This is a genomic window from Sphingomonas sp. GW821-FHT04B01, from assembly GCF_059420425.1.
Map to the genome: position 1 here is coordinate 1 of NZ_JBWKTR010000004.1, position 54,544 is coordinate 54,544.

Sequence of the window (54,544 nt, forward strand, 5' to 3'; positions counted from 1 at the left end):
GCCGCGCCGCGCGCCGCGGTGGCGCCGCCCGCGCAGACGATCCGCGTCGATCTCGACAAGCTCGACCGGCTGGTCAATCTCGTCGGCGAGCTGGTCATCACCCAGGCGATGCTGGCGCAGCGCCTGTCCGAACATGCGATGGCGGGGATTTCCGAACTCACCGACCTCGACCATCTGACGCGCGAATTACAGGAATCGACGATGGCGATCCGCGCGCAGCCAATGAAGACGGTGTTCAGCCGCGTGCCGCGCATCATCCGCGAGCTGGAGGTCGAGACCGGCAAGCGCGTCCGCCTCGATATCGTCGGCGAGATGACCGAGGTCGACAAGACCGTGGTCGAACGGATCGGCGAGCCGCTGACCCATCTCATCCGCAACGCGGTCGACCATGGCCTGGAAACGCCGGCCGAGCGGCTCGCCGCGGGCAAGCCGGAAGAAGGTGTGGTGACGCTGTCGGCGGCGCATCATTCCGGACGGATCGTCATCACCGTCGCCGACGACGGCCGCGGCATCGATCGCAAGCGCGTCCGCGCCAAGGCGGTCGAACGCGGCATCATCGCCGCCGATGCGCTGCTGAGCGACGAGGAGACCGACAATCTGATCTTCGCGGCGGGTTTCTCGACCGCGGCGACCGTCTCCAACATCTCGGGTCGCGGCGTCGGCATGGACGTGGTGCGCAAGAACGTCCAGGCGCTCGGCGGCCGGATCGGCATCACCTCGCATCTCGGCTCGGGCTCCAGCTTCGCGCTGTCGCTGCCGCTGACGCTGGCGGTGCTCGACGGCATGATCGTCACCGTCGGCGACCAGACCTTCGTCATCCCGCTCGGCCATATCGTCGAGAGCCTGCGTCCGGATCAGGATGGCGTGAAGGTGCTCGGGCCGAGCGCCTCGCTGCTCGACGTGCGCGGGTCCTACGTGCCGGTGCATCGCGTCGCCGAACAGCTCGGCATCGACGGCGCGCAGACCGATCCGTCGCAGGCGGTGCTGATCGTCGTCGAATCCGACGTCGGCCAGGCGATCCTGATGGTCGACACGATCCAGGACCAGCGGCAGGTCGTGGTGAAGAGCCTGGAGGCGAATTACACCGCGATCCCCGGTCTCGCCGGTGCGACCATCCTCGGCGACGGGCGCGTCGCGCTGATCCTCGACGTCGATGCGCTGATCTCGCGCTGGCGCCGCGACCGCGTCGCCGCCGCGCCGCTGGGCCTCGCCGCATGAGCGCGGTGATGCTGGCGGCGAACCGCCCGACCGAATTCCGCTTCGAGCCCGCCGATCATGCGGCGATCAGCGCCTTCGTCTACGACGCGGCCGGCATCCTGCTGCCGCCGGGCAAGATGCAATTGGTCTATGGCCGGCTCGCGCCGCGGGTGCGCGCCTGCGGCCTGACCCGCTTCGCCGATTACATCGAGCTGATCGATCAGGACGAGGTCGAACGCACCCGCGCACTCGACGCGCTGACCACCAACCACACCAGCTTCTTCCGTGAATCGCATCACTTCGATCATTTCATGGACCATGCCTGGCCCGCCCTCGACCAGCGGCTCGCGTCGCGTGGCAAGGTACGGATCTGGTCGGCGGCGTGTTCGAGCGGGGAGGAGCCCTATTCGCTTCTGATGGCGATGTTCGGCACCGAACGCGGCAACGGGCAGCGGCTGGCGCGGACCGACCTGCGCATCCTCGGCACCGATCTTTCGACCGAGATCCTCGAGGCGGCGCGCGCCGGCCGCTATTCGCTGGAGACGGCGGCGAGCATTCCGCAGCCGCTGCGCTCGGTCTGGGTGGCGCGCGACGGCGACCAGGCGGAGGTGCATCCGCTGATCCGCGAGCGGGTCGCGTTCCGCAAGCTTAACCTGCTCGAATCATGGCCGATGCGCGGCATGTTCGACGCGATCTTCTGCCGCAACGTGATGATCTATTTCGACGAGGCGACGAAGGAGCGGTTACAGTCGCGGCTCGCCGACCAGCTCGAACCGGGCGGCTTCCTCTACATCGGTCATTCGGAGCGGCTCGCCGCGTCGGTGGCGCCGCGGTTCACCTGCGTCGGGCGGACCACTTTCCAGAAGGTAGCGTCATGATCGCCTCGCATCCCAAGACCGCGCCGACCCGCGTCCTGATCGTCGACGATTCGCCGACGATGCGTGCGATGGTGTCGCACCGCCTGTCGCGGTACGACGATATCGAGGTGATCGGCACCGCCGACGGACCGCATAGCGCGCGCGAGATGATCAAGGCGCTCAACCCCGACGTCATCACGCTCGACATCGAGATGCCCGACATGAACGGCCTCGAATTCCTCGAGAAGATCATGCGGTTGCGGCCGATGCCGGTGGTCATGCTGTCGACGCTGACCGGGCGCGGGGCGGAGGCAACGATCCGCGCGCTCGAACTCGGCGCGTTCGACTGTTACGAAAAGCCCAAGACCGCGTTCGGCGAAGGGCTGGGCGACGATCTCGCCGAGCTGGTCCGCACCGCCGCCAAGAGCCGCCGGCGCCCGCGTTTCGTCACGCCCGCCGCCAAGCCCGCCGCCGATTACGAACCGCGCCCCGATGCGATGATCGCGATCGGATCGTCGACCGGCGGCGTCGAGACGCTGATCGAGCTGTTGTCGGGCTTCCCGGCCAATTGCCCGCCGACGGTGATCGTCCAGCACATGCCCGAAACCTACGTGCCGACCTTCGCCGCGCGGCTCGATCGATTGTCGGCGCCGCAGGTCAGCGTCGCGCGCTCGGGTGCGCCGCTGGAGCCGGGCAATGTCTATGTCGCGCCGGGCGGCTCGCACCATCTGGAGGTTACCGGCGGCACGTTGCGCCGCTGCCGCTTGGTCGCCGACGAGAAAATGAGCGGCCACCGCCCCTCGGTCGACCGCTTGTTCCTGTCGGTGGCGCGCTGGGCCGGCGCCTCGGCGGTCGGCGCGATCCTCACCGGCATGGGCGCCGACGGCGCCGAGGGCCTGAAGAAGATGAAGGATGCCGGCGCGATGACGATCGGCCAGGACCAGGACAGCTGCGTCGTCTACGGCATGCCCGCCGCCGCCAAGCAGATTGGCGCGGTGACGGTGCAATTGCCGCTGTCGCGGATCGCGGCGCGCCTGCTCACCGAGTGCCGCGCATGAAGAGCGCCGCGCGGACGGTCGATGGTCTCCGACGGATCACGATCATGCAGGGCGAGACCAAGGTGTCGGACGATCCCGAGGCGGTGCTGACCACCGTGCTGGGCAGCTGCATTTCCGCCTGCCTTTTCGATCCCGTCGTCAAGGTCGGCGGTCTCAACCATTTCCTGCTCGCCGAGCCGGGCACCAACGACACCGACGTCTCGTCGCTGCAGCGCTACGGCGTCTATGCGATGGAGGTGCTGATCAACGCGATGCTGGCGATGGGCGCGACGCGCACCAACCTGAAGGCGCGGATCTACGGCGGCGCCTCGCTGCGCGACGGCTTCCGCGACATCGGTGCGACCAACGCCTTGTTCGCGCGTCGCTTCCTGCGTGACGAGCGGATCGCCTTGGTCGGCGAGGACGTCGGCGGCTATGGCGCCCGCCGGGTCGAGTTCCGCCCGACGCTGGGCCTCGCGCGCTGCCGCGTCGCCAATGTCCGCCCGGTCGAGCAGCTGCGCGTCGCCCCTGTCCCCGTCCCGGTCGCAGCGGTTGGCGACGTCGAGTTTTTCTGATGCGATCCAATTATCCCAATGAAGGAAGTTCCGTGCCCAGCACCATCATGACCGTAGACGATTCGCCCAGCATGCGGATGCTGCTGAGAGCGGCACTCACCGATCTCGGCTATGAGGTGCTCGAGGCGGAAGACGGCGTGCAGGCGCTGGAACGGCTGGACGGCGTCGAGCCGGACCTGCTAATCACCGACATCAACATGCCGCGGCTCGACGGCTTCGGCCTGATCGAGAAGGTGCGCGAACAGGATCGTCATCGCAACCTGCCGATCCTGGTGCTGACCACCGAAAGCTCCGACGAGAAGAAGCAGCGCGCGCGGTCCGCCGGCGCGACCGGCTGGATCGTCAAGCCGTTCCATCCGGAAAAGCTCGCCGCGGCGATCCGCCGCGTGCTGCACTGATCGCCCTTTCAGGAGTCCGTTTCATGTCCCGCCAGCTCATCACCTTCCAGATCGGCGAGCAGATCCTCGGCGTCGATATCATGGCCATCCGCGAAATCCGCGCCTGGTCGCCCGCCACCCCATTGCCCAACGTACCGCCGCACGTCCGCGGCGTCGTCAACCTGCGCGGCATCGTGCTGCCGGTGCTCGATCTCAGCCACCGGCTCGGCTGGGGGATGACCGATCCGTCGGCGCGCCACGTCATCATCGTGGTGCGCATCGGCGAGCAATTGCAGGGCCTGATCGTCGATGCGGTCAACGACATCGTCACCGTGCCCGATGACGGCATGCAGCCGCTGCCCGACATCGGCGAGACGCCCGCGGCGCAGTTCCTCGAAGGGCTGGCGACGATCGACCAGCGTCTGATCCTGGTGCTGGCGCTCGAACGGCTGATCGACAGCACGATGGCGCTGCCCGACGCGGCATGACCCGACCGTCCGTCGCATTTCGATAAAGCTGGCCGGTCTGCGGACGTTCCTCCCTTTTTATCTCCATTTTCGTGCAAGGAAGCCTGACCATGGCCGCTGCGGTCAAAGTTCTCGTCGTCGATGATTCGCTTACCATGCGCGCCCTGCTGTCCGGTGCGCTGGAGCGGATCCCCGGCGTCGTCGTCGTCGGCTCCGCGGACGGTGCGGAGGAGGCGCGCGCGATGCGCCAGCAGTTCCACCCGGACGTGATGACGCTCGACGTCGAGATGCCGGGGATGAGCGGCATCGACTATCTCGCCGAACTGATGGTCGAGCGTCCGATGCCGGTCATCATGTTCTCCACCCGCACCGAGGCGGGGGCGGAAGCCTCGATCGAGGCGCTGCGGCTCGGCGCGATCGACTGTTTTCCCAAGCCGAAGGTCGCGGTGGCCGCCGAGTTCGACAAGATCCTCGCCAAGCTCGGCAAGCGGATCAAGGCCGCCAAGGGCGCGGTGGTGAAGAGCAGTGCGGCAAGCAAGTCGGTCGCGGCGCCGCCGATCGAGTGGAACGGTCGCCTGCTCGCGATCGGCGGCGAGGCGGCGGCGACGCAGGCGTTGTTCGACCTTTTCGGCAGCTTCTCAGCCAATTGCCCGCCGACGGTGGTCGTCCAGCATCTCGGCGCCGGGCTTGCCGGCACGCTGATCGACAAGATGGCCGCCGAGATCGCCCCGAAGATCGTGCTCGCCGAGGACGGCATGGCGATCGAACAGGGAACGATCTATCTCGCGCCCCCGGGCGATCATCACGTCGTCGTCGATGGGTGGCCGAATGGTCGGCTACGCATGCTGGCGCGCGATGCGGTTGCGGGCGAGCGGCCGTCGATTTCGATCCTTTTCGCCTCGGTCGCCAAGGCGGCGGGCGCGGAAGCGGTCGGGCTGCTGCTCGGCGCGGACGGCGAGGATGGCGAGGCCGGCGTCCGCGCGCTCCAGGCCGGCGGCGGTTATTGCATCGCGCCCGCCGAACAGCGCGCCGACGGCTTCGTCATGACCCGCCGGATGGCATCGCAACCCGTCCCGCCCGATCAATTGTCGCGCAGCGTCATCAGATTGTGCTCGAAATGACCGGTCTCATCCAGAACGCGCCATCGGCGATCGCAGGTGTCGAGCCGGCGCTGGCGCATGCGCTCGCCGACGAGATGGCCGGCCTGACCACCGTGCTCGCCGATCTCGCTTACGATCTCGCTGCCAATTCGGAGACGTTGCGCCAGCATATGCACAGTCTGCAGGCGATCGACCGGATCACCCAGGCGCAGCTCGCGATGGCCGACGTGCTGCGCTCCTCGGCATCGGCGGAGGAGCGGGTGGCGGCGGTGACGCTGGAGGAGCTGGGGGTGAGGCTGCTCGCCTCGCTGCGGCGCTACCGCGAGCGGGGCGTGCCGGGCGAATTCGACATCGCCTGACCGCATCCGCCGCGCCCGGCGGTGGATACGATCGGGATTGCGGGCGAGCGACCGTCCGGCCGCCCGCCCGTCGTCATCACGCCTTCTTGCGCGCGCGCTTCGGAGCGGCGGCGGCGGCGGTGTCTTCTTCCTCGTCGGGCTGGTCTTCACCCGCTTCGGTCAGCGCTTCGCCCAGCGCCTTCAGCTTGTCCTGCGACTTGTCCGCCTTGTCGGCGATCTTGGTCGTTGCCGCGCCGAGGCGATGGAGCAGCGCATGGACGCGATCGGCATCCGGCTGATCCTTTTCTAGCTGCTTGCGGAGCGACCCCAGGTCGCGCAGGATGCCCTTGGCGCCCGAAACCTCCAGGTCGGCCAGCGCGGCTTCCCAATCCTCGACCATGTCGGCGCCCTTGTTGGGCTTGGTCTCGTCGAGCCCGCGATTGATCGCGTTCATCGTTCCGGCAAACTTGATGGCCATGCGGCTTATCCTCTCGGCGGGGTAATCCCACGCCGCCAACGAGGCACCCCAGATATGTGTCCGACAGAAACGTTCTAGCCCAACAATTTACCAGTTGCGCAGCCGCAACGATCGCCGCTCTTACTCGGCCAGTGCGCGGTCGCTGACGAACATGTTGTTGGCGCGTTCGTGCGCGAAGGTGCTGGGATTGCCGTGGCCGGGGATGAAGGCGGTGTCGTCGCCCAGCGGCCACAATTTGGTGACGATCGTCTCGATCAACTGCTTGTGGTTGCCGCCCGGCATGTCGGACCGGCCGACCGAGCCCTGGAACAGCACGTCGCCGACCTGTGCGAACTTCGACGGCGCATGGTGGAAGATGACGTGACCGAGCGTATGGCCGGGCGTCTCGTAGACGTCGAGTTCCAGATTGCCGATCGTCACCGTATCGCCCTCGACCAGCCAGCGATCGGGTTCGAAGACGACGCCGGTCATGCCGTAATTGCGGCCGTCGTCGTCGAGCCGCGCCAGCCAGAAGCGGTCGGCCTCATGCGGCCCCTCGATCGGCACGCCGAGGTCGTCGGCGAGCGGCTTGGCCTCGCCGGCATGGTCGATATGGCCGTGGGTGAGCAGGATCTTCTCGACGGTGACGCCCGCCTGCGCGACCGCCGCCTTGATCCGCGGCAGGTCGCCGCCGGGATCGACGATCGCCGCCTTCATCGTCTCGGTGCACCAGATCAGGGTGCAATTCTGCTGGAACGGCGTCACCTGGACGATGACGGCTTTCAGGGGGGTGGCGCGAGCCGGCGTGCTGGTCATGGCGGGGAGATAAGCCCCTGATGCAGTGGCGGCAATCGCCGCTTGCGCGGAAGGCGTCACGCCGTGCATTTGTGACCGGATGCTGAACGCGCCCTTCGTGCTGCTCGACGATGCCCGTCAGGATGGCGCCGGCGCGCGGCTCTACACCGATCCGGTCGAGATCATCAGTGCCGCAACGCCGGATGACGTCGGGCCGGCGCTCGCGGCGTTGCGCGCGGCGGCGGCGCGGGGGCTGCATGCCGCGGGCTATCTGACCTATGAGGCGGGCGCGGCGCTGATGCCGCGCGCGGTCGCTACGCGTAACGGCGACGGGCCGCTGCTGTGGTTCGGGCTGTTCGCCGACTGCCACCGGCTCGACGCGGACGCGGTGGCGGCGCTGCTGCCCGATCCGGCGGGGGCATGGGCGGCGATGCCGCGGCCGCGTATCGGGCGCGCGACCTATGACGATGCGCTGGCCCGCGTGCTGGAGATGATCCGCGCGGGCGACATCTATCAGGCGAACCTGACGCTGCGCGCCGATGTCGCCGTCGCGGGCGATCCGCTGGCGCTCTACGCGCGGCTGCGACGCGGGGCGGCGGCGGGGCATGGCGCGCTCGTCGCGACCGGGGAGCGGCATCTGCTGTCGCTGTCGCCCGAGTTGTTCTTCGCACTGGACGGCGACCGGCTCACCTGCCGCCCGATGAAGGGGACGGCGATGCGCGGCGACACGGTCGCGGAGGATGCGGCGCGGATCGCGGGCCTGCGCGACGATGCCAAGCAGCGCGCCGAAAATCTGATGATCGTCGATCTGATGCGCAACGACATGGCGCGCGTTGCCGTGCCGGGCAGCGTCGCGGTGCCTGCGCTGTTCACGGTGGAAAGCTATCCGACCGTCCACCAGATGACCTCGACCGTCACCGCGCGGCTCGATGCCGAGCGCGACGCGGTGGACGTACTGGCGGCGCTGTTCCCCTGCGGCTCGATCACCGGCGCGCCCAAGCAACGCAGCATGGAGGTGATCGCCACGATTGAGGAGGCCCCGCGCGGCATCTATACGGGTGCGATCGGCCGGATCGACGCGGGCGGCGATGCGGCGTTCAACGTCGCGATCCGCACGCTGACGATCCCCGCCGGTGCGGACGTCGTGGAACTGGGGCTGGGATCGGGGATCGTCGCCGACAGCCGCGCCGACGACGAATGGGCGGAGGTGCAGGCCAAGGGCGCGTTCGTCACCGCCGGGCAGCGACCGCTCGACCTGATCGAAACGATGGCCTTCGATCCCGAGGAGGGCGTGGTGCTGCTCGAACGCCATCTACGGCGACTGACCGCGAGCGCGGCGGCGCTCGGCTTCCGCTTCGACCGGCACGGCGCGCGCAACGAATTGCAGGCGGCGACCTTCCGCCTGCGCGCGGCGGCGCGCATCCGGCTGCTGCTCGCGCAAAGCGGCGCGATCGCGATCGAGATCGCCCCGGCGCCACTGGCCTATGATCGGCCGCTGCATGTCTCGGTGGTGCCGCTGCCTGTCGCGGCGAGCGACTTCCGCCTGCGCCATAAGACCAGCGATCGCGACTTCTACGATGCGGCGCGGCAGGCGGCGGGGACCGACGAGGTCGTCTTCGTCCGGCCCGACGGGCTGCTGACCGAGGGCAGCTTCACCTCGCTGTTCGTGCCGGGCGTGGACGGGCGGCTGGTGACGCCGGCGTTGGCGCTGGGGCTGCTGCCCGGCGCGTTGCGCGCAGAAATGATCGAAACCGGCCGTGCAACAGAGGGTTATCTGTCGCCGGACGATCTCGCCGCGCCATTTTTTGTCGGAAATGCGTTGCGCGGCCTGATGCCGTCGGTTGTTGCGATTGCGAAAGAGCCGCTGCTGTCGCTATAGGCGCGGCGTCCTATCCGCCATCGAGGCCCGATTCATGAAGCCCTCCGCCGCCCTCGGCCGCATCAGCCCGTCCCCGACGCTCGCCATCACCAGCCGCGTGCTCGAGCTGAAGCGCGGGGGCGTCGACGTGATCGGCCTCGGCGCAGGCGAGCCCGACTTCGATACGCCCGACTTCGTCAAGGAAGCGGCGATCCAGGCGATCCGCGACGGCAAGACCAAATATACCAACGTCGACGGCACGATCGAGCTGAAGCAGGCGATCGTCGCCAAGTTCGCGCGCGACAACAATCTGACCTACACCTCCGACCAAGTGACGGTGAACGTCGGCGGCAAGCATACTTTGTTCAACGCGATCGTCGCGACGGTGGATGCCGGCGACGAGGTGGTGATCCCGGCGCCCTATTGGGTGAGCTATCCCGACGTCGTCCAGTTCGCTGGCGGCACGCCGGTGTTCGCGGTCGCCGGACCGGAGCAGGATTACAAGCTGTCGCCCGAGGCGCTCGAAGCGGCGATCACCGACCGGACCAAATGGGTGATCCTCAACTCGCCGTCCAACCCGACGGGCGCGGCCTATTCGGTCGACGAGCTGAAGGCGCTGGGCGCGGTGCTGGCGCGGCATCCGCACGTCTGGATCTTCGCCGACGATATGTACGAGCATATCGTCTATGACGATTTCCGCTTCGCGACGATCGCCGAGGTCTGCCCGGAGCTGTACGAGCGTACGCTGACGGTCAACGGCTGTTCCAAGGCCTATGCAATGACCGGCTGGCGGATCGGCTTCGCCGCCGGCGCACCGTGGCTCATCAAGGCGATCGCCAAGCTCCAGTCGCAATCGACCAGCAACCCCTGCTCGATCGCGCAGGCGGCGGCGGTGGCGGCGCTGTCCGGCCCGCAGGACTTCCTCAAGGAGCGCAGCCGCGCCTTCCAGACGCGGCGCGATCTGGTGGTCGGGATGCTCAATGCGATCCCGGGCATGACCTGCCCGACGCCGGAGGGGGCCTTCTACGTCTATCCGTCCTTCGCCGAGCTGATCGGCAAGACCACGCCGAACGGCCGCAAGATCGAGAGCGACGAGGATTTCGTCGGCTATCTGCTCGACGATGCCAAGGTCGCGGCGGTGCAGGGCGCGGCGTTCGGCCTCTCGCCGGCGATGCGGATCAGCTATGCGACCTCGGACGCGTTGCTGCGCAAGGCGTGCGAGCGCATCCAGCAGGCGTGCGCCGACCTGCGCTGAGCCGGCGGCGGCTACCCTGCTGATCGATGAACGCTGCGGCCACGCGGCGTTAATGCAGCGTTTCTATAAATGATATTGCGAACCGGGCGCAGAGAGACGATCTCGGCGTCTGCAATAGGGCAGGGTGAATGACCTGCTCGCCCGACAACAAAGGCATGCGTCATGCGCAAGGTGATCAAGAGCGGCTTCTTCTGGCAATTCGTCGGCGGCTTCGCCATCGGCGCAGTCGGCGTCGTCACCTTGCATCCGGCGAGCGCGCAGTCGGTCCAGCCCATCCCCGCCGCCTCGCCGATCGTCCAGGCGCAGTGATCCTGCCGCCCCGCGGCTCTTGGCGAGCGGTGCGGGGCTTCCCATCTGTGTAACATGCTGAAAATCCTGTTGCCGATCGCCGGCGCTGCCGCCGCCGTGCTTGCCTCCACCGGCTTCGCCGAAGCCGAACGTGCGGTGCCGATCCCCGCGGCCAAGGCCGATGTGCCGGCTGGTGCCGGCATGCAGACCGCGGTGTTCGCGGGCGGCTGCTTCTGGGGCATGGAGGCGGTGTTCGAGCATGTGAAGGGCGTCCGTTCGGTCACCGCGGGCTATGCCGGCGGCGCCGCGGGTACCGCGACCTACGATCAGGTCTCGACCGAGCGTACCGGCCATGCCGAGGCGGTGAAACTGGTCTACGACCCGCGCGTGGTCAGCTATGCGACGCTGCTGCGCGTCTATTTCTCGATCGCGCACGATCCGACGCAGCGCGACCGGCAGGGGCCGGACAGCGGACCGAGCTATCGCTCGGCGGTCTTCCCGCAGGATGCGCGGCAGGCGGCGGTGGCGCGGGCCTATATCGCGCAGCTCGGGGCGGCGAAGAGCTTCCCCGCGCCGATCGTGACGAAGCTGGAGCAGGGCGGCTTCTACCCCGCCGAGGCGTATCACCAGAATTTCTACGACCGTAACCCGACGCATCCGTACATCGTCCATTGGGACAAGCCCAAGGTTGCGGCATTCAAGGCCGGCTTCCCGACGCTGTATCGGTGACCCCAAGTCCTCCCCCGCAAGGGGGAGGTGGCGCCGCGAAGCGGTGACGGACGGGGAGGAAAGGGCGGGAGCCTCGTTGCAACACTCCCGCCCTTTCCTCCCCCTCCACCATTCGGCTGACGCCGAACGGTCCCCCTCCCCCTGGCGGGGGAGGAATTAGTCAGGCGGCGATCGGGAAGCGCAGCAGCCTTTGCTCCACCGGCACCAGCGCTTCCGCGCCGCGGCCCACCGCCTTGGTGAGCGCGGGGTGGTCGACGTCGAGCCCACCGGTCAGTGCGCCGAAGGCGGGCAGCACGATCTTGCGCGCGGTCGCGACGAAGCAGCGCCGTGCCACCTTCTTGCCCCGCACATGGATGCGCAGCTTGGGGTGGAAATGGCCCGACAGCTCGGGCCGCGTCTCGTCGGGATCGGCCTCGTGGCGCAGGATCAGGCCGTCGACTTCCGCCTCGTCCGCGGTTTCGCCGCCGCAGCGGTCCTTGATGTCGGGATCGTGGTTGCCGGTGATCCACGTCCAGCGCAGCCCCTCGGTCAGTGCGCGCAGCCGGATCTGCGCCTCCTGCGGCAGCCGCTCGCAGCCGTCGCTGTCGTGGAAGCTGTCGCCGAGGCACCATAATTCCTCCGCGCCGGTCGCCTGCACCAGCCTCGCGAGGTCGGCGAGCGTCGCCAGCGAGTCATAGGGCGGCAGCATCTGGCCGCGCGCGGCATACCAGCTCGCCTTCTCGAAATGCAGGTCGGCGACGAGCAGCGCGCGCCGCGCCGGCCACAGCAATGCCCCCTCGGGCAGGGCATAGAGCGCGTGACCACCGAACGAAAAGGGAACCATGGCCCCGCCTTGCCCGCAAAGGGACGGGCGATCAAGCGCTTGTGCCGCGACGCGCAAATCCGCTTGCGCGGCCGGCCAATCGGCGTAAAGCGCGCCGTCCTTCCGCCGGAAGGCTTTTGTCAGGGGTAGTCGCGCGCATGTCGCTCGCCGTCGAAGCACCCGCTTCCCATCAATCGTCCCACCCCGCATTGATCGGCCTGACCATCGGCGCGATCGGCGTGGTGTTCGGCGATATCGGCACCAGCCCGCTCTACGCATTCCGCGAGGCGTTGCAGCAGTCCGCCGCCGACGGGATCGACCCCAGCGAGATCCTCGGCGTGCTCAGCCTCGCATTATGGACGCTGACGCTGATCGTCACGGTCAAATACGTGCTGTTCCTGATGCGCGCCGACAATCACGGCGAGGGCGGTGTGCTCGCGCTGGCGGCGCTGGCGCGGCGCTCGCTCGGGATGCGCAGCCGCGTCGCCCTGGTGCTCGGCGCGGCGGGGGCGGCGCTATTCTATGGCGATGCGATCATCACGCCGTCGCTGTCGGTGCTGTCGGCGATGGAGGGGCTGCGGACGATCCCCAGCGCCGCCAAATTCTTCGACGAAGGCACGATCCGCGCGCTGACGATCGCGATCCTCGTCGCGCTGTTCTTCATCCAGCGGCGCGGCACGGCGATCGTCGCCAAGCTCTTCGGCCCGGTCTGCATCCTCTGGTTCCTGACGATCGGCGGCCTCGGCATCTGGCATATCGCCGACGAGCCCTCGATCTTCCGCGTGCTGCTGCCGCATTACGGCATCCGCTTCCTCGCGACGCACGGCACGGTCGGGCTGTTCGTGCTCGGCGCGGTGTTCCTCACCGTCACCGGTGCCGAGGCGCTGACCGCCGATATGGGCCATTTCGGCAAGAAGCCGATCCGCATCGCTTGGCTGATCCTCGTCTTCCCCGCGCTGATGCTCAACTATCTGGGGCAGGGGGCGTTCGCGCTGTCGCATCTCGAGGCGGCGCAGGCGGCGGGAACCGCGTTCAAGAACCAGGACTGGTTCTTCCTGATGGCGCCCGAATCGGTGCGCGGGCCGCTGATCGTGCTCGCCGGCTTCGCCACCGTCATCGCCAGCCAGGCGGTGATCACCGGCGCCTTCTCGCTGACCCAGCAGGCGGTGCAGCTCGGGCTGCTGCCGCGGATGAAGCTGCGCCAGACCTCGGCCGATTTCGCCGGGCAGATCTATCTGCCGGCGATCAACTGGCTGCTGCTGGTCGGCGTGCTGATCCTCATCATCCAGTTCAAGACCTCGTCGGCGATGGCCGCCGCTTATGGCATCGCGGTGACCGGGACGATGGTGGTGACGACCTTGCTCGGCTATCTCGTCGCGCGGCACGTCTGGCACTGGAAGCGGGCGTGGGCGCTGGCGGCGATCCTGCCGTTCCTGTGCCTCGACCTCGTCTTCTTCGGCGCCAACATCCTGCGCGTCGTCGAGGGCGGCTGGGTGCCGCTGGTGATCGCCGCGAGCATCGGCCTGCTGATCTACACTTGGGTGCGCGGCAAGGGCATCGTCCGCGCGTTCGAGGCGCGGCAGAGCATCCCGCTTGCCGACCTCGCCGCCGCGCTCGCCAAGCGGCCGCCCGAGCGCGTGCCGGGGACCGCAGTGTTCCTCACCGCCAACCCGCGCTCGGCGCCGGGCGCGCTGCTGCACAATCTCAAGCACAACAAGGTGCTGCACGAGCGCAATCTGGTGGTCAGCATCCGCACCACCGACCGGCCGGTGGTCGACGCCGAGCATCGCCGCACCAGCGAGCGGCTCGACGACAATTTCGAGATCGTCGTGCTCAATTACGGCTTCATGGAATCGCCCGACGTGCCCGCCGATCTCGGGGTGGGCGGCAAGACCGAGATGCGCAGCCTCGACGCGATGAAGACCAGCTTCTTCATCGGCCGCAACACGCTCAAGCCCGAGGCGGATGTCGGCATGCCCTTGTGGCAGGACCGCATCTTCATGTTCATGCAGCGCAATGCCGCCGACCCGACGGAATTCTTGAAGATCCCGCCGGGCAAGGTGCTGGAGCTGGGTGAGCAGGTGACGGTGTAGGGAAGCTGCCTGCCCCCTGTCTCCCGTTCGCCCTGAGCCTGTCGAAGGGCAGTGGGTCTCAGGCCCTTCGACAGGCTCAGGGCGAGCGGGACCGTCAATCGATCCGCATCGCCTCCGCCGCCAGCGCCTCCGCCTCGATCAGCAGATGGTCGTCGGCCGAGCCGGTCGACACCTTCTCTCGGCCGATCAGCGTCAATACCGGCACCGCCAGCGGCGTGACGCGATCGAGATCGACGTGGAGCATCGTCTTCGCCGCCCGATCGAGCAGGCCGGCGAGACGCCCGACGTCGGTCATGCGGGCGCGGGCATCGTCCCACGCCGCCTGGAGCAGCAGATGCGTCGGCTCGTATTTGCGCAGCACGTCGTAGATCAGGTCGGTCGAAAAGGTCACCTGCCGCCCGGTCTTGCGCTTGCCGGGATGCTGCCGCTCGACGAGCCCGCCGATCACCGCGACCTCGCGGAACGCGCGCTTGAGCAGATGCGATTGCTGCACCCAGTCGACGAATTCGTGTTCGAGGATGTCGGGACTGAACAAGGCGGCGGGGTCGGTGATCTTCTCGATACCATAGACCGCAAGGGCATAATCGTTGGCGACGAAACCCAAAGGCTTCAGCCCCTCCGCCTCCATGCGTCGGGTGATCAGCATGCCGAGCGACTGATGCGCGTTCCAGCCCTCGAAACTGTAGGCGACCATATAGTTGCGCCCCTCGCGGGGGAATGTTTCGACGAGGAGCTGGCCGGGGCGGGGCAAAGCGGAGCGTTTCGCCTGAAATTCCAGCCATTCGCGCACGTCGTCGGGGAAGCGCGCCCATTGCGTCGGATCGGCGAGGAAGCCGCGGACGCGATCGGCGAGGTTGGTCGACAATGGCATGCGGCTGCCGCCATAGGTCGGGATGCGCGCCGGCTTGGACGAGGCGCGGACGATCAGATCCTCTGTGTCGATCTTCTGCACCTCGCAACTGAGGCCGGCGAAGAAGAAGGTGTCGCCGGGGCTGAGCTGCGCGGCGAAGCCCTCCTCGACCTTGCCGAGATTGCGGCCGTTCTTGAAGCGGACGTTGAGCATCGTCGCCTCGACGATGATGCCGGCGTTGAGCCGGTGCTGCGTCACGAACTTCGGATGGCTGACACGCCACAGGCCGTCCGCCTCCTGCGTCAGCCGCTTGAAGCGGTCATAGGCCTTGAGGCTGTAGCCGCCGTCGCGGATGAAGCCGAGAACGCGATCGAACGTCTCGTCGGTCAGCGCCGAATAAGGCAAAGCGGAGCGCACCTCGTCGAGCAGCGCCGCCTGATCGAACGGCGCCGCGCACGCCATCGCCATGACGTGCTGCGCGAGCACGTCGAGCGCGCCGGGGCGGAACAGGTCGGGGTCGAGCTCGCCCGCCTCGACCGCGTCGAGCGCGGCGCGCGCCTCGAGATATTCGAAGCGGTTACCGGGGACGAGGATCGCCTCCGACGCCTCGTCCAGCCGGTGGTTGGCGCGGCCGATGCGCTGGAGCAGCCGCGACGAGCCCTTGGGCGCGCCCATCTGGATGACGCAGTCGACGTCGCCCCAGTCGACGCCGAGGTCGAGGCTGGCGGTGGCGACCAGCGCGCGCAACCGGCCCGACGCCATCGCGCCCTCCACCTTGCGTCGCGCCTCCAGCGCGAGGCTGCCGTGGTGGACGCCGATCGGCAGGCTCAGCGTGTTGACCTTCCACAGATCCTGAAAGATCAGCTCGGCGAGGCTGCGCGTGTTGCAGAAGATAATCGAGGTCTTGTGCAGCTCGATCTCGGCCATGACCTGTTCGGCGGCATAGCGGCCCGAATGGCCCGACCACGGCACCCGGTCCTCGGGCAGCAGGATGGCGATATTGGGATCGGCGCCCGCCTCGCCCTGCACCATCGCGACCTGATCGATATCGCCGTCGGGCGCGAGCCAGGCGCGATAGCCGTCGCCGTCCGCCACCGTCGCCGACAGCGCGACGCGGCGCAGACCGGGGCTGATCCGCTGCAGCCGTGCCATGCACAGCGACAGAAGATCGCCGCGCTTGCCGGTGGCGAAGGCGTGGACCTCGTCGATGACGATCGTCCGCAGCCCTTCGAACATCGTGAAGCTGTCGGGGTAACTGAGCAGCAGCGACAGCGATTCGGGGGTGGTGAGCAGGATCTGCGGCGGGCGGATACGCTGGCGTGCCTTGCGGTCGCTCGGCGTGTCGCCGGTGCGCGTCTCGACGCGCAGCGACAGGCCCATCTCGTCGATCGGCGTGACGAGATTGCGCTGGATGTCGACCGCCAGCGCCTTGAGCGGCGAGACGTAGAGCGTGTGGAGCCCCTCGGTCGGCGCTTCGATCAGCTCGGCCAGCGTCGGCAGAAAGCCGGCGAGCGTCTTGCCCGCGCCGGTGGTGGCGACGAGCAGCGCGTGGCGGCCGGCACGGCCTTCGCGCAGCATGTCGAGCTGGTGGCGGCGCGGCCGCCAGCCGCGGGTGGCGAACCATCGGGCGAGCGGCTCGGGAAGGTCGCTCAAGACAATTCACCCACACCCTTTTGGCACCGGGCGCTTCCCGCCCTTTCCCGACGGGAGAGGGAAGGGCCGGTGGCGCCGGCGAAGGGTGAGGGGGAACCGGATGTCATCCCAACCATATAGGTAGCATGGCACGATTGGGCGACTGGCTGGAACCGCATCCGCATGGCATCTACGTCAAGCCCGCGGACGCGTGGATCGACCCCTCCGAGCCCGAGGCGCGGGCGCTGGTGACGCACGGCCATGCCGATCACGCGCGCGGCGGTCACGGCGCGGTCTGGGCGACGCCCGAGACGCTGGCGATCATGGACGCACGCTATGGCGAACAGGCGGGCCATCCCGTCGCTTACGGCGAGAGCATCCGCATGGGCGAGGTGGACGTCGGTTTCGTCCCCGCCGGACACGTGCTCGGCTCGGCACAGATCGTGCTCGACTATCGCGGCGAGCGCGTCGTCGTATCCGGCGACTACAAGCGCCGCGCCGACCCGACCTGTACGCCGTTCGAGCCGGTCAAATGCGACGTCTTCGTCACCGAGGCGACCTTCGCGCTACCGGTGTTCCGCCATCCCGACACCGGCGACGAGATCGACAAATTGATCGCGCGGCTGCACGCCAATCCCGATCGCTGCGTGCTGGTCGGCGCCTATGCGCTCGGCAAGGCGCAGCGGGTGATCGCCGAGCTGCGCGCGCGGGGTCACGACGCACCGATCTACATCCATGGCGCGCTCCAGCGGCTGTGCGACCTGTATCAGGAGCATGGCGTGCGCCTCGGCGAGCTGCTGCCGGTCGCCGACGCGAAGAAGGCCGATATGGCGGGGCATGTCGTGATGTGTCCGCCGGGGGCGCTCAACGACCGCTGGTCGCGGCGGCTGCCCGATCCGATCACCGCGATGGCGAGCGGCTGGATGCGCGTGCGTCAGCGCGCGGTGCAGAAGAACATCGAGCTGCCGCTGATCCTGTCCGATCATGCCGATTGGGACGAACTCACCGACACCTTGTCGGAGATCGCGCCGAAGGAGGTGTGGGTGACGCACGGTCGCGAGGAGGCGCTGGTCCATTGGTGCATGACCCGCCAGATCAAGGCGCGCGCGCTGGCGTTGGTGGGGTTCGAGGACGAGGACGATTGAGCCCCGCGCCCGTCATGCCGGGCTTGATCCGGCATCCCGCTTTTGCGTGTTGTCGGGCGCGATCAGAAGCGGGACCCCGGCTCGAGGCCGGGGTGACGGGGATTTGTAATAGCCGGCGAGAGTTTTAGCGATCGCGGATTGACCGTGAAGCTTGCCGTTTTCACGTTGGGCCATGGCTTATGGTCGTGGCGGCTGGGTCTATATCATGAGAGATCGCTATCGCGGCGCCATATACGTCGGCGTTACTGCGCATCTGGCAGCACGTATTCACCAGCATCGAACCGGGGACGGATCCGACCTTTGCCGGCGTTATGGCCTGCACCGGCTCGTCTGGGCGGAACACGGCGACACCATCGAAGCATGTATCGCCCATGAGAAGCGGCTGAAGCGCTGGCGCCGGGAGTGGAAGTTCGCGCTGATCGAACGCGGCAACCCCGACTGGCGTGACCTGTTTGATCCGATGGCATAGCGCCGCAACGACCTTTCTATCGTCACCCCGGCCCTGAGCCGGGGTCCCGCTACTTCCGGACGACAAGCAGAAGCGGGACCCCGGGTCTAGCCCGGGGTGACGGGGAGTATCGAGGTGCAACACTTTGATCCCGCCCCAAGGCAGGCTCAGCGTGGCGGCAGGGGCGCCTGTTACGTCCCTTCCAGCGTCCGCGCGCGGCGGCGCTGGACCGAGCTGCCGATGCCCATCGCCTCGCGGTATTTGGCGACGGTGCGGCGGGCGATGTCGAAGCCCTTGGCCTGCAGCAGTTCGACCAACGTGTCGTCGGACAGGATCTTGGCGCCCTCGTTGGCGATCAGGCCGCGGATCGCGCTCTTCACCGCCTCCGCCGACACCGCGTCGCCGCCGTCCGCCGCCTGGATTGCCGAAGTGAAGAAATACTTCAGCTCGAACACGCCGCGGGCGCAGCTGAGATATTTGTTGCTCGTCACGCGGCTGACCGTCGATTCGTGCATCTCGATCGCCTCGGCGACCTTGGCGAGCGTCATCGGCTTGAGATGCGCGACGCCCTTGAGGAAGAAGGCTTCCTGTTGCTTGACGATCTCGGTGGCGACCTTGATGATCGTCCGCTGGCGCTGGTCGAGCGCCTTGATCAGCCAATTGGCCGAGGCGAGCGCATCGGACAGCCAGGCCTTGACGGTCTTGTCCTGCGGGCCGTGGCTGAGTTCGTGGTAATAGCGGCGGTTGACGAGGACGCGCGGCAGCGTCGCGGCGTTGAGTTCGATGCCCCAGCCCGCCTTGGTCCGGGCGACGAACAGATCGGGGGTGACCGCCAGCGCCGGTTCGCCGCCGTAGCGGCAACCGGGCTTGGGATCGTAGCCGCGCAGTTCGCGGATCATGTCCGCCATGTCTTCGTCGTCGACGCCGCACATCCGCTTGAGCCGGGCGAGCTCGCCGCGCGCGAGCAGGTCGAGATTGTCGATCAGCCGCGCCATGCAGGGATCGTAGCGGTCCGCCTCTCGCGCCTGGAGCGCGATACACTCCGCAAGGTCGCGGGCGCCGACGCCGGTCGGGTCGAGCGTCTGGATCTGGTGCAGCACGTGCTCGACGCGGGCGAGCGCGGTGCCGAGGCGATTGGCGATGTCGAGCAGCGGGACGGTGAGATAGCCCGCCTCGTCGATCTGGTCGATCAGATGCTGGGCGATGAACCAGTCGGCGCCGTCGATCACCGTGCCGGCCTGCGCGAGCAGATGATCGGCGAGCGTGCCGTCCCCTTGCGCGAAGGAGTCGAAGTCGAGCCCGTCCTCGCCGCCCAGGCCGCCGCCGGTGCTGCCGCCGGTCATCGACAATGCGCCGTCGAAGCCGCCGCCGCCGTCGGCGACGCTGTCCTGCTGGTGGCTTTCGGTGGCGTAATCGACGTCGAGCGGATCGGCGGCGGCGGCGCCGCTGACCAGTTCATCTGCGCCGGCGGGCTCGTCGCGCTCGACGCGTTCGGGGCGGACGATCTCGTCGGTCTGCGCGGCCTCGAGCAGCGGGTTCTTCTCGACCTCCTCGGCGATGAAGCCCTCGATCTCGAGGTTGGACAGCGCCAGCAGCTTGATCGCCTGCTGGAGCTGCGGCGTCATCACCAGCGATTGCGACTGGCGCAGGTCCAGACGGGGCGCGAGGCTCATGACACCGCTCCTTCCCGCGCCGTGACGGAACAAGGCGGGATCCCGGCCATAGGCTAGAGCGAGAAGCCCTCGCCGAGGTACAGGCGGCGGACGTTGGCGTCGGCGACGAGTTCCTCGGGGCTGCCGGCGAACAGCACGCGCCCGTCGTAGATGATATAGGCGCGGTCGACGATGTCGAGCGTCTCGCGCACGTTATGGTCGGTGATCAGCACGCCGATGTCGCGGCGCTTGAGGTCCTTCACCAGATCGCGGATGTCGGCGATCGAGATCGGATCGATGCCGGCGAAGGGTTCGTCGAGCAGCATGATCGACGGGTCGGCGGCAAGCGCGCGGGCGATCTCGGCGCGGCGGCGTTCACCGCCGGACAAGGCCATCGCCGGACTGGCGCGCAACCGGGTGAGGCCGAATTCGTCGAGCAATTTGTCGAGCTTGGCGGGGCGCGCCGCGGGATCGGGCTCGGACAGTTCGAGCACCGCGCCGATGTTCTTCTCGATCGACAGGCCGCGGAAGATGCTCGTCTCCTGCGGCAGATAGCCGAGGCCGAGGATCGCGCGGCGGTACATCGGCAGCTTGGTGATATCCTCGCCGTCGAGCATGATCCGGCCCGAATCGGGCTTCACCAAGCCCATTACCGAATAGAAACAGGTCGTCTTGCCGGCGCCGTTGGGGCCGAGCAGGCCGACCACTTCGCCGCGGTCGACCGAGACCGACACGTCGGTGAGGACGACGCGCTTGTCGTAGGATTTTGCGATCGAGATCGCCTGCAACCCGCGATTGGCGGGCGGCTCGTGGATCGGCTCGGCGGTCTGGAGGTCGGAAACGGCGGCGTCCATGGGCTCGATGCCTCGCATCAAAAGAGTGGCAAAGCCTTGGCAGGCTTCGTGCATGCCGTTGCGTCATGGCGCGGAGACGGGCGCGAGGGAAGACCCTTTAGCCGGCCCGGGGCACCGTGCCGACGTGCCGCAGGGCGCGGACCGGCTCCGCCCGCCTCAGTCCCGCTTGGGGACCGAGAAGGTGCCGGTGACGCGGCCGCTCGGCGCGGTGGTGGTGGTGCTGCCGGGGGCGGCGCCGCTCGATCCGCGGACCGAATTGCCGTCGACCACGGCACGGCCGGTGTCGAGGTTGATCGTCAGGCGGCCGCCGTTGACCGTATTGCCGCCCTGCGTCAGCGTCACCGCGCCCAGCATCGTGATGACCCGGCGATTGAGGTCGTAAATCGCATATTGGCTCTTGGCGGTCTGGTCGGGGCGGCGGACGGTGACGCCGCCGCTCGCATCGATCCGCGACACCTGCGGGCTGCCGCCGACCACCTGACCGGTATAGCTGACCGTCATCCGCGCCGAGTTGAGCGTCATCTCGGCCTGGCGGACCGAGACGTTGCCCGACAGCACGCCGCGATTCGCCTTGTCCTGCAATTCGATATGGTCGGCGCCGAAATCGATCGGGGCGTTGGAATTATGCGCCGTCTGCGCCGCCAGCGGGGCGGCGAGCAGGGCGACGGCGAGGAGGGGGGTGCGCATGGCGGGCTATTTCGCCCGTCGCGGCACGATCCGCAAGCGGGCATTGCCGCTGAGGCGCACGGTGCGGCCAGCCAGGTCGGCGGTCAGCGCATTGGCGCTGAAATTGCCCTGCGGCACCGTGCCCGTCACCTTGCCGCCGCTGCGCATCGTCTTGGTTTTCAAGTCGATCGTCGCGTCGCTCGTGTCGAGTCGGTAGCCGTTGGCGGCGCGGAAGGCGATCGGGCCGTCGACCTTCATCTGCTCGGTGTTGAGGTCGTAGCGGCCCTTGTCGGCGCGCAGCGTCGCCGGCCCGTCGTCGAGCGCGAGATCGGCGGTCATGCGGTTGATCTGGACGATCGGCACGCTGCTGCTCTGCTGCACCGCGGTGCCGGCGTTGAGCGCAAACGCCTGCCCCTTGTCGTCCTGGCCGCGATAGGTCGCCGCCTGCAGCTTCAGCCGCTCCTTGGCGACCTCCACCTTGTTCTTGTCGAGGACGAACGACACTTCGTTGGCGGCGGTCAGCGGCGCCAGCACCAGGAAGGCGGCGAGCACGCCGATGCCGATCGGCAACCCGGTGTTGAGCAGCGTGACGATCCGGTCCTGCCGGCCGCCGGGCGCGGCCCAGCGCTGCCGCGCCGAACGCGTCTGGCGTGCGGTCGGGGCGCTCACCGCCGGGCCTCAGGCATGGGCGAAGATGTCGATCTCGGGCCAGCCGGCGAGGTCCAGCGCGGCGCGGGTCGGCAGGAAGTCGAAACAGGCCTGCGCCATCTCCATCCGGCCCTCGCGTTCGAGGCGTCGGTTGAGCTCCGACTGCAGGCGATGGAGGAAGCGCACGTCGCTCGCCGCATAGTCCTTCTGCGCGTCGGACAATTCGGGTGCGCCCCAGTCGGACGATTGCTGCTGCTTGCTGAGTTCCTGGCCGAGCAGTTCGCGCACCAGTTCCTTGAGGCCGTGACGATCGGTGTAGGTGCGGATCAGTCGCGACGCGATCTTGGTATCGTAGGCGGGCGCCGCGACGATGCCGAGATAATGCTGGAGCGCGGCGATATCGAAGCGGCCGTAATGGTAAAGTTTCACGCGGCCGGAATCGGCGAGCACCGCCTTGAGGTTCGGCGCAGCATAGTCGCTGGTCGGACCGAAACGGACAAGATGTTCGTCGGGGCCGCCATCGGACAATTGTACGACGCACAGCCGGTCGCGCGGCGTGATGAGGCCCATCGTCTCGGTATCGACGGCGATCGAGGCGCCGGGAGCGAAGACGTCGGCGGGGAGGTCTTCCTCGTGGAAGTGTACGGTCATGCCAGCGCCCTACGCCGCAACGCCCGTATGCTCAACGATTAAGCGTCATCGGCCGGAAATCCGCGCCATTGCTGTGGCGGGTCGCGCCGGGGCCGGTATTCGTCATGGAATGGCAGACGATTGCGACGAATTCATTCGCGGGGACTTGTTTTCTGCGCTATGACGATTCCCAAGGCGCAATAGGTTTCGCGCCCGAGGGCTCGCGTTCGTCGTCCGGCGCACGGGTTCTTGTCACGGATTGGATGCGGGCGAACCGGGAAGACGAATAGGGTTATGGGTTACGACAAAGGTGGCCGCGGCAATCGTGGCGGACGTGGTCGCGACAAGCGCGACGATTTCGGCGGCGGCAGCAGCGATTTCGGCGGTGGCGGCGGCTTTGGCGGCGGCGGTTTCGGCGGTGGCGGCTTTGGCGGCGGTGATCGCGGCGGCTTCGGTGGCGGCAGCAGCTTCGGCGGCGGCGGCGGTGATCGCGGCGGCTTCGGCGGCGGCGGTGGCGGCGGCTTCCGTGGCGGCGGTGGTGGCGGCTTCGGCGGCGGCGGTGGCGGCGGGTTCAGCGGCGGTGGCCGCGGCATGCCTCCCCAGGTCGTCGGCGAGGGCACTGGCGTAGTCAAATTCTTCAACGCGCAGAAGGGCTTCGGCTTCGTCGTCCGTGATGACGGCGGCGAGGACGTGTTCGTGCACATCTCGGCCGTCGAACAGGCCGGCATGAGCGCGCTCGCCGAGGGTCAGCCGCTCGGCTTCACCCTGGTCGATCGCGGAGGCCGTATCTCGGCGACCGAGCTGAAGATCGACGGCGAACCGATGGCCGTCACCGAGCGCGCTCCCCGCGAGCCGCGCGAAGGCGGCTTCGGCGATCGTGGTCCGCGTCCGGGCGGTGCCGGTGGCGCGCCGCAGCGTCAGCTGACCGGTGAGAAGGCGACGGGTACCGTCAAGTTCTTCAACGCGATGAAGGGCTTCGGCTTCATTCAGCGCGACGACGGCCAGCCCGATGCGTTCGTGCACATCTCGGCGGTCGAGCGTGCCGGCATGTCGACCCTCAACGAGGGCGACAAGCTGCAGTTCGAGCTCGAAGTCGATCGTCGTGGCAAGTACGCCGCGGTGAACCTGTCGGCCGCGTCGTAACGGTCCCGACCCTTTAACGAAAAGCCCGGCCCCGCGACCTGCGGTGCCGGGCTTTTTGCGTTTGGGGTTCGGGTATTCGCCACGACGTCCGTCGCGGGGCGGGGCTTCGCCATAAGGGCGTTCAAGCAGGCGTTCAGGAATTCCGGACGCCATCGACGTTGTCTTGCCTGGCTCTGGACTCCTGCTTTCGCTGGAGCACTACGCTGATGTGCCGATGCTGGGGACTTTCGCAAAAGCCTAGAATTGCCCTGCCGTCGACGCGGGGATGACGGCCGGGACGGTGCGGGCTATGCCGCGGGACGCCGCGTCGGCCGAGAGATGAGGACATGCGTGTGGTGAAGGTGACATTGGGGCTCGGGCTGCTCGGCGCGATCGCCGCGTCGGCGTGGCAGGCGACCCCCCCGGCGAGTTCGCCCGCGGCGCAGGCCGTCCCCGCCACGCCAGCGGCCCCGGCCGAAGCCGGCGTCCCGGTCTACGCTGCCACCGTCGTCGCGCGGCTGCCGCACGATACCGGCGCCTTCACCGAGGGCCTGCTGTTCTGCGGCGGCGACCTCTACGAAAGCACTGGCAAGGAGGGCGCATCCGACATCCGCCGCGTCGGCCTCGCCGATGGCAAGGTCGCGGCGCGCGCGCGGCTGAGCTCGGAGCTGTTCGGCGAGGGTATCGGTTGCGTCAAGAACAGCCTGCTCAGCCTGACGTGGAAGACCGGCATCGGCTTCCGCTGGTCGCTGCCCGCGCTCAAGCGGATCGGCCAGCCGTTCCATTATGCCGGCGAAGGCTGGGCGCTGACCGGCGACGGACGCACGCTGATCCTATCGGATGGCACGCCGACGCTGCGGCGGATGGACCCGGCGACGTTCGAGGAGCGGGGGCGGATCGCGGTTACGCTCAACGGACGACCGTTGGCCAAGCTCAACGAACTCGAATACGTCCAGGGCCGCATCCTCGCCAATGTGTGGATGACCGGTTTCATCGCGCGGATCGATCCCGCGACGGGCAAGGTCGACGGCCTGATCGATCTGCGCCCGCTGCTCGCCGAAATCCACAATCCCGATCCCGACGCGGTGGCCAATGGCATCGCCTATGATGCCGCGCACGACCGGTTGTTCGTGACGGGCAAATATTGGCCGACCTTGTTCGAAATCCGGATCGGCGAAGAGGTCGGCCGAGCCGGATAGGTCCCGCTCGCGCGACGTCGGGCGTCAGGTCACCAGCCGGCGCAGCGTCTCGACGCGATCCGCTTCCGCGGCGGGCTTGTCCGTCCTGATCCGCGCGATACGGGGGAAGCGCATCGCGACACCCGATTTGTGGCGCGCCGAACCGTGGATCGAGTCGAACGCGATCTCCAGCACCATCGTCTTCTCCACCTCGCGCACCGGGCCGAAACGCGCGAGCGTGTGGCGGCGTACGAAGCCGTCGAGCATCTTCAATTCCTCGTCGGTGATCCCCGAATAGGCCTTGCCGACGGGGAGCAACTCGCCGTCCTCGGTCCAGCAGCCGAAGGTGTAATCGCTGTAATAAGACGAGCGTCGGCCGCTGCCGCGCTGCGCGTACATCATCACGCAATCGGCGGTAAGCGGGTCGCGCTTCCATTTGTACCACAGGCCGGCGCGGCGACCGCCGACATAGGGCGAATCGCGGCGCTTGAGCATCACGCCTTCGATCGCCGCGTCGCGCGCGCCGGCGCGGATCGCTTCCAGCTCGGTAAAGCTGGCGGCGTCGATCACCTGGCTGAGGTCGAAACGGTCGGGGTCGAGGCGCGGGACGAAGGCTTCGAGCCGCTGCCGTCGTTCGCTCCACGGCAGCGGACGCAAATCCTCGCTGCCGTCGAACAACAGGTCATAGACGCGGACGAAGGCGGGATAGTCGGCGAGCATCTTCGCCGACACGGTCTTGCGGCCGAGCCGCTGTTGCAGCGCGTTGAAGCTGGCGGCCTCGCCGCCCTGCGCGTCGCCCTTGACCAGCAATTCGCCGTCGATCGTGCCGGGGGTGGAGAAAGCCGCGGCGACGTCGGGGAAACTGCCGGTGACGTCGTCGCCGGTGCGGCTGTAGAGCCGGGTCTGGCCGGCGACGTGGACGATCTGGACGCGGATGCCGTCCCATTTCCACTCGGCGGCATAATCGGCGAGGTCGACCTGCGCGTCCTCCAGCCCGTGCGCGAGCATGAACGGGCGGAAGACGGGGACATCGGCCGCGGTGGGTTGCTCGCCGATGCCTTCAGCCCAGGCGAACAGGCTGGCATAGGGTGGGGTGAGGCCGTGCCAGACCTCCTCGACCGCATCGACGTCGAGCCCGAACGCCTGTGCCAAGGCGGTCTTGGCGAGGCGCGCGGAGACGCCGATGCGCAATGCCCCGGTCGCCATCTTGAGGAGCGCGAACCGCTCCTCCGAATCGAGCCGATCGAGCATCGCGGCGAGCACCGCGGGTGCGTCGGAACGCGAGAGGTGGCGCAGCGCGTCGACCGCGGCGCTGATCGACAAAGGCGCGCCCGCGGGGGCGGGGACGGGCGCGGGCCACAGCAAGGCGACCGTCTCGGCGGTGTCGCCGACATAGTCGCGGCTCATCCGGAACAGCACGGGATCGACGCGCGCCTCGATCAACGCGCGGATCTGCGCCGGTTTGACGCCGGGCAGATCGAGGTCGCCGGTCAGCGCCGCCATCGCCCAACCGCGATCCGGATCGGGCGTCGCGAGCAGATAATCGACGATGAGCTTGAGCTTGGCGTTCCGCCCACGCGTGTAGATGAGCGAATCGAGGAGCGCGGCGAAGGCGTGCATGAAGGGGGAACGCGCGGTCGGGTGAAGCGCTCCGTCGGTGTCGCTTATGCGGTCATGGACAGTACGGGAAACGTCCGACACGCCCACCCGTCATGCCGGATTGGTTCCGCCATCCACCGGTCCGCCAAAGAGCGGCTTGTTGCTCCGGCGGTCCGGTGGACCCCGGAACGAGTCCGGGGTGACGGTGGGGTCAAGATGGTAGCTGATGCGATAACGGCTCAGCCCTTGCGGCTGGCCTCGAACAGGAACCAGGCGCGTTCCTCGGCCTGGTCGGTCCATTCGTCGACGATGCCGCTGGTGGCATTGTCCTTCGCCTCTTCGGCGGCGTCCTTCACGACGCGGAAGCTTTCGACCAGCTTGAGATTGTCCTCGCGCAGTTCGGCCAGCATCGCGCCGGCATCGACGAAGTCGAGGTCGTTGTCGGCGATCGTCTGGCGGCGGCTGATGTCGCCGATCGAGCGCAGCGTCGTGTTGCCGGTCTTGCGCACGCGCTCGGCGATCGCATCGGTGACGCCAAGGATCTGCGCCGCCTGATCGTCGAGCAGCAGGTGATAGTCGCGGAAATGCGGTCCCGAGACGTGCCAGTGGAAGTTCTTGGTCTTCAGATACAGCGCATAGCAATCGGCGAGCGACGAATTGAGCGCATCCGCCACCGAGCGGGTGTTGCTGAGGTCGGTCGGCGTGTTCAGCGCCGGGTTGATGTCGGCCATGGAAATCTCCGTGGGAAAGGAATCGTTGCGGCAACGATCCGATAGCCGAAACGCTCCCGGTGCAGCAGCCATTTTGCGCATGTCGATGATCGACGGATCAGATCAGGCGCAGCGCGGAAAGCCCCAGTCCGATCGCAGCTAGCACGAACAGGACGCCGATGATCCGGCGCAGCGTGACCAGCGGCAGGCCGGTCCAGCCCGCCTCGCCCAGGATCGCGGCGGGGGCGATCACCGCGAGCGAGCCGAGCATCGCCCCGATCGCGGCCAGCCACGGCAATTGCGCCCGCGCGGCCAATGCGAGGACGATGAATTGTACGCCGTCGCCGAAGGCGAGGATGAACAGGCCGATCAGGCTGGTCAGCGCCGCGCCGAGGCGCCAGCCGGCGAGCCGGTCGGGTGGCTTGACCGGGAACAGCGCACCACCGCCCTGGAACAGCAGCGCCAGCGCGAGGAAAAGCTGCCTGGCCTCCGGTGTCAGCCGAGGTGCCAGCAACGCACCCGCGGCTGCGGCGAGCAGCCCGGCGCCGAGCAGCGCCACCGTCGCCGCGGCGATCACCAGCCCCGGCGCGCGATACCGGTCCGCCAGGATCGAAGCGAGCCATGCCGGCCGATCGCCGACTTGCGCAAAAGCGGCCGCGACCAGCGCCGCCATCAGCGCGTCCATGGCGTCAGCCCGCCAGCCGCACCGAACAGGCGGCAGCGAAGGTGTCGCAGGCGCGCACGTCCTGCCGCTCGCTGGCGATCGCATCGCCGAGCATCCGCAGCCAGCCGTGGAGCAGCGCGCCCTGTTCGCCGCGCGACAGCGCCGAATCGACGAAATGGGCGACGGTCACTGCGGGATTGAGCCCGTTGCGGTGGGCGATCAGGCGGATCTGGTTGATGTCGGGCTTGAGGTCGCTGGCGCAGCTGTAGGGCGCCTTGACGTCGATCGCGGCGATTCGGGCCGACAGATCGGCGCGCACCGCATCCAGCTCGTCCGCCTGCCGCTCGATTCGCCGCGCCATCATCCTCGCCCCCGTGTTTTCTGCCGCAATCCTGGGCCACCAATGGTAATGGGGTGGTTAAGACGACCGCTGCGGCATGGCCATGGTTGACTTTCGCGCGCCGCTGGCCCATGCGCCGCGACTGATCGAGCGGCTGCGTTGGTGCTGCCGCTCTCCTTGTTTTCAGGATTAGGGCTCATGGCCAAGCCGACTACCGTCAAGATCAAGCTCGTCAGCACCGCCGACACCGGTTTCTTCTACGTCACCAAGAAGAACCCGCGGACGAAGACCGAGAAGCTGAGCTTCAGCAAGTATGATCCCGTCGTGCGCAAGCACGTCGAGTTCAAGGAAGCCAAGATCAAGTAAGCGGCCGGGCGGCGCAGCGCGCCGCCGCCGTTTGCCAGCGTACGCAAGAGCCGCCGGTGCATGGGCGCCGGCGGCTTTTCGCATGCGCCGTCGCCCTGCGACTAACGCCTTGATCCGGGCGCGCTTCGGACACATTGCGTTCATCTTCTTTCGGCATAGCGAACACTGGCGGCTGGATCCTCCGGCTGCCCTGTATCGCGTCACTACGGGCCAAGGGCGGTGTTCTCTTCATGAGGATGCCGCCCTTGGTTTATGGGGTGGCGAAGGTCGCCGCGCCGGGTGGCGGGAACCGGACCGGCGATGTCACGTTTTCTTCAGGCTTGCAGCATCCGGCCCTTCTCGGGGGGCGGGGGTCTGGAAGCGCGCGGCGCCCTGTCGAAGCCTCGCCGGCTCGGCAGGGCGTCTTTCCGTCAAAGCAGCGCGTTCACCGCGTCCATGAACCGGGCGAGGCTGATCGGCTTCGACACGTAGGAGCGTGCGCCGGCGGCGCGGATGCGCTCCTCGTCGTCGCGGCCGGCATAGGCCGTCACCGCCATCACCGGGATATCGCGCAATTGCTCGTCGGCCATCAGTTCGAGGATCAGCTCATAGCCGGTGACGTGCGGCATCTGGATATCCATGACGATCAGGTCCGGACCGAAGGCGCGTGCGCGCGCCACCGCCTCGCGCCCGTCGCGCACCGGCTCGGCCGTCATGCCGTGCGCGCGCAACAGGTCGCAGAACAGTTTCAGATTGAGTTCGTTGTCCTCGACAACGAGTACCCGTTTCGCCACGTGCGTCACCAACCCTTCCGATAATGGACGATAGGCAATGCGCGCGCGCGATACAAACATCCCCGATCCCGAGGTGCTCGCCCTGCAGGCCCTGGTGTGGGCGATCGGCGAGCCCGACCGCGCCGACCGGCTGATCGCGGTCACCGGTCTGTTCCCCGACGATCTGCGCGCCCGTGCCGGCGAGCCGGCGGTGCTGGGCGCGGTGATCGAATATCTCGAATCCTACGAACCCGATCTGATCGCCTGCGCTCGTGCGCTCGGCGTTCCCCCGGAGGCGCTGGTCGGCGCCCGCCAGGCCTTGGAGCTGCGATGAAACCGTTGTTGATCACCGATTGCGACGAGGTGCTGCTGCACATGGTGAAGCATTTCGGCGCCTGGGTCGGCGAGGCGCACGACATCGACTTCACGCCCGACGGTGCCGATTTCGCCAACAGCATGCGCCGTCGCGACGGCGGCCCCGCGCCGACGCGCGAGGAGATGTGGGACATGCTCGGCGGTTTCTTTCCGGCAGAGATGCACCGCCAGACGCTGGTGCCGCATGCCGCCGAGGCCCTGGCGCGGCTGGCGGCGCAGGCGGACATCGTCGTGCTCACCAACATCACCGATGCATGCAAGCCGGCGCGGATCGAACAATTGGCGCGATCCGGCATCGCGCATCGCGTCGAATGCAACCAAGGCGGCAAGGGCGAGCCGGTCGCGCGACTGCGGGCGGACTATGGCGACCCGGTGACGGTGTTCGTCGACGATCTTGCGGTGCACCACGAATCGGTCGCGCGCCACGCGCCCGAGGTGCACCGGCTGCACATGGTGTCGGAGCCGACGCTGGCCCCCAACGTACCACCCGCTGCCTTCGCGCACGCGCGGATCGACGACTGGCGCGAGGCGGCGGACTGGATCGCGGCGCGGTTCGACGCTGGGGTGGCGGCGTAGAGACATGCTCCTTTCGTCAGCCCGGCGAACGCCGGGACCCATGGTGGCGGGGGATGACCGAGGCGCGCTGACGCGGATGGCGTCGTGTCCATGGGTCCCGGCTTTCGCCGGGATGACGAGGGGGGCAAGGGGGCGGAAGACGCGCGACGGCGTTCCACCCGCCCGCCGAATCGGCTAAGCGCCCCCGATCATTTCCCGAAAGGACCCAGCCATGACCACCCATGTCGATCGCAAGCTCGAGGAACTCGGCCTGTCGCTGCCCGAAGCCGCGGCGCCCGTCGCCGCCTACGTGCCGGTGGTCGAAGCGGGCGGTCTGCTCCATCTGTCGGGGCAGCTGCCGTTCAAGGCGGGGCAGCTCGTCACCGGCCGACTCGGCGATGGCGTGTCGCTGGAGGACGGGCAGGAGGCCGCGAAACTCTGCGGGCTGATGATCGTCGCGCAGGTGAAGAAATATCTCGGCGGTGACCTTTCGCGGGTGAAGCGGATCGTCAAGCTCGGCGTGTTCGTCAATTCGGCGGCCGATTTCACCGACCAGCCGAAGGTCGCCAATGGCGCGTCGGAGCTGATGGTCGCGCTGTTCGGCGACGCCGGCAAACATGCGCGCAGCGCGGTCGGCGTGCCGGTGCTGCCGCTCGGCGCCGCGGTCGAGGTGGATGCGATCGTCGAACTGGCATGATTTCCGGGAGGGGGCGTGGTTGACGCCCCCTCCGCAAGTCGGTGTCGAGCGCCTATATCCGCCGCGATGACCTTTACGATCCTCGCCGCATGACCCAGGTCGCCGCCCGCCTCGTCGATGGCGTCCGCGCGATCCCGGCCGACCAATGGGACGCCTGCGCCGGTACCGGCAACCCCTTCGTCCGCCACGCCTTTCTCGCCGCGCTCGAAGAGTCGGCCAGCACCGGCGGGCGATCGGGGTGGCAGCCGATCCCGATCGTCGTCGACGGCGCCGACGGGGCGCCCGCCGCGATCGCTCCCGCCTATGCCAAGAGCCACAGCCAGGGCGAATATGTCTTCGACCATGCCTGGGCGGACGCGTGGGAGCGGGCGGGGGGCCATTATTATCCCAAGCTCCAGATCGCCGCGCCGTTCAGTCCGGTGCCGGGACCGCGCCTGCTGCTGCGCGAGGAGAGCGCCGGTCCGGCGCTGATCGCGGCGCTCGAAGCGGTGACCGACCAGCACGGCCTGTCGTCGGCGCATGCGACCTTCGTCAGCCCGGAGCAGGTGCCGTTGTTCGAACAGGCGGGCTGGCTGATCCGCGAGGGCACGCAATTCCACTGGGCCAATCAGGGCTATAAGAGTTTCGACGATTTCCTCGCCGCGCTCGCCAGCCGCAAGCGCAAGGCGATCCGCAAGGAGCGCGAGGCGGCGGTACAGGGGCTGACGATCCGTCATCTCTCCGGTGCAGAGATCCAGGCGGAACATTGGGACGCGTTCTGGACCTTCTATCAGGATACGGGCAGCCGCAAATGGGGGCGGCCGTATCTGAACCGCAGCTTCTTCCCGATGCTTGGCGAGCGGATGGGCGACGACGTGCTGTTGATCCTCGCCGAGCGGGACGGCACACCGATCGCGGGGGCGCTCAACCTGATCGGCGCGGACACGCTCTACGGCCGCTATTGGGGCTGTACCGAGGAGGTGCCGTTCCTCCATTTCGAGCTATGTTACTATCAGGCGATCGACGCCGCGATCGCGCGCGGGCTCAAGACGGTCGAGGCGGGCGCGCAGGGCGAGCACAAATTGGCGCGCGGCTATGTGCCGGTGCCGACGTGGTCGGCGCATTACATTCCCGATGCGGGCTTCCGTCGCGCAATCGCCGACTTCCTCGTCCGCGAGCGCGCTGCGGTGGCGGACGAGCAGAGCTATCTCGCCGAACTGGCGCCGTTCAGGAAGGGAGAAGGCTGACCGGCCGCCGCCGCGGCGGCAGCAGGTCGGGGTCGAGCGTCACGTCCGGGCGGCGGCGGTCATCGATCCGATAGAGGACGTCGCGGCCGCTGCGCCAGATCGGCGTCAGGCCGGTCAGGAATGCGGGTTCGACCGGCGCCGGATTGATCAGCCAGACATAGTCGAAGGCATCGCGCGGCAGATAGGCGAGCGAGACGCGCAACGGCCGCCACCATTCGCCGCGGCAGCGCCGGTCGGTGACGAGCTGCGACGGATCGTGCGCGAAGCGGCCGGCGGGGGCGTACCTGACGGTGAGCAACTGCCCGCCGGCCATCGACCATTGATCGTTGGCGTAGGCGATGCGCCGTTCGAGCGCGATGCCGGCGGCATGTTCGAGCCGCGAATAGAGCCATTCGTCGCGGCAGGTGCGACCGACCATGGTCAGCAATCGCGCGCCCCGCGGGACGTGGTCGAGCGCGGCGAGCGTGCGGTCGTATTCGCGGTCGAATTGCAGATAGCTGATCGTCGTGCCGACCAGCCGCGCGCCGCAGAAGAGCAGGCCAAGCGCGGCCAATGTCGAGGCACCGCGGAACGACAGGCCGTGGCGGGGACGCAGCGCGATCAGCGCGATCGCGATCACGAACGGCGCGAGCCGCATGTCGGCATAGGCCGAGCCGAAGACGATCCGCGGCAGCAACACGAAGATCGCGGTCAGGAACAGCGTCGAGAGCAGCAGGTTGCGCGAATATTCGACGCGATGGTCGCGGACGCCCTTGAGCAGGATGATGAACAGCACGGTGGCGGAGGCGAGGTCGAACGCCATCCAGCGGTCGCGCAACACCATGATGATCCAGCCGACCTTGGCGCGCCAGTTGAACCAGTCCATCGTCTTGCCGGTGACGTGATCGCCCGAACGCCACAGCACCATCATCGCGAACGGCAGGGCAAGCGGCAGGCAGCCGATCGCGGCACGCGTCCAGCTCTCCAGCCAATGCCCGCCGCGGCCATCCTTGCGCAGGTCGTGCTGGCGGACCATTTCGGCAGAGAAGGCAAGGATGCCGAGCACCCCCCAGCCGAAGGTGTGGCAGACCCACAGAGCGCAGGACAAAGGCACGAACAGGATCGCGCGCAGCTTGAGGCTGCCGAGCCGGCCCATCCGCAGCCACAGCGCGAACAGGTTGAGCGCGAGCGCCATCGACAACGCGAAATTCACGAAGCCGAACTGGAAGGGGTAACTGTAGGCGAGCGGCAATGCGAACAGCGCGGTGGCGGGGATGCGGCCGTGCACCTCGCGCGCGATCCACAGCAATCCCGACACGGTGAGTGCGGGGATCGCCATGATGATCAGCTTGACGGCGAGTTCGAGGCCGAAGATCGGCGCGAGCGGCTCGATCAGCAGGTCGACGCCGAGGTTGCCAATCAGCGCCCAGCGGAAATCATACCATTCGGCGAGCCACGGATAGGCGGCGCCGTCGAGCTGGACGCGATAGCGCCCCATATGTCCGGGCAGATCGACCAGCGGCGGGATGTCGGGCCACAGCAACGGGATCACCGCCGCGATCACCATCGCCACGACGAACCACCGCGTTTGCCACCAGTGCAGCTTATGCCCCTGCATCATCCTGCCTTAGTGGGTGGGGACGGCGTCCGACAAGCATTGTCGTGTCGGCTGCGGCGAATGGAGGCGGCGGGGCTCGTGACCGGACCACCCACATCCGTCACCCCGGACTCGTTCCGGGGTCCACTCTGCGGCGAGGCGCGGGGCTGGAGCCTCCGGCCGTGCCCTTGCGGATGGGTGGACCCCGGAACGAGTCCGGGGTGACGGTTTGGTGCGGGCAGGCGTCGTAACCACGCCATGCCGTGCCGCAAATCAGGCGTCGCGGCGGCCCAGCAGGCGCAGCCGCAGTGCGTTGAGCTTGATGAAGCCCGCCGCGTCGCGCTGGTCGTAGGCGCCCTGATCGTCCTCGAAGGTCACGACCTTTTCCGAATAGAGCGAATTGGGCGACCTGCGGCCGACGATATAGACGCCGCCCTTGTAGAGCTTGAGGCGGACGGTGCCGCTGACCTTCGCCTGGCTGTGGTCGATTGCCGCCTGCAGCATCTCGCGCTCCGGGCTGAACCAGAAGCCGTTGTAGACCAGCTCGGCATAGCGCGGCGCCAGCTCGTCCTTGAGGTGCGCGGCGCCGCGGTCGAGCGTGATCTGCTCGATGCTTCGATGCGCGAGATGATAGATGGTGCCGCCCGGCGTCTCGTACATGCCGCGGCTCTTCATCCCGACGAAGCGGTTCTCGACGAGGTCGAGGCGGCCGATGCCGTGACGGCGGCCGAGTTCGTTGAGCTTGGTGAGCAGTGTCGCCGGGCTGGTCGCCTCGCCGTTCAGCGCCACGCCGTCGCCGCGCTCGAAATCGATCGTGATATATTCGGGGGCGTCGGGCGCGTCCTCGGGGTTTACGGTACGCGAATAGACATAATCCGGCACCTCCTGCCACGGATCCTCAAGCACCTTGCCCTCCGACGAGGTGTGCAGGAGGTTCGCGTCGGTGGAGAAGGGCGATTCGCCGCGCTTGTCCTTGGCGACCGGGATCTGATGCTGTTCGGCGAATTCGATCAGCCGGGTGCGGCTGGTCAGGTCCCATTCGCGCCACGGCGCGATCACCTTGATGTCGGGCGCGAGGGCGTAATAACCGAGCTCGAAGCGGACCTGGTCGTTGCCCTTGCCGGTCGCGCCGTGGCTGACCGCATCGGCGTTCACCTGACGGGCGATCTCGATCTGGCGCTTGGCGATCAGCGGCCGCGCGATCGAGGTGCCAAGCAGATACAGGCCTTCGTACAAGGCGTTGGAGCGCATCATCGGGAAGACGTAATCGCGTACGAATTCCTCGCGCAGATCGTCGATGAAGATATGCTCGGGCTTGACGCCGGCCATCTGCGCTTTCTGGCGGGCGGGCTCCAGCTCCTCGCCCTGGCCGAGGTCGGCGGTGAAGGTCACCACCTCGCAATTGTACGTCTGTTGCAGCCACTTCAGGATCACGCTCGTATCCAGCCCACCCGAATAGGCGAGAACGACACGGTTGATCTGATCGGTCACGGCAGCATCCTTGGCTATGGTCGGGTTGCCGCGCCCCTAGGCTCCTGCGCGCGCCTGCGCAACGGTTGCGTTCACGGTGGGTTTAATCGCCGGCCGCTAGGAACGCGGTCGATCCCTTTTTTCGGAGACGTCATGTTTCGTCCGTTGCTCGCCGCTCTGCCCGTCCTGATCCTCGCCACGCCGATGGTGGCGGCTCAGGCGATCGATCCCAAGCTGAAGGCCGAGTTCGACCGCTCCGACGCCAATCACGACGGTGTGTTGACCCGTGCCGAGATCGACGCGCGCGTCGCACGGATGGACGTCGGCAAGAACAAGATGCCGCCGGGCAAGGCCAAGGCGATCAGCACCGCTTGGTTCAACACCGCCGATGCCAATCACGACGGCAAGGTGACCCCCGCCGAGATGCAGGGCCTGTTCCGTGCTTTGGCGTCGCGATACGACACCAACCACGACGGCGTGGTGAGCCTCGAGGAGCGGACCGCCGCGCGTGCGGCGATCATCGCGCCGGCGCCGGTGCCCAGGGCGCGCTAGAGCTTCCAATTCGCCCACTTACCGTCATCCCCGCGGAGGCGGGGATCCATAGGCGCTGACGTTGCGCCTCTAGCCGTGAGGTCCGCGCGTATGGATCCCCGCCTGCGCGGGGATGACAAAAAAGTGTTCTTAGTATCCCCGCAGCTTCCGTTCGCCCTCGAACATATAGTCGCGGGTGATCGGCAGTTCGGTGCGGCTGCGGCTGAACTGGATCTGGAAATTGACCAGCCCGCCATTCTCGAACGCATTGGCCGCGCCGGCGAGGTAGAAGGTCCACATCCGGTAGAAGCGTTCGTCGTATAAGGCGATGATCGCATCGCGCGCGGCCACCGTCCGGCGATACCATTCGTATAGCGTATAGGCGTAATGGAGGCGCAGGACCTCGACGTCGGTGAGGAACAGCTTCAGCCCCTCGAATGCCGCGATCGTCTCCGACAGCGCCGGATTGTAGCCGCCGGGGAAGATATATTTGGTCGTCCAGTCGTCGGTGACGCTCGGCGGCCCGAGCCGGCCGATCGTGTGGATCAGCGCGACGCCGTTCGGGGTGAGCAGGTCGCGGCATTTGCGGAAATAGGCGCGATATTGCGGCGGCCCGACATGTTCGAACATGCCGACCGAGACGATGCGGTCGAACTGACCCTCGACGCGGCGATAGTCGATCAGCTCGAACTTGACCCGGTCGGCGACGCCGGCGGCGGCGGCACGTTCGCGCGCGATCTTGAGCTGTTCCTCGGACAGCGTCACGCCGAGCACTTCGACGCCGAAATGCTTGTTGAGATACAGCGCCATGCCGCCCCAGCCGCAGCCGATGTCGAGCACCCGCATGCCCGGCCGCAGCGCCAGCTTGGCGGCGATATGCGCGAGCTTGTCGCTCTGCGCCTGTTCGAGGCTGTTGTCCGGGTCGGTGTAGTAAGCGCAGCTGTACTGTTTGTCGGCGTCGAGGAAGAGGTCGTAGAGCCGCGCCGACAGGTCGTAGTGATGCGCGACGTTCTGCTTCGAGCGACGCTCCATGTTGATCCGGTCGAGCCGGTGCTTCACCGCGCCGAAGCCGCGGACGAAGGCGGAGGGTTGCAGCGCGTTCTGGCCGTCTTCCCACGCGCTGTTGCGCTTCATCAGCTGGACGAGGCCCATGATGTCGTCGCCGTCGACGGTCATCCGGCCGTCCATATACATCTCGCCGGCGGCGAGCGCGGGGTTGCGGACGATCCGTCCGGCGACGCCATTGTCCTGGAACCGGAGCTGGATATGGCCGAGCTCGGGATCGGGGGTGCCGAAGGTGGCGGGCGGTTTGCCGGGACGGTGGAGGGTGAGTTGGCCACGCTTGACGGCGCGGCTGAGGAACATATCGATCAGCGCCATGCGCGCTGCCTTAATCCGCTAGATGCCCGCATACCAATCGTAATCGACATTGTCCTCCCAATAGCCGCCCTTGCCCTTGCCGATGGTGGCGAGGCTGGCGACCGCGTCGATCCCGGTGACGTATTTGGCGTGTTTGTAGCCGAGCTGGCGCTCGACGCGCAGCCGCACCGGCGCGCCATGCGGCACAGTCAGCCGCGCACCGTTCATCTTGAGCGCGAGGATCGTCTGCGGATGGAAGGCGTCGATCGTGTCGATCGATTCGTAATAGGGCTGGCCGTTGTAGAGGTCGGCGCAGGTGAAGACGATGTAGCGCGCGGTGTTGCGCATCCCCGCCGCCTTCAGCACGGTGCCGAGCATCGGCCCCTGCCACTGGCCGATCGCGCTCCAGCCCTCGACGCAATCGTGGCGGGTGATCTGGCTGCGCGAGGGCATCGACGCGAGCTGGTCGAGCGACAGCGCCAGCGGCCGGTCGACGAGGCCGCCGACTTTGAGGCGGTAGCCGGCGAATTGGTCGGCGACCATTGCGGCGTAATCGGGGGTGCCGGGATCGCGCGTGCCGTTGGCGCGGAAGATCGGCGACATCTGCTCGCGGGTGAATTCGGGCGCGAGCGCGCCGCGGTCCAATAGCGCGCGTTGCAGGCCGCGGTGCATGTCCTCGCCGGCGAACAGGATCTTGCGCGCCTGCGGGATCGCGGCGACCTTGTCGCAGCCGGCGAGCAGCAGCCCGGCGCCTGCCGTCAGGAGCGAGCGGCGGGGGAGGATCATGCCTCGGGGACCTTCCACTTGCCGGTGATCATCGCGCGCAGTTCGTTGCCCGCACCGGCGAGGATGACGAGCGCGACATGGACGACGATGAAGCCGCCGATCAGCGTGGCGGCGACGAAATGCAGCGAGCGCGCCGACTGGCGACCACCGAACAGGTCGAGCAGCCACGGCCACGCCGCGTCCATCCCCGGCGACAGCGCCAGCCCGGTGAGGATCATCAGCGGCAGAGCAAGGAAGAGGACGAGGATATAGCTCCATTTCTGGAGGCTGTTGTACGCGCCGAGATCGTCGGCGTCGTGGAAGCGCAGGTTGAGGTGATCGCGGACGTCCTCGGCGAGATGCGCAAGGTCGACGTCGGCGCGGCGCAGCGCGAGCTTGCGTGCGAAATGGCGGTTGATCAGGCTGACGATCATATAGCCGAGCAAGCCGAAGGCGAAGACGAGCGCGAACAGCAGATGCCAGCGACGCGAGATGGCGAGATTATAATTGGCCGGGATGGTGATCCAAGCCGGGAAGCGCGGCAATTGCGCCCAGGCGTGATCGAAATTGGCGCCGTAGCGTCCCCAATAGAGCCGCGGATGCGCATTGGAGATGCCGAGCCCGCTGCCGAGCAGGATGACGACCGCGACGGCGTTGATCCAATGCCAGATGCGCGTCGCCAGCGCATGGCGCAGGATGGATGTACCGGGGGCGATTGGGTCCATATCGCATGCATAGCAGTTAAGCGCCCATGATCGAATGGCATTTCTACGAACCGCGCGACGGCCACCGGTTGCCGCACGACCCGCTCAACGCGATGGTCGCACCGCGACCGATTGGCTGGATCAGCAGCGTCTCCGCCGAGGGCGTGCGCAACATCGCGCCCTACAGCTTCTTCAACGTCATCAATTATACGCCGCCGCTGATCGCCTTTTCCTCGATGGGCTGGAAGGACAGCGTCGCCAATATCGACGCGACCGGCGAGTTCGTCTGGAACCTCGCGACGCGCGACCTCGCCGAGGCAATGAACGCGACCGCGGCGATCGTCCCGCCCGAGGTCGACGAGTTCGATCTCGCCGCGCTCGACACGCTGCCGTCGCGGCTGGTCGCGCCGCCGCGGGTGGCGGCGAGTCCGGTGGCGTTCGAATGCAAGCTGACGCAGATCCTGCGCCTCACCGACCGCCATGGCACGGAGCTCGATCAGTATCTGGTGATCGGCGAGGCGGTGGGCATCCATATCGACACCGCGATGCTGGAGGACGGCGTCTACCAGACCGCTCGCGCCCGCCCGATCCTGCGCGGGGGCGGGCCGGCGGATTATTTCGAGGTCACGCCCGAAACACGGTTCGAGATGCGCCGGCCGGGATAAGCGGTCGTCTCAGCCGTAGGCGCGCCAGAAGAACACCGCGGTGGTCACGGTGGTGACCAGCAACGTCCAGCCGCGGATCACGCCGGGCGGCAGGCTGCGCCCGACCAGCGCACCAAGATAGCCGCCGGCGATCGAGCCGATCATCATCGGCAGGCACAAGGCCCATGCCACCATGCCGCTGGCGACGAAGACGATCGTCGCCGCGCTATTGGCGACCGCGAGCATCAGCGTGCGCGGCGCGGCGAGTTCGGCGGGGCTCGCGCCGGTCAGCAGCCCCCACATCGCGGTCAGCATCATGCCGACGCCGCCACCGAAATAGCCGCCGTAGATGCCGAGCAGCGCCTGTCCCGCAACGAGGCTGCGCGGTCCTGCCGAGAAGCGCGCGCTCAGCCAGTCGGAAGCGTGGCGGCCGAGCGCGATCGCGATCGTCGCGGCGAGCAGCAGCCACGGCACGATGACGTCGAACGCGCGCGCCGGCGTCCAGGCGAGCAGCAGGCTGCCAGCGAGTCCACCCATGAAGGTGATGCCGGCAAGCGTCCGCACCCCGACGCCGCCCAGCGGCGCCAGCCCGCCCCGATAGGCCCAGGCGCTCGCGACCGCGCCGGGCTGGACCGCGACGTTGCTGGTCGCGTTGGCGACGGTGGAGGGCAGGCCGAGCGCGATCAGCGTCGGCATCGTCGCGAACGAGCCGCCACCGGCGAGCGCGTTCATCGCCCCGCCGAGCAGACCCGCGCCCGCCGCAAGGGCGAGCGTGATCGGATCAGCCAAGCGCGGCCATCTTTTCGTCGGCCTCGCGATCCATTTGCGCGCGGCTCTTCTTCTCGGCGGCGGTCTTGAGCTGGCCGCAGGCGGCGTCGATGTCGCGGCCGCGCGGGGTGCGCACCGGCGCCGAGATGCCGCCCTCGAAGATGATGTCGCTGAACCGGCGTACGCGCTCGGGTGTCGACGTGTCATAGGCGGCGCCCGGCCAGGGATTGAAGGGGATCAGGTTCACCTTGGCGGGCAGGTCGTATTTGCGCAGCAGGCGGACGAGTTCGTGCGCCTCGGCATCCGAATCGTTCTTGTCCTTGAGCATCACGTACTCGAACGTGATGCGGCGCGCGTTGTTGGCGCCGGGATAGTCGGCGCAGGCCTGTAACAGCTCCTCGATGCCGTATTTCTTGTTGAGCGGCACGAGTTCGTCGCGCACCTCCTTCGTCACCGCATGCAGCGAGACCGCGAGATTGACGCCGATCTCCTCGCCGGCGCGCGCCATCATCGGCACGACGCCGCTGGTGCTGAGCGTGATGCGGCGCTTCGACAGCGCGAGGCCGTCGCCGTCCATCACCAGCTTCAGCGCATCGCGCACCGCGTCGAAATTGTAGAGCGGCTCGCCCATCCCCATCATCACGATGTTGGTAAGCATCCGGCCCTCGGGCTGGCTCGGCCATTCGCCGAGCGCGTCGCGTGCGAGCATCACCTGACCGACGATCTCGCCCGCGGTGAGGTTGCGGACGAGGCGCATCGTGCCAGTGTGGCAGAAGCGGCAGTTGAGCGTGCAGCCGACCTGGCTCGACACGCAGAGCGTGCCGCGATCGGCGTCGGGGATGAACACCGCCTCGTAATCCTGCCCGTCGGGCGAGCGCAGCAGCCATTTGCGCGTGCCGTCGGTCGACACCTGCGCCTCGACCACCTCCGGCCGGCCGATGACAAAGCGCTGTTCGAGCCACGGATGCATCGTCTTGGAGATGTCGGTCATCGCCGAGAATTCGGTGGCGCCGCGATTGTAGAGCCAATGCCAGATCTGCTTGGCGCGCAGCTTCGCCTGCCGCAGCTCCATGCCGGCGTCGAGCAGCGTCTGGCGCAACTCGTCCTTGCCGAGGCCGATCAGGTCGATCCGCCCGTCCTCGCGAAAGGTCTTGGCGCGCGGCACGGGCACGGGATCGATATGGCCCGGAATGGGCATGGGGGGAGCAACGCTGTCGAGCATCGCCGGCATATAGGCGAAAACGGCGTGATTTGCCATGCCTTCGGGAACGCTTGGCGTACCGACTAGCGGACGCATCCCAGCGCCGCCGCGTCGATCGCGGTGGCGGCACCGGCGAGCAGGTAGACGTCGGCGAACGGTCGCCCACCGGTGGCGACCGCTTCGACGCTCATGCTGCGGCCGGAGCGGATCGCGGTGACGATCGCATGATCGCTCGGGCCGTCGGTCGCCCAGGCGTCGAGGCCGTTGGCGGCGAGGTCGAAGCGGCGCTCGCCGACGGTCAGCGTCACTGGTGCCGAACGGTCGCGCGGGCGCGACAGGCGGACGTGGAGCGAGGCCCGCAAACCGCGCCCCGGCCAGGTCGCGACGCTCGCCCAGCCGGTGCTGCGGCCGCCGGCGGTGACCGGCCGCGCGATCGCATAGCAGCGTGCCGGGACCGTATCGCGGAACGCTCCCCAGCTTCGATAGACGCCGATCGTGTCGCGCGCCCCCGCCGGCGCGGCGATCAGCAGCGCGAGGAGCAGCGCCTTCACGCCGGCGCATGCCCGCTGCCGAGGTGTGCGATCGATTCGCTGCCTTCCTCGATACACACCAACGACCCCTGCGGCAGGCCGGTGGCGATCGGTGCGCCCCATTCGGCATGCGGCGGCGCGCCGGTCATCACGCCGCGCAGCACCCGGCTGGAGATGCCGTGCATGATGACCAGCCGGTCGCCGGGCGCGTCGGTGTCCGCCAGCCAGCCCGATACGCGCGTGGCGATCTGACTGTAATCCTCGCCGTCCGGTGCAGGGCGGAGCAGGCCGTCGGGGGTCACCACCGCGCCGACCGCGTCGATCACCTCGGCATAATAGCGGCCACCCCAGGCGCCCATGCCGATCTCGACCAGCCGCGCATCGGTATGCGCCGCGTGCCAGTCGAGTTCGAGATGTTCGGCGATGATGCCCAGTGTTTGTAACGCGCGGCCGGTCGGCGACGCCCACAGCGTTAGTGTCGGCCGGACACCGAGCGTCGCACGCAACGCCCGCCCCATCTCCTCGGCCTGAGCGAAGCCGGCACGGGTCAGCGGCGTGTGCGGATGGTCGCCCTGCAGGCGCCGCGCGGCGTTGAACACGGTCTCGCCATGCCGGCCGATGAAGTCGCGGCCCTGGCGGGCGGGGGCGGGGAGCGTCATGCCGTCCGTGTCGGATCGCCGCCGGGCAAAAGCAACGGCTTTCACGACCGTCGGCGTGCCGCGCGCTAACCGAGCGTTAACTGGAATCGCCCGAGGGGTCGGCGCGCTTGCTCCAACCCCTTTTTCGTGGGTAGGACAGGGGGAAACTTGCCCCGGACTCGGGGGACGGGGATTAAGAACATGAAGGCGACCATCGAACGCGCAACGCTCCTCAAGGGGCTGAGCCATGTCCAGTCCGTGGTGGAGCGGCGCAACACCATCCCCATCCTGTCGAACGTGCTGCTCGAAGCCACCGCCGAGGGGCAGTTGCGGCTGATGGCGACCGACCTCGATCTGCAGATCAACGAATCGGTGGCGGCGGCGGTCGATCAGCCGGGATCGACGACGGTGTCGGCGCACACCTTGTTCGATATCGCGCGCAAGCTGCCCGACGGCAGCCAGGTCCAGCTCGCCGCGTCGGAAGGGCGGATGTCGATCGTCGCGGGGCGCGCGCGCTTCAGCCTCGGCACGCTGCCGCGCGACGACTTCCCGGTGATCGCCGAGGGCGAGCTGCCGACGCAGTTCGAGATTCCGGCGGAGACGCTGAAGCAGATCATCGACAAGACGCGCTTCGCCATCTCGACCGAGGAGACGCGCTATTATCTCAACGGCATCTTCCTGCACGTTCAGGATGATGCCGCCGAACCGACGCTGAAGGCGGCGGCGACCGACGGCCACCGGCTGGCGCGCGTGACGCTGCCGCGGCCCGAGGGGGCGGCGGGGATGCCCGACGTGATCGTGCCGCGCAAATGCGTCGCCGAACTGCGCAAATTGCTCGACGAGGTCGACGGTTCGGTCGGCGTGTCGCTGTCGGGAACCAAGATCCGCTTCGACCTGGGGCAGGCGGTGCTGACCTCGAAGCTGATCGACGGCACCTTCCCCGATTATTCGCGCGTCATCCCGACCGCGAACGACAAGATCCTGAAACTCGATCCGCGCAGCTTCGAGGAGGGCGTCGACCGCGTTTCGACGATCGCCACCGAAAAGACGCGCGCGGTGAAGATGGCGCTCGATCGCGACAAGATCACGCTCTCGGTGACCAGCCCCGAGAACGGCACCGCGGCGGAAGAGGTGCCGGGCGAATATGTCTCGCTGCCGTTCGAGATCGGCTTCAACAGCCGCTATCTGCTCGACATCCTTGGCCAGATCGACGGTGACGTCGTCGAGGTGCATCTCAATGATGCCGCCGCGCCGACGCTGATCCGCGAGAACGACAAGGCACCGGCGCTCTACGTGCTGATGCCGATGCGGGTCTGATCCGCTGGCCGATGACGGGTTCGCGCTCGACCGGCGGTCGCTGATCGCCGGGATCGGCGTCAGCATCGCCGTACCCGCCGCAGCGACCCGCGTGGCGGCCGAGGGCGTGGCGGCGTCCTCCGACGGCGGGGCGTTCGCGCTTACCGCGGGCGGCGGCGCACGGCCGCTGGCAATCGGCGACGGTCTCGAATGGGTCGTGCCCGATGGCGCCGGCGGTCGGCTGGCCGTCTTCACGCGCAAGGGCGGCGGACGGCTGATCGGCTTCGATCGTGGCTGGCGTCAGCGCGGCGAGGCGGCGACGGGCGGCGGCGAGCCGGTGCATCTGGCGATCGCGCCCGATCGATCGGTGGCGGCGGTGGCCGATTACAGCGGCGGGACGGTGTCGCTCCATCGCCTGCGGGACGGTGTACCGGGCGCGGCGACCCTGATCCGCCATCGCGGTTCCGGACCGGACGCGTCGCGGCAGGCGGGGCCGCATCCGCATTGGGTGGGATTCGATGCGGACGGGCGCTGGCTCTACGTGGTCGATCTCGGCGCCGATGCGGTGGTCGCGCACCGGATCGAGCAGGGGCGGGCGGTCGAGACGCGGATCGCGTGGCATGCGCCGGCGGGATCGGGGCCGCGGCATCTCGCCTGGCATCCGACCAAACGCCTCGCCTATGTCGTCAGCGAACTGGTCAGCACGCTGACGACGCTGCGGATCGAGGCGGACGGCATGCTGACCTCGCTCGACGTGCAGCCGACGCTGCCGGCGGGGAGCAAGGGCTATGTCGGCCATATCGCGATCGATCCGCGGGGGCGGCGGCTCTATGCGTCGAACCGCGGGCCGAATACGATCGCGGTGTTCGCGCTCGACGATCCGCTGCGGCCGCGGTTGATCGAGCAGGCGCCGTGCGGTGGTGACTGGCCGCGCTTCTTCCTGTTGCGGCCGGAGGCGGGCGAGATGCTCGTCGCCAACGAGCGCAGCCCGGCGATGGCGGTGCTGCCGCTCGGTCGGGACGGCCGGCTGGGGCCGCCGCGGATCGGACCGGCGGTGCCGAAGGCGCGCTTCGCCGCCTGGTAGGGCGGGCGAGATCTATCCCCTGAATCTCAAGGCACTTCGACAAGCTCAGTGCGAACGGGACGCGCGCGGGTGAGCGGGTCAGCCCGCGGCCAATTGCTCGCGGGCGACGAGTTGCAGCGACGCGGCGAGGTCCGGGGACAGGCCGAGTTCGTCGGCGGCGCGCTCGTTGCGGCCGAGGGTGCGCGGATCGACGCCGGTGATGCGGCCGAACACCATCAGGGCCTCCAGATAATAGCCGGCGATGCTGGCGTGATATTGGTCGTAGGACCAGAAATTGGCCTGGCCGTAGGTGGTGCCGTCATACGGATTGGCATCGGCGACGCCCGCGGCGAAGGCGCGCGTCCATGCCTGGCCGACCGGGATGACGCCGGTGATCGCCGGATGCGCGCGGCGCGCGCGCTCGGCGGCGAGGCGCAGGTCGTCGGCCATCGCGGCGATGCCGCGGCCATACCAGCGGCCGTTCGGCAGATAGGTCTGGTCGGCGCGGCTCCACGTCGCCATCAGGTCGATGCGGACCGCTGGATTGCGCGCGCGGAAGAGCGCCGCCAACTGGCCGACGCTGCGGATATAGCGGGTCGGGTCGCCGGGGCGGTCGCGGTCGAGCGTGCTGAATTCCTGAAGCACGACGGCGTCCCAGGCGCGGTCGAACAGGTGGCGGCGCTGGTCGTAGTGGAAGGCGAGGCTCTGGCCGCCCTGCGTCTCGAGGCTGACGGCGTAGCGCAGCCCGGCTTCCTCGGTGAAGAGCTTGAACAACGCCGGCACGCCGCCATAGCCCGCGCCGGTCAGGTCGGTGACGGTGCCGGCGTGCCAGTTGCGCACCGCCGAATGCGCGCCCTGGGTGAAACTGTTGCCGATGAACAGGATCGTGCGCGGCAGGACGACCGGCGTCGGCCCGCGCTGCGCGGCGGCGGCGGTCGGCAGCGCCAGCAGCAGGAGGGCGGCAAGGAGTCGCCTCGACATCATATGGTCCTTCCGTCGTCGCGCATCGATCGTGCCGCCGTATCGGATGCGGCGGGGGGATGGCCAGCGCTGGATGATGGCATGCGCCGGCGGTTTCGCTAAGAGGCGGCGATGCTGCAATTCTATCGCGACGATCTTGCCCGGCTGGCGGGCGCGGACCGGCTGAGACGGCTGGTGCCGCGCAGCGGCGCCGATTTCACCTCGAACGATTACCTCGGCCTCGGCGCGTCGGCGCGGCTGCGCGGCGCGGTGGCGGCGGCGCTCGACCGCGGGGTCGGCATCGGTTCGGGGGGATCGCGGCTGCTGCGCGGCAACGATCCCGAGCATGAGGCGCTGGAGGCGGAGGCGGCGGCGCATTTCGGCAGCGAGGCCGCCTTGTTCTTCGCCAATGGCTATGCCGCCAATGTCGCGGCGTTCGCGACGCTGCCGCAGCCGGGCGATCTGGTCGTGTACGATGCGCTGATCCATGCGAGCGCGCACGACGGGATGCGGCTGGGGCGGGCGCCGCGGGCGGCGGCGGCGCATAACGACGTGGCGGCGTTCGCGGAGGCGATCCGCGACTGGCGCGCCGGCGGCGGCACGGGGACGCCGTGGATCGCGGTCGAGAGCCTCTACGGCATGGACGGCGATCGGGCGCCGCTCGCCGAGCTGGTCGCGCTGGCCGAGCGGCACGAGGCGATGCTGCTGATCGACGAGGCGCATGCGACGGGCGTGTTCGGCGAGGGCGGAAGGGGCCTCGCGGCGGGGCTTCACGACCGGCCGAACGTCGTCACCTTGCATACCTGCGGCAAGGCGCTGGGGGCGGAGGGCGGTCTGCTGTGCGTGCCGCGCGTGCTGCGCGACATGCTGGTCAACCGCGCGCGGGGGTTCATCTTTTCGACCGCGCCGTCGCCGCTGATGGCGGTGGCGGTGCGCGAGGCGCTGCGCATCCTCGCCGACGAGCCGGAGCGGCAGGCGCGACTGTGGGCGCTGGTCGCGGCGGCGGAGGCGGCGCTGGGGCGGGCGACGGGATCGCAGATCGTGCCGGTGATCGTCGGCGCGGACGGAGCGGCGGTGGCGCTCGCCGAACGATGCCGGGCGGCGGGATACGACGTGCGGGCGATCCGGCCGCCGACGGTGCCGGCGGGGACGGCGCGGCTGCGCGTGTCGATCACGCTCAACGTGGACGCGGCGGCGATCGCCCGACTGGGGGAGGTGCTGCGATGACGCGGACGATCGTGGTGACGGGGACCGATACCGAGATCGGCAAGACGGTGTTCGCCGCGGGCCTCGCGGCGGCGCTGGGTGCGACCTATTGGAAGCCGGTGCAGGCGGGGCTCGACGAGGGCGGCGACGGCGATACGGTGCGGCGGCTCGGCGTCGCGAAGGTGCTGCCCGAGGCCTATCGGCTGACGACGCCCTGTTCGCCGCATCGGGCGGCGGCGATCGACGGGGTGACGATCGATCCCGCGCGGCTGGCGCTGCCTGCGGTCGACGGGCCGCTGGTGGTCGAGGGCGCGGGCGGCGTGCTGGTGCCGCTGGCCGACGATCTGCTCTATGCCGATATGTTCGCGCGCTGGGGAGCACCGGTGGTGCTGGTGGCGCGGACGGCGCTGGGGACGATCAACCATAGCCTGCTGAGCATCGAGGCGTTGCGCCGGCGCGGCGTGCCGATCCTCGGCGTCGCCTTCGTCGGCGAGCCGGTCGAGGACAGCGAGGCGACGATCGCGCGGATCGGCGGGGTGCGGCGGCTCGGGCGGCTGGCGCGGGTGGCGCCGCTCGATGCTGGCACGCTGGCGCGGGCGTTCGCGGCGGGGTTCAGGACGGAGGATTTCGCATGAGTTCGCCGATCTGGCATCCCTTCACCCAGCATGGCCTCGGCGAGCCGATCCCCACCGTCGTGCGCAGCGAGGGGGCGGCGCTGTTCACCAGGGACGGGCGGCGGATCGTCGATGCGATTTCGAGCTGGTGGGTGACGACGCACGGCCATCGCAGTCCGCGGATCATGGCGGCGATCGCGGCGCAGGCGGAGCGGCTCGACCAGATTATCTTCGCCGGCTGGAGCCACGAGCCGGCCGAGGCGGTGGCGGCGGGGCTGCTGCGGCTGATGCCGGCGGCGCTGACGCGGGTGTTCTTCTCCGATTCGGGATCGACCGCGGTCGAGGTCGCGCTGAAGATGGCGCTGGGATACTGGCTCAACCGCGGCGAGCCGCGACATCGCATCCTCGTGCTCGAACACGGCTATCACGGCGACACCATCGGGACGATGTCGGTGGGGGCGCGGGGGGCGTTCAATCGGGCCTATGCGCCGCTGCTGTTCGATGTCGCGACGATCCCCTTTCCCGCGGCGGGGGCGGAGCAGGCAACGCTCGATGCACTGGAGGCGGCGTGCCGCGACGCGCCGGCGGCGTTGATCGTCGAGCCGCTGATCGTCGGGGCGGGGGGGATGCTGACCTATCCGGCGCGGGTGCTTGCCGAGATGCGGGCGATCTGCGCGCGTTATGGCGTGCTGTTCATTGCCGACGAGGTGATGACCGGCTGGGGGCGGACGGGGACGTTGCTGGCGTGCGAGCAGGCCGATATCGTGCCGGATATCCTGTGTCTGTCCAAGGGGTTGACCGGCGGGGCGGTGCCGCTGGCGGTGACGATGGCGACCGAGCCGATCTATCAGGCGCATTACAGCGACGATCGCGCGCGGATGTTCTTCCACTCGTCCAGCTACACCGCCAATCCGATCGCCTGCGCGGCGGCGGCGGCGAACATCGCGATTTGGGAAGACGAGCCGGTCTTGACGCGGATCGCCGATCTGGCGGCGCGGCAGGCGGTGCGGCTGGCCGCGTTGCGCGGGGTGCGCAATCCGCGCGTGCTGGGGACGATCGCGGCGGTCGATCTGGGTGCGGACGGCGCGGATTATCTCTCGGCGCTGGGACCGCGGTTGCTGGCGTTCTTCCGAGAGCGCGACCTGTTGCTGCGGCCGTTGGGGAATACGGTCTATGTGATGCCGCCTTACTGTATCGACGACGCCGATCTCGATGCGGTCTATGCGGCAATCGGGGAAGCGGCCGCCAATTGCGGCTGAAATGCGGCAACGTGGACAAGATGGACACCTTAATGGAAACGATCCCCTCCTGATCGTTTCCGTTTTTTGCATCGATGAGAAAGAGCGGCGTTCGGTGTTTGTCTGATAGCAGATCGGTGGCGTGTAGGACAGGATCGGGGGCGCCGGTACGGTTGGGCGTGTCCATACACAGTCGTTTGGCCTGAGCCTGTCGAAGGGTCTGAGTCTCACCGTGCTTCGACAGGCTCAGCACGAACGGGTGGGGGCGGGCGGTCCATCTCCCCGCCTCCGCGCCTCCGCTTGAACCCTTCTTCTCTTCGCGGCTTCGCGTCTTCGCGTGAAAATCTTCTTTTGCGATGCCGGTGTATTTATCGGTCGATGGCTTCGGTTGGCGAACCCGGGGTCGGCTTTTTTCACGCGAAGACGCGAAGGCGCGAAGAGAAGAAGAAGGGTTGTTCGCGCAGAGGCGCAGAGGCGCGGAGGTGTTGAACCCGGCGCGAAGCGCCCTCTGTACCAACGACGGGACGGTAAATGGGCCGCTGACGCGGCCCGGTTCTTCTTCTCTGCGTCTCTGCGCCTCTGCGCGAACAACCCTTCTTCGCGGCCTATTCCACGAAGGCGTCGACGGTGAGCCGGCGGCCGCGGAGGAAGGCGTCGGCGACGTGGCGGAGGGGGGCGATGTCGACGTCGCTCTGCCCGGCGCGCACGATCTCGGCGAAGCGTTCGTAGAGGCCGGCATATTCGCCGTGCAGCGCCGCCTTGTGCTCGGCCTCGCTGCCGTCGGGCAGGACGAGGCGGGCGCCGCCGTCGTGCAGCGTCAGCGTGCCGCGGTCGGTCTCGACCGCGATGTCCCAGCTCTGCGGGCCTTCCTGGCGGAAGTCGAAATCGGCGTCGATCGGCAGGCCGGCGTCGTCCGAGAAGCGGATGCGCGCGGCGATCGGCGCGTCGCAATTCGCCGGGAAGTCGAGCTCGGCCTCCTCGATGAAGAACGGCCGCGGCAGGATGCGGGTGACGATCGACAGCGCGTTGATGCCGGGATCGAACACCCCGAAACCGCCCGCTTCGAGAATCCACGCCTGCCCCGGATGCCAGACGCGGATGTCCTCGCGCCACGTCACCGTCACCTTGGTGATCGTGGCATCGGCGAGGAAGGCGCGCGCCGGCTCGACGCCGGGCGCGTAGCGCGAATGCCAGCTGGCGAAGAGGCTGATCCCCGCCGCGTCGGCGGCGGCGCGGAGCTGCGCGACCTCGGCGAGCGTGGCGCCGGGCGGCTTTTCGAGGAAGACGTGCCAGCCCTGCGCGATCGCCCGCGCGGCGATGGCGCGGCGGACCTGCGGCGGGGTGCACAGCGCCACCGCGTCGATCGCGACGCCGCTGGCGATCAGTTCGTCGATGTCCTTGAAATGCGGCACGTCGGCGACGCCTTCGCCGTGGCGGCTGACCGTGGCGGCGAGGGTGATGTCGGCATTGCCGGCGATCGCCGGGACGTGCTGGTCGTGGGCGATCTTGCCCATGCCGACGAGCGCGAGACGGATCTTCTGGCTCACAGCGCGGTCACCTGAACGGGCGCCGCCTCGGCGAGCGCGAGGGGGTTGCGGAGCGGCAGCGTGAACGGCGCCGCCTGGATCGAGAAGACGTCGCCGGGCTGCGTCTGCACCCCGTCGGCGCACGACAGCGTCGCGGTGCCGAAGAAATGGACGTGGATGTCGCCGGGACGGCGGAACGAGGCATATTTGAAGTGATGGTGTTCGAGATTGGCGAGCGTGTGCGACATGTTCGCCTCGCCGGTCAGAAACGGCTTTTCCCACAGCGTTTCGCCGTCGCGCTCGATGCGGCTGGTGCCCTGGATGTCGGCGGGCGGTTCGCCGAGCAGCAGCTCGGCGCCGAGCGATGCCTGCCGCAATTTGGAATGTGCGAGCCACAGGTAATTGTGGCGCTCGGTGACGTGGTCGCTGAATTCGTTGGCGAGCGCGATGCCGAGGCGGAACGGGGTGCCGTCGTCGCCGATCAGATAGATGCCGGCGAGTTCGGGTTCCTCGCCGCCGTCCTGCGCGAACGACGGGGATACGAGCGGCGCGCCGGGGGCGACGAGCGACTGGCCGTCGCCCTTGTAGAACCATTCGGGCTGTGCGCCGGTTTGGCCGGCGGCGGGGCGGCCGCCTTCCATGCCTTCGAGGAACAGCCGCATCGAATCGGTCTGCGTACCCGCTGCGGCGGCCTTGTGCATCGCGTCGCGACCCGCGGCCGAGCCGAGATGGGTGAGGCCGGTGCCGGCAAGCATCAGCCGCGCCGTATCGGGATGGTCGATCGCAGGCAGCAGCGTGCCGGCGGCGAGCGCCTCGGCGAGGTCGACGGTCTCGTCGGAGCGGCGGGCGCGGGCGGCGTCGAGCAGCGACACGCGTTCGGCGATCGCCTGCGTCGCGAGCTCACGCGTGGTGGTGACGCTGGTGAGGACGGTGGCCGTATCCTCGGCGAGCAGGACGCGGCGCGTGCCGTCGGGCAGGCGCTGCTGGAGAAGGCGGGAGGCGGTCATGCGAGATCCTTGGCGGCGGTGACGAACGCCGCGGCATCGCGCGCGACGTCGGCGACGGACTTACCGGCGCGATAGAGGTTGGAGCCGAGGCCGAAGCCGTCGGCGCCGGCGGCGCGCCATTGCGCCATATTGTCGGGCGAGATGCCGCCGACGGCCAGCACCTTGAGGTCCTTGGGCAGCACGGCGCGCTGTGCCTTGAGGAAGGCGGGGCTGGCGCCGTCGGCGGGGAAGAGCTTCAGCGCATGCGCGCCGGCGGCGAGTGCGGCGAAGCCCTCGCTCGGGCTGTAATAGCCGGGCAGCGAGACGAGGCCACGCGCGACCGAGGCGCGGATGACGTCGGTGTTGGTGTTGGGCGAGATGATGAGTTCGCCGCCGGCGTCGGCGACCTGCGCCACCGCCTCTGGGGTGAGGACGGTGCCGGCGCCGACCATCGCGCGGCCGGCATAGCGCTTGGCCATCGCCGCGATGCTGGTCAGCGGATCGGGCGAGTTGAGCGGCACTTCGAGCAGGGTGAAGCCGGCGTCGACCAGCGCGTCGCCGACCCCCTCGGCCTCGGCGGGGGTGAGGCCGCGCAGGATCGCGACGAGCGGGCAGGCGGCGAAGGCCTCGGCGAACCGGGTGGCGGGATCGGTTATCTGGGTTGCTCCGGAAGAGGGCGGGGGAGAGGCGGACGACGTTCGCCATGATTCGTCACCCCGGCCTCGAGCAGGGGTCCCGCTACCGCGCTACGGTGGAAGAAGCGGGACCCGGGCTCGAGGCCGGGGTGACGGGGATGTTGCGACGGCGCGGTCACAGACCGAGATACCCGCGCAGGTGATGGACGCCGCCGAGGAAGGCGGCGGTGGCGTCGACCGCGACGGTGACGCCGCCGCGCGCCTCGATCGCGACCTTGTAGAGGTCGGCGAGCGCGCCCTCGGCGAGCAGATGCACGGTGCGGCCGTCGATCGCGCGCGCGCCGACGTCCGACCCGATCAGCACGCCGCTGGCATAAGCGGCGGCCTCGTCGGGGGCGCGGCGGCCGAGCAGGACGCTGGCGCGCACCTCGAACAAGGCGGTGCCGAGGTCGGTCGCGCCGGCGCCGCGCGCGATGCCGGCGCGGAAGGCGGGGCCGTCGGCGACGACGCCGTCGAGCATGCCGGCGAGGATGCCATGGCCCTTGAGCAGCGCGAACAGCTCACCGGTCATCACCGTTGCGACGTCGACGATCCGCGCGGCTTCGGTGACGATCCATTTGTTGTGCGTGCCGGGCTGGCAGAACACGGCATCGGCGGGGGCGAGGCCGGCGGCGATCGCACCGAGCACCTGCAATTCCTCGCCGCGCATCACGTCGGCGCGGGTGTCGGTGAGCAGAGAGACGCCGGGGACGATGGTCAGCCCGGCCGCCTCGATGCGCAGCGCTGCGGCGGCGAGCGCAGGGAGATCGGCCGGGGCGGGGACGTAGGGCGCCTCGTGCCAGCCGCGGGTCGACCCGATCATCCCCGCGGCGATCACCGGCAGGTCGCCGAGCCGCTCGCGCAGCGCGGTGAGCGCGGGCGGATAGTCCGCCGCCGCCATCGCCAGCACGCCGCGATCGTCGCGCAGATGATCGCCGATGCTGCCGTCCGCCGCGATCCGATAGGCGCGGCGGTTGGTCGTCCCCCAGTCGACGGCGATGATCGCGCCGTCGCGGGGCGGTGTTCCGCTGGTCACGGGTGGGACGTCCTCAGGCTACGGTCTGGTCGCCGAGGTCGGCCGTCGGCTTCGATCCCCACAAGGCGTAGGCGAGCACGATGATCTCGCACGCCATGGTCAGGAAGAACGAATTCTGCAGGCCGTAGCGGTCGGCGAGCCAGCCCTGCACGACGACGAGCGCGCCGCCGGCGATCGCCATGATCATCAGCCCCGAGCCTTCTTCGGTGAGCGGGCCGAGGCCGCGGATCGCCAGCGTGAAGATCGTCGGGAACATGATCGAATGGAACAGGCCGACCGCGATCAGCGACCACATCGCCACCGGCCCGGTGGTGAAGGTGGCGATGGCGACGACGATCAGCGCGCCGAAGGCGAAGACGCTGAGCACGCGTTCCGGCGCGATCTTTTGCATGATGAAGCTGCCGGCGAAGCGGCCGACCATCATCCCGCCCCACAGCAGCGACAGATAGCGCGACGCCTGTTCGTGCGTCGTCGCGGCGATCTGCGGCTGCGAGACGAAATTGACGAACAGGTTGGCGACGCCGATCTCGGCGAGGAGATAGGCGATCATCGTCGGGATGCCGAGCACCAGGTTGCGATGCTTCCACAGCGAATGCTGGTGGCGGTCGGCCTTGGCGGCGCGCTGCGTCGCGCCGCCCAGTGCGGGCAGCGGGAAGCGGGCGATGACCACCGCGAGCACGACCAGCACGATCGCGACGAGGACATAGGGCAGGATGACCGACTGGGCGTCGGCATAACGCTGCGCCTGGCTGATCGTCGCGCCGGCCTCGGCGGTGCCGCTGCGGCTGCGGCCGAGGATCAGATAGCCGGCGAACAGCGGCGCGAGCGTCGTGCCGAGCGAATTGAACGCCTGTACCAGATTGAGACGCGACGAGCCCGTCTCGGGTGGCCCGATGACGGTGACGTACGGATTCGCCGCGACCTGCAGCAGCGTGATGCCGCTGGCGATGACGAACAGCATGACCAGCGTCACGCCATAGGAGGGCAGGCTGGCGGCGAGCGTCATGCCGAGCGCACCGGCGGCCATGATCAGCAGGCCGATGACGATCGCGCGCTGATAGCCGACCCGCTCGATCAGCTTGGCCGACGGAATCGAGGCGAAGAAGTATGCGATGAACCAGACCGATTCGATCAGCGTCGTCTGCGTGTAATCCAGCTCGAACACCGAGCGCAGATGCGGCAGCAGCACGCCGTTGATGACGGTGATGAAGCCCCACATGAAGAAGAGGCTCGCCAACAGGCTCAACGCCTTACGGTATGATCCGCCCCCGCCTGAAGCGGCGGGTGCCGCGCCGTTCGTCGTTACCCCAATCGGTCCTGCCATAATCTCGTCCTCTCCGCCTGTCGCGCTGCTCGGCTGCCTTGCGCGCCGGGTATTTGTCAGACTATATAGCCCCGACACGCCGGGTCAATGCCGGGGATGCA

General features: G+C 68.4%; 58 protein-coding genes. 29 read left to right on the forward strand and 29 right to left on the reverse strand.

What is annotated here, in order from left to right:
* From AC07UH_RS10995 to AC07UH_RS11030, 8 genes are all read left to right on the forward strand, one after another.
* On the forward strand, positions 1-1,218 hold a 1,218-nt coding region (locus tag AC07UH_RS10995; RefSeq protein ID WP_495180496.1), incomplete at its 5' end, for a chemotaxis protein CheA.
* Positions 1,215-2,075 (forward strand): CheR family methyltransferase, encoded by an 861-nt coding sequence (locus AC07UH_RS11000; RefSeq protein WP_137899837.1) that lies wholly within the window; start codon positions 1,215-1,217, stop codon positions 2,073-2,075. The genes AC07UH_RS10995 and AC07UH_RS11000, both read left to right, overlap by 4 nt.
* Complete coding sequence (locus AC07UH_RS11005) at positions 2,072-3,112, forward strand: protein-glutamate methylesterase/protein-glutamine glutaminase (protein ID WP_052075574.1); 1,041 nt, start codon at positions 2,072-2,074, stop codon at positions 3,110-3,112. The genes AC07UH_RS11000 and AC07UH_RS11005 overlap by 4 nt, the downstream gene beginning before the upstream one ends.
* A complete protein-coding gene (locus AC07UH_RS11010) occupies positions 3,109-3,666 on the forward strand; it encodes a chemotaxis protein CheD (RefSeq protein WP_038661678.1) in 558 nt (185 codons plus the stop codon). Before AC07UH_RS11005 ends, AC07UH_RS11010 begins: the two co-directional genes overlap by 4 nt.
* A gap of 32 nt (positions 3,667-3,698) precedes the next feature.
* The gene (locus AC07UH_RS11015; RefSeq protein WP_137899838.1) at positions 3,699-4,064 is read left to right on the forward strand and encodes a response regulator; all 366 of its coding nucleotides are present in this window, start codon (positions 3,699-3,701) and stop codon (positions 4,062-4,064) included.
* Between the two features lie 23 nt (positions 4,065-4,087).
* The gene (locus tag AC07UH_RS11020) at positions 4,088-4,531 is read left to right on the forward strand and encodes a chemotaxis protein CheW (protein ID WP_038661673.1); all 444 of its coding nucleotides are present in this window, start codon (positions 4,088-4,090) and stop codon (positions 4,529-4,531) included.
* A gap of 89 nt (positions 4,532-4,620) precedes the next feature.
* Complete coding sequence (locus tag AC07UH_RS11025; protein WP_495180497.1) at positions 4,621-5,631, forward strand: chemotaxis protein CheB; 1,011 nt, start codon at positions 4,621-4,623, stop codon at positions 5,629-5,631.
* On the forward strand, positions 5,628-5,969 hold the full coding sequence (locus tag AC07UH_RS11030) for a hypothetical protein (RefSeq protein WP_038661666.1): 342 nt from the start codon (positions 5,628-5,630) through the stop codon (positions 5,967-5,969). The genes AC07UH_RS11025 and AC07UH_RS11030 overlap by 4 nt, the downstream gene beginning before the upstream one ends.
* Positions 5,970-6,045: 76 nt before the next feature.
* Here the strand turns inward: AC07UH_RS11030 and AC07UH_RS11035 are convergent, their stop codons facing one another.
* Complete coding sequence (locus tag AC07UH_RS11035; RefSeq protein ID WP_245640884.1) at positions 6,046-6,426, reverse strand: hypothetical protein; 381 nt, start codon at positions 6,424-6,426, stop codon at positions 6,046-6,048.
* 120 nt (positions 6,427-6,546) lie between these two features.
* Positions 6,547-7,221 carry an MBL fold metallo-hydrolase gene (locus AC07UH_RS11040; RefSeq protein WP_038661663.1) on the reverse strand — a complete coding sequence of 225 codons (675 nt, stop codon included), beginning with the start codon at positions 7,219-7,221 and terminating at the stop codon, positions 6,547-6,549.
* A gap of 79 nt (positions 7,222-7,300) precedes the next feature.
* On the opposite strand from AC07UH_RS11040, the gene pabB reads away from it, so the two are divergent.
* The 4 genes from pabB (at position 7,301) to msrA (ending at position 11,330) form a co-directional block, all read left to right on the forward strand.
* Entirely contained in the window at positions 7,301-9,079 is a 1,779-nt protein-coding gene (gene pabB, locus AC07UH_RS11045; protein WP_495180498.1) for an aminodeoxychorismate synthase component I, read from the forward strand.
* A 34-nt stretch (positions 9,080-9,113) separates the two neighbouring features.
* Positions 9,114-10,313: a pyridoxal phosphate-dependent aminotransferase gene (locus tag AC07UH_RS11050; protein WP_495180499.1), complete on the forward strand. Its 1,200-nt coding sequence runs from the start codon at positions 9,114-9,116 to the stop codon at positions 10,311-10,313.
* A 162-nt stretch (positions 10,314-10,475) separates the two neighbouring features.
* Positions 10,476-10,622 (forward strand): hypothetical protein, encoded by a 147-nt coding sequence (locus tag AC07UH_RS11055; protein ID WP_169742535.1) that lies wholly within the window; start codon positions 10,476-10,478, stop codon positions 10,620-10,622.
* A gap of 54 nt (positions 10,623-10,676) precedes the next feature.
* Positions 10,677-11,330, forward strand: coding sequence for a peptide-methionine (S)-S-oxide reductase MsrA (gene msrA, locus AC07UH_RS11060; protein WP_495180500.1), 654 nt, complete (start codon positions 10,677-10,679; stop codon positions 11,328-11,330).
* A gap of 160 nt (positions 11,331-11,490) precedes the next feature.
* On the opposite strand, the gene pdeM is transcribed toward msrA, so the two are convergent.
* Positions 11,491-12,153, reverse strand: coding sequence for a ligase-associated DNA damage response endonuclease PdeM (gene pdeM, locus AC07UH_RS11065; RefSeq protein ID WP_038661653.1), 663 nt, complete (start codon positions 12,151-12,153; stop codon positions 11,491-11,493).
* 137 nt (positions 12,154-12,290) lie between these two features.
* Between pdeM and AC07UH_RS11070 the strand changes: the two genes are divergently transcribed.
* Complete coding sequence (locus AC07UH_RS11070) at positions 12,291-14,225, forward strand: potassium transporter Kup (RefSeq protein ID WP_038661650.1); 1,935 nt, start codon at positions 12,291-12,293, stop codon at positions 14,223-14,225.
* 94 nt (positions 14,226-14,319) lie between these two features.
* Here the strand turns inward: AC07UH_RS11070 and AC07UH_RS11075 are convergent, their stop codons facing one another.
* Positions 14,320-16,728 (reverse strand): ligase-associated DNA damage response DEXH box helicase, encoded by a 2,409-nt coding sequence (locus AC07UH_RS11075; protein WP_495180501.1) that lies wholly within the window; start codon positions 16,726-16,728, stop codon positions 14,320-14,322.
* Between the two features lie 125 nt (positions 16,729-16,853).
* On the opposite strand from AC07UH_RS11075, the gene AC07UH_RS11080 reads away from it, so the two are divergent.
* Positions 16,854-17,852, forward strand: a complete 999-nt coding sequence (locus tag AC07UH_RS11080; protein WP_495180502.1) for a ligase-associated DNA damage response exonuclease — start codon at positions 16,854-16,856, stop codon at positions 17,850-17,852.
* A 172-nt stretch (positions 17,853-18,024) separates the two neighbouring features.
* Positions 18,025-18,321, forward strand: a complete 297-nt coding sequence (locus AC07UH_RS11085; protein WP_495180503.1) for a GIY-YIG nuclease family protein — start codon at positions 18,025-18,027, stop codon at positions 18,319-18,321.
* 170 nt (positions 18,322-18,491) lie between these two features.
* On the opposite strand, the gene rpoN is transcribed toward AC07UH_RS11085, so the two are convergent.
* From rpoN to AC07UH_RS11110, 5 genes are all read right to left on the reverse strand, one after another.
* Positions 18,492-19,973 carry an RNA polymerase factor sigma-54 gene (rpoN, locus tag AC07UH_RS11090; RefSeq protein WP_495180504.1) on the reverse strand — a complete coding sequence of 494 codons (1,482 nt, stop codon included), beginning with the start codon at positions 19,971-19,973 and terminating at the stop codon, positions 18,492-18,494.
* Positions 19,974-20,026: 53 nt separating this feature from the next.
* Positions 20,027-20,806 (reverse strand): LPS export ABC transporter ATP-binding protein, encoded by a 780-nt coding sequence (gene lptB / locus AC07UH_RS11095; protein ID WP_038661638.1) that lies wholly within the window; start codon positions 20,804-20,806, stop codon positions 20,027-20,029.
* A gap of 156 nt (positions 20,807-20,962) precedes the next feature.
* Positions 20,963-21,493, reverse strand: a complete 531-nt coding sequence (locus AC07UH_RS11100) for an LptA/OstA family protein (RefSeq protein ID WP_137899886.1) — start codon at positions 21,491-21,493, stop codon at positions 20,963-20,965.
* Between the two features lie 6 nt (positions 21,494-21,499).
* Positions 21,500-22,141: an LPS export ABC transporter periplasmic protein LptC gene (gene lptC, locus AC07UH_RS11105; protein WP_038661632.1), complete on the reverse strand. Its 642-nt coding sequence runs from the start codon at positions 22,139-22,141 to the stop codon at positions 21,500-21,502.
* 9 nt (positions 22,142-22,150) lie between these two features.
* Positions 22,151-22,771, reverse strand: coding sequence for a ribonuclease D (locus AC07UH_RS11110; RefSeq protein ID WP_495180505.1), 621 nt, complete (start codon positions 22,769-22,771; stop codon positions 22,151-22,153).
* Positions 22,772-23,044: 273 nt separating this feature from the next.
* Here AC07UH_RS11110 and AC07UH_RS11115 point away from each other — a divergent pair, with 273 nt between their 5' ends.
* Both AC07UH_RS11115 and AC07UH_RS11120 read left to right on the forward strand, forming a co-directional pair.
* Positions 23,045-23,893 carry a cold-shock protein gene (locus tag AC07UH_RS11115; protein WP_038661626.1) on the forward strand — a complete coding sequence of 283 codons (849 nt, stop codon included), beginning with the start codon at positions 23,045-23,047 and terminating at the stop codon, positions 23,891-23,893.
* 326 nt (positions 23,894-24,219) lie between these two features.
* Complete coding sequence (locus tag AC07UH_RS11120; RefSeq protein WP_495180506.1) at positions 24,220-25,071, forward strand: glutaminyl-peptide cyclotransferase; 852 nt, start codon at positions 24,220-24,222, stop codon at positions 25,069-25,071.
* A 24-nt stretch (positions 25,072-25,095) separates the two neighbouring features.
* Here the strand turns inward: AC07UH_RS11120 and AC07UH_RS11125 are convergent, their stop codons facing one another.
* From AC07UH_RS11125 to AC07UH_RS11140, 4 genes are all read right to left on the reverse strand, one after another.
* A complete protein-coding gene (locus AC07UH_RS11125; RefSeq protein ID WP_495180507.1) occupies positions 25,096-26,670 on the reverse strand; it encodes a cisplatin damage response ATP-dependent DNA ligase in 1,575 nt (524 codons plus the stop codon).
* Between the two features lie 218 nt (positions 26,671-26,888).
* Positions 26,889-27,380 (reverse strand): Dps family protein, encoded by a 492-nt coding sequence (locus AC07UH_RS11130; RefSeq protein ID WP_038661620.1) that lies wholly within the window; start codon positions 27,378-27,380, stop codon positions 26,889-26,891.
* A 97-nt stretch (positions 27,381-27,477) separates the two neighbouring features.
* Positions 27,478-28,044 (reverse strand): TMEM165/GDT1 family protein, encoded by a 567-nt coding sequence (locus AC07UH_RS11135; RefSeq protein ID WP_495180508.1) that lies wholly within the window; start codon positions 28,042-28,044, stop codon positions 27,478-27,480.
* A 4-nt stretch (positions 28,045-28,048) separates the two neighbouring features.
* Complete coding sequence (locus AC07UH_RS11140) at positions 28,049-28,384, reverse strand: hypothetical protein (protein WP_038666857.1); 336 nt, start codon at positions 28,382-28,384, stop codon at positions 28,049-28,051.
* Positions 28,385-28,561: 177 nt separating this feature from the next.
* Between AC07UH_RS11140 and rpmG the strand changes: the two genes are divergently transcribed.
* Complete coding sequence (rpmG, locus tag AC07UH_RS11145) at positions 28,562-28,729, forward strand: 50S ribosomal protein L33 (protein WP_017977469.1); 168 nt, start codon at positions 28,562-28,564, stop codon at positions 28,727-28,729.
* A 410-nt stretch (positions 28,730-29,139) separates the two neighbouring features.
* Here the strand turns inward: rpmG and AC07UH_RS11150 are convergent, their stop codons facing one another.
* Positions 29,140-29,502 (reverse strand): response regulator, encoded by a 363-nt coding sequence (locus tag AC07UH_RS11150; RefSeq protein ID WP_137897378.1) that lies wholly within the window; start codon positions 29,500-29,502, stop codon positions 29,140-29,142.
* Between the two features lie 37 nt (positions 29,503-29,539).
* Between AC07UH_RS11150 and AC07UH_RS11155 the strand changes: the two genes are divergently transcribed.
* From AC07UH_RS11155 to AC07UH_RS11170, 4 genes are all read left to right on the forward strand, one after another.
* Positions 29,540-29,815, forward strand: a complete 276-nt coding sequence (locus tag AC07UH_RS11155; RefSeq protein WP_137897379.1) for a DUF3572 domain-containing protein — start codon at positions 29,540-29,542, stop codon at positions 29,813-29,815.
* Complete coding sequence (locus AC07UH_RS11160) at positions 29,812-30,432, forward strand: HAD family hydrolase (protein WP_495180509.1); 621 nt, start codon at positions 29,812-29,814, stop codon at positions 30,430-30,432. Before AC07UH_RS11155 ends, AC07UH_RS11160 begins: the two co-directional genes overlap by 4 nt.
* Before the next feature lie 211 nt (positions 30,433-30,643).
* Positions 30,644-31,108 (forward strand): RidA family protein, encoded by a 465-nt coding sequence (locus AC07UH_RS11165; protein WP_038661607.1) that lies wholly within the window; start codon positions 30,644-30,646, stop codon positions 31,106-31,108.
* Between the two features lie 89 nt (positions 31,109-31,197).
* A complete protein-coding gene (locus AC07UH_RS11170) occupies positions 31,198-32,334 on the forward strand; it encodes a GNAT family N-acetyltransferase (RefSeq protein WP_137897382.1) in 1,137 nt (378 codons plus the stop codon).
* On the opposite strand, the gene AC07UH_RS11175 is transcribed toward AC07UH_RS11170, so the two are convergent.
* Together AC07UH_RS11175 and AC07UH_RS11180 are read right to left on the reverse strand one after the other, a co-directional pair.
* Positions 32,315-33,934 carry a hypothetical protein gene (locus tag AC07UH_RS11175; protein ID WP_495180510.1) on the reverse strand — a complete coding sequence of 540 codons (1,620 nt, stop codon included), beginning with the start codon at positions 33,932-33,934 and terminating at the stop codon, positions 32,315-32,317. The genes AC07UH_RS11170 and AC07UH_RS11175 overlap by 20 nt on opposite strands.
* 249 nt (positions 33,935-34,183) lie before the next feature.
* Complete coding sequence (locus AC07UH_RS11180) at positions 34,184-35,401, reverse strand: argininosuccinate synthase (RefSeq protein ID WP_495180511.1); 1,218 nt, start codon at positions 35,399-35,401, stop codon at positions 34,184-34,186.
* Positions 35,402-35,533: 132 nt separating this feature from the next.
* Between AC07UH_RS11180 and AC07UH_RS11185 the strand changes: the two genes are divergently transcribed.
* Complete coding sequence (locus AC07UH_RS11185) at positions 35,534-35,932, forward strand: EF-hand domain-containing protein (RefSeq protein ID WP_495180512.1); 399 nt, start codon at positions 35,534-35,536, stop codon at positions 35,930-35,932.
* A gap of 129 nt (positions 35,933-36,061) precedes the next feature.
* On the opposite strand, the gene AC07UH_RS11190 is transcribed toward AC07UH_RS11185, so the two are convergent.
* From AC07UH_RS11190 to AC07UH_RS11200, 3 genes are read right to left on the reverse strand one after another with little or no spacing between them, the layout of a single operon-like run.
* Positions 36,062-37,291 carry a class I SAM-dependent methyltransferase gene (locus tag AC07UH_RS11190; protein ID WP_495180513.1) on the reverse strand — a complete coding sequence of 410 codons (1,230 nt, stop codon included), beginning with the start codon at positions 37,289-37,291 and terminating at the stop codon, positions 36,062-36,064.
* Positions 37,292-37,309: 18 nt separating this feature from the next.
* Entirely contained in the window at positions 37,310-38,056 is a 747-nt protein-coding gene (locus AC07UH_RS11195; protein WP_495180514.1) for a molybdopterin-dependent oxidoreductase, read from the reverse strand.
* Complete coding sequence (locus AC07UH_RS11200) at positions 38,053-38,760, reverse strand: cytochrome b/b6 domain-containing protein (RefSeq protein WP_495180515.1); 708 nt, start codon at positions 38,758-38,760, stop codon at positions 38,053-38,055. Before AC07UH_RS11200 ends, AC07UH_RS11195 begins: the two co-directional genes overlap by 4 nt.
* 26 nt (positions 38,761-38,786) lie before the next feature.
* Between AC07UH_RS11200 and AC07UH_RS11205 the strand changes: the two genes are divergently transcribed.
* A complete protein-coding gene (locus AC07UH_RS11205) occupies positions 38,787-39,404 on the forward strand; it encodes a flavin reductase family protein (RefSeq protein ID WP_495180516.1) in 618 nt (205 codons plus the stop codon).
* A 9-nt stretch (positions 39,405-39,413) separates the two neighbouring features.
* On the opposite strand, the gene AC07UH_RS11210 is transcribed toward AC07UH_RS11205, so the two are convergent.
* The 4 genes from AC07UH_RS11210 to AC07UH_RS11225 all read right to left on the reverse strand — a co-directional run bounded on the left by AC07UH_RS11210 (position 39,414) and on the right by AC07UH_RS11225 (position 42,541).
* Positions 39,414-40,172 carry a sulfite exporter TauE/SafE family protein gene (locus AC07UH_RS11210; protein WP_495180517.1) on the reverse strand — a complete coding sequence of 253 codons (759 nt, stop codon included), beginning with the start codon at positions 40,170-40,172 and terminating at the stop codon, positions 39,414-39,416.
* Complete coding sequence (gene rlmN, locus AC07UH_RS11215) at positions 40,165-41,349, reverse strand: dual-specificity RNA methyltransferase RlmN (RefSeq protein ID WP_483852552.1); 1,185 nt, start codon at positions 41,347-41,349, stop codon at positions 40,165-40,167. The genes AC07UH_RS11210 and rlmN overlap by 8 nt, the downstream gene beginning before the upstream one ends.
* A gap of 86 nt (positions 41,350-41,435) precedes the next feature.
* Entirely contained in the window at positions 41,436-41,903 is a 468-nt protein-coding gene (locus tag AC07UH_RS11220) for a hypothetical protein (protein WP_137897389.1), read from the reverse strand.
* Positions 41,900-42,541, reverse strand: coding sequence for a histidine phosphatase family protein (locus AC07UH_RS11225; RefSeq protein WP_495180518.1), 642 nt, complete (start codon positions 42,539-42,541; stop codon positions 41,900-41,902). Before AC07UH_RS11225 ends, AC07UH_RS11220 begins: the two co-directional genes overlap by 4 nt.
* A 180-nt stretch (positions 42,542-42,721) precedes the next feature.
* Here AC07UH_RS11225 and dnaN point away from each other — a divergent pair, with 180 nt between their 5' ends.
* Positions 42,722-43,837, forward strand: a complete 1,116-nt coding sequence (gene dnaN / locus AC07UH_RS11230) for a DNA polymerase III subunit beta (protein WP_137897391.1) — start codon at positions 42,722-42,724, stop codon at positions 43,835-43,837.
* A gap of 91 nt (positions 43,838-43,928) precedes the next feature.
* A complete protein-coding gene (locus AC07UH_RS11235) occupies positions 43,929-44,900 on the forward strand; it encodes a lactonase family protein (protein ID WP_495189859.1) in 972 nt (323 codons plus the stop codon).
* Between the two features lie 78 nt (positions 44,901-44,978).
* Here the strand turns inward: AC07UH_RS11235 and AC07UH_RS11240 are convergent, their stop codons facing one another.
* Positions 44,979-45,860 (reverse strand): SGNH/GDSL hydrolase family protein, encoded by an 882-nt coding sequence (locus AC07UH_RS11240; protein WP_495180520.1) that lies wholly within the window; start codon positions 45,858-45,860, stop codon positions 44,979-44,981.
* Between the two features lie 111 nt (positions 45,861-45,971).
* Between AC07UH_RS11240 and AC07UH_RS11245 the strand changes: the two genes are divergently transcribed.
* Genes AC07UH_RS11245 through AC07UH_RS11255 form a run of 3 tightly spaced genes read left to right on the forward strand, consistent with a single transcriptional unit; the run spans position 45,972 to position 48,918 of the window.
* Entirely contained in the window at positions 45,972-47,066 is a 1,095-nt protein-coding gene (locus AC07UH_RS11245; protein ID WP_495180521.1) for an 8-amino-7-oxononanoate synthase, read from the forward strand.
* Positions 47,063-47,680 (forward strand): dethiobiotin synthase, encoded by a 618-nt coding sequence (gene bioD, locus AC07UH_RS11250; protein ID WP_495180522.1) that lies wholly within the window; start codon positions 47,063-47,065, stop codon positions 47,678-47,680. The genes AC07UH_RS11245 and bioD overlap by 4 nt, the downstream gene beginning before the upstream one ends.
* On the forward strand, positions 47,677-48,918 hold the full coding sequence (locus AC07UH_RS11255) for an adenosylmethionine--8-amino-7-oxononanoate transaminase (RefSeq protein WP_495180523.1): 1,242 nt from the start codon (positions 47,677-47,679) through the stop codon (positions 48,916-48,918). The genes bioD and AC07UH_RS11255 overlap by 4 nt, the downstream gene beginning before the upstream one ends.
* A gap of 584 nt (positions 48,919-49,502) precedes the next feature.
* Here AC07UH_RS11255 and AC07UH_RS11260 read toward each other — a convergent pair.
* The 5 genes from AC07UH_RS11260 to AC07UH_RS11280 all read right to left on the reverse strand — a co-directional run bounded on the left by AC07UH_RS11260 (position 49,503) and on the right by AC07UH_RS11280 (position 54,443).
* The gene (locus AC07UH_RS11260) at positions 49,503-50,444 is read right to left on the reverse strand and encodes a Gfo/Idh/MocA family protein (RefSeq protein ID WP_495180524.1); all 942 of its coding nucleotides are present in this window, start codon (positions 50,442-50,444) and stop codon (positions 49,503-49,505) included.
* A complete protein-coding gene (gene araD1 / locus AC07UH_RS11265) occupies positions 50,441-51,430 on the reverse strand; it encodes an AraD1 family protein (protein ID WP_495180525.1) in 990 nt (329 codons plus the stop codon). The genes AC07UH_RS11260 and araD1 overlap by 4 nt, the downstream gene beginning before the upstream one ends.
* Positions 51,427-52,065 carry a 2-dehydro-3-deoxy-6-phosphogalactonate aldolase gene (locus AC07UH_RS11270; protein ID WP_495180765.1) on the reverse strand — a complete coding sequence of 213 codons (639 nt, stop codon included), beginning with the start codon at positions 52,063-52,065 and terminating at the stop codon, positions 51,427-51,429. The genes araD1 and AC07UH_RS11270 overlap by 4 nt, the downstream gene beginning before the upstream one ends.
* A 154-nt stretch (positions 52,066-52,219) precedes the next feature.
* On the reverse strand, positions 52,220-53,119 hold the full coding sequence (locus tag AC07UH_RS11275; protein ID WP_495180526.1) for a 2-dehydro-3-deoxygalactonokinase: 900 nt from the start codon (positions 53,117-53,119) through the stop codon (positions 52,220-52,222).
* A 13-nt stretch (positions 53,120-53,132) separates the two neighbouring features.
* A complete protein-coding gene (locus tag AC07UH_RS11280; RefSeq protein WP_038661556.1) occupies positions 53,133-54,443 on the reverse strand; it encodes a sugar MFS transporter in 1,311 nt (436 codons plus the stop codon).
* Between the last annotated feature and the right edge of the window lie 101 nt (positions 54,444-54,544).

What these genes read in the sequence shown, in the direction of transcription:
- AC07UH_RS11000 (WP_137899837.1), top strand. Translation starts at nt 1,215, where the DNA reads ATGAGCGCGGTGATGCTGGCGGCGAACCGCCCGACCGAATTCCGCTTC.
- AC07UH_RS11005 (WP_052075574.1), top strand. Translation starts at nt 2,072, where the DNA reads ATGATCGCCTCGCATCCCAAGACCGCGCCGACCCGCGTCCTGATCGTC.
- AC07UH_RS11010 (WP_038661678.1), top strand. Translation starts at nt 3,109, where the DNA reads ATGAAGAGCGCCGCGCGGACGGTCGATGGTCTCCGACGGATCACGATC.
- AC07UH_RS11020 (WP_038661673.1), top strand. Translation starts at nt 4,088, where the DNA reads ATGTCCCGCCAGCTCATCACCTTCCAGATCGGCGAGCAGATCCTCGGC.
- AC07UH_RS11025 (WP_495180497.1), top strand. Translation starts at nt 4,621, where the DNA reads ATGGCCGCTGCGGTCAAAGTTCTCGTCGTCGATGATTCGCTTACCATG.
- AC07UH_RS11030 (WP_038661666.1), top strand. Translation starts at nt 5,628, where the DNA reads ATGACCGGTCTCATCCAGAACGCGCCATCGGCGATCGCAGGTGTCGAG.
- AC07UH_RS11035 (WP_245640884.1), bottom strand. Translation starts at nt 6,426, where the DNA reads ATGGCCATCAAGTTTGCCGGAACGATGAACGCGATCAATCGCGGGCTC.
- AC07UH_RS11040 (WP_038661663.1), bottom strand. Translation starts at nt 7,221, where the DNA reads ATGACCAGCACGCCGGCTCGCGCCACCCCCCTGAAAGCCGTCATCGTC.
- pabB (WP_495180498.1), top strand. Translation starts at nt 7,301, where the DNA reads ATGCTGAACGCGCCCTTCGTGCTGCTCGACGATGCCCGTCAGGATGGC.
- AC07UH_RS11050 (WP_495180499.1), top strand. Translation starts at nt 9,114, where the DNA reads ATGAAGCCCTCCGCCGCCCTCGGCCGCATCAGCCCGTCCCCGACGCTC.
- AC07UH_RS11055 (WP_169742535.1), top strand. Translation starts at nt 10,476, where the DNA reads ATGCGCAAGGTGATCAAGAGCGGCTTCTTCTGGCAATTCGTCGGCGGC.
- msrA (WP_495180500.1), top strand. Translation starts at nt 10,677, where the DNA reads ATGCTGAAAATCCTGTTGCCGATCGCCGGCGCTGCCGCCGCCGTGCTT.
- pdeM (WP_038661653.1), bottom strand. Translation starts at nt 12,153, where the DNA reads ATGGTTCCCTTTTCGTTCGGTGGTCACGCGCTCTATGCCCTGCCCGAG.
- AC07UH_RS11070 (WP_038661650.1), top strand. Translation starts at nt 12,291, where the DNA reads ATGTCGCTCGCCGTCGAAGCACCCGCTTCCCATCAATCGTCCCACCCC.
- AC07UH_RS11080 (WP_495180502.1), top strand. Translation starts at nt 16,854, where the DNA reads ATGGCACGATTGGGCGACTGGCTGGAACCGCATCCGCATGGCATCTAC.
- AC07UH_RS11085 (WP_495180503.1), top strand. Translation starts at nt 18,025, where the DNA reads ATGGCTTATGGTCGTGGCGGCTGGGTCTATATCATGAGAGATCGCTAT.
- rpoN (WP_495180504.1), bottom strand. Translation starts at nt 19,973, where the DNA reads ATGAGCCTCGCGCCCCGTCTGGACCTGCGCCAGTCGCAATCGCTGGTG.
- lptB (WP_038661638.1), bottom strand. Translation starts at nt 20,806, where the DNA reads ATGGACGCCGCCGTTTCCGACCTCCAGACCGCCGAGCCGATCCACGAG.
- AC07UH_RS11100 (WP_137899886.1), bottom strand. Translation starts at nt 21,493, where the DNA reads ATGCGCACCCCCCTCCTCGCCGTCGCCCTGCTCGCCGCCCCGCTGGCG.
- AC07UH_RS11110 (WP_495180505.1), bottom strand. Translation starts at nt 22,771, where the DNA reads ATGACCGTACACTTCCACGAGGAAGACCTCCCCGCCGACGTCTTCGCT.
- AC07UH_RS11115 (WP_038661626.1), top strand. Translation starts at nt 23,045, where the DNA reads ATGGGTTACGACAAAGGTGGCCGCGGCAATCGTGGCGGACGTGGTCGC.
- AC07UH_RS11120 (WP_495180506.1), top strand. Translation starts at nt 24,220, where the DNA reads ATGCGTGTGGTGAAGGTGACATTGGGGCTCGGGCTGCTCGGCGCGATC.
- AC07UH_RS11125 (WP_495180507.1), bottom strand. Translation starts at nt 26,670, where the DNA reads ATGCACGCCTTCGCCGCGCTCCTCGATTCGCTCATCTACACGCGTGGG.
- AC07UH_RS11130 (WP_038661620.1), bottom strand. Translation starts at nt 27,380, where the DNA reads ATGGCCGACATCAACCCGGCGCTGAACACGCCGACCGACCTCAGCAAC.
- AC07UH_RS11135 (WP_495180508.1), bottom strand. Translation starts at nt 28,044, where the DNA reads ATGGACGCGCTGATGGCGGCGCTGGTCGCGGCCGCTTTTGCGCAAGTC.
- AC07UH_RS11140 (WP_038666857.1), bottom strand. Translation starts at nt 28,384, where the DNA reads ATGGCGCGGCGAATCGAGCGGCAGGCGGACGAGCTGGATGCGGTGCGC.
- rpmG (WP_017977469.1), top strand. Translation starts at nt 28,562, where the DNA reads ATGGCCAAGCCGACTACCGTCAAGATCAAGCTCGTCAGCACCGCCGAC.
- AC07UH_RS11155 (WP_137897379.1), top strand. Translation starts at nt 29,540, where the DNA reads ATGCGCGCGCGCGATACAAACATCCCCGATCCCGAGGTGCTCGCCCTG.
- AC07UH_RS11160 (WP_495180509.1), top strand. Translation starts at nt 29,812, where the DNA reads ATGAAACCGTTGTTGATCACCGATTGCGACGAGGTGCTGCTGCACATG.
- AC07UH_RS11165 (WP_038661607.1), top strand. Translation starts at nt 30,644, where the DNA reads ATGACCACCCATGTCGATCGCAAGCTCGAGGAACTCGGCCTGTCGCTG.
- AC07UH_RS11170 (WP_137897382.1), top strand. Translation starts at nt 31,198, where the DNA reads ATGACCCAGGTCGCCGCCCGCCTCGTCGATGGCGTCCGCGCGATCCCG.
- AC07UH_RS11175 (WP_495180510.1), bottom strand. Translation starts at nt 33,934, where the DNA reads ATGATGCAGGGGCATAAGCTGCACTGGTGGCAAACGCGGTGGTTCGTC.
- AC07UH_RS11185 (WP_495180512.1), top strand. Translation starts at nt 35,534, where the DNA reads ATGTTTCGTCCGTTGCTCGCCGCTCTGCCCGTCCTGATCCTCGCCACG.
- AC07UH_RS11190 (WP_495180513.1), bottom strand. Translation starts at nt 37,291, where the DNA reads ATGGCGCTGATCGATATGTTCCTCAGCCGCGCCGTCAAGCGTGGCCAA.
- AC07UH_RS11195 (WP_495180514.1), bottom strand. Translation starts at nt 38,056, where the DNA reads ATGATCCTCCCCCGCCGCTCGCTCCTGACGGCAGGCGCCGGGCTGCTG.
- AC07UH_RS11200 (WP_495180515.1), bottom strand. Translation starts at nt 38,760, where the DNA reads ATGGACCCAATCGCCCCCGGTACATCCATCCTGCGCCATGCGCTGGCG.
- AC07UH_RS11205 (WP_495180516.1), top strand. Translation starts at nt 38,787, where the DNA reads ATGATCGAATGGCATTTCTACGAACCGCGCGACGGCCACCGGTTGCCG.
- rlmN (WP_483852552.1), bottom strand. Translation starts at nt 41,349, where the DNA reads ATGCCCATTCCGGGCCATATCGATCCCGTGCCCGTGCCGCGCGCCAAG.
- AC07UH_RS11225 (WP_495180518.1), bottom strand. Translation starts at nt 42,541, where the DNA reads ATGACGCTCCCCGCCCCCGCCCGCCAGGGCCGCGACTTCATCGGCCGG.
- dnaN (WP_137897391.1), top strand. Translation starts at nt 42,722, where the DNA reads ATGAAGGCGACCATCGAACGCGCAACGCTCCTCAAGGGGCTGAGCCAT.
- AC07UH_RS11240 (WP_495180520.1), bottom strand. Translation starts at nt 45,860, where the DNA reads ATGTCGAGGCGACTCCTTGCCGCCCTCCTGCTGCTGGCGCTGCCGACC.
- AC07UH_RS11245 (WP_495180521.1), top strand. Translation starts at nt 45,972, where the DNA reads ATGCTGCAATTCTATCGCGACGATCTTGCCCGGCTGGCGGGCGCGGAC.
- bioD (WP_495180522.1), top strand. Translation starts at nt 47,063, where the DNA reads ATGACGCGGACGATCGTGGTGACGGGGACCGATACCGAGATCGGCAAG.
- AC07UH_RS11255 (WP_495180523.1), top strand. Translation starts at nt 47,677, where the DNA reads ATGAGTTCGCCGATCTGGCATCCCTTCACCCAGCATGGCCTCGGCGAG.
- araD1 (WP_495180525.1), bottom strand. Translation starts at nt 51,430, where the DNA reads ATGACCGCCTCCCGCCTTCTCCAGCAGCGCCTGCCCGACGGCACGCGC.
- AC07UH_RS11280 (WP_038661556.1), bottom strand. Translation starts at nt 54,443, where the DNA reads ATGGCAGGACCGATTGGGGTAACGACGAACGGCGCGGCACCCGCCGCT.